This window comes from Pseudomonas sp. NPDC008258 (assembly GCF_042956345.1).
GTDB lineage: Bacteria > Pseudomonadota > Gammaproteobacteria > Pseudomonadales > Pseudomonadaceae > Aquipseudomonas.
Map to the genome: position 1 here is coordinate 70,241 of NZ_JBIBGE010000019.1, position 48,594 is coordinate 118,834.

Here is a 48,594-nt window from a genome sequence, read left to right on the forward strand (position 1 = left end):
ACGGCTTCGACCGCACCAACGCCCACCGCATCAGCTGATCCCTGATACGAGCACCCAGCCCGGCCTTGGCCGGGCTTGATCATTTTCAGGCGGGCACAGGCTTGGCACACTAGGCACCTCGTCACCCAGGAGGTGGGCCTACAAGCCCAGCACAGATGTACTACTACGAACCTGCCAAAGGCCACGGCCTGCCCCACGACCCGTTCAACGCCATCGTCGGCCCCCGCCCTATCGGCTGGATCTCCTCGCAAGACCGCGAAGGCCGCCTTAACCTGGCGCCTTACAGCTTCTTCAACGCCTTCAACTACATCCCGCCGATCATCGGTTTCTGCAGCGTCGGGCGCAAAGATAGCCTGAACAACATCGAGCAGACCGGTGAGTTCGTCTGGAACCTGGCCACCCGCCCACTGGCCGAGCAAATGAACCAGAGTTGCGCGCCCGTTGGCGCCGAGGTGAGCGAGTTTGAGTTGAGCGGCCTCACTGCCACGCCGTCGCGTGTCGTCAGCGTGCCCCGTGTAGGCGAAACCCCGGTGGCCTTCGAATGCAAGGTCAGCCAGATTATCCAGCTCAAACGTGCCGACCAGGAACCGGTGCCGAGCTGGCTGATACTGGGTGAGGTGGTGGCAGTGCACATTGCCGAGCATCTGCTGAAAAACGGCATCTACGACACCGCTGCCGCCGAACCGATCCTGCGTGGTGGTGGCCCGGCGGACTACTTCGAGCTGGGCAACCTGTTCAAGATGGCCCGCCCACCGGCCTGATCACCAGATCAGCTCACCCTCTTCGCTGACGCCCTGCAGGCGCTGCAGCTCGGCCGTGGCCGCTTCATCGGCAGCCACGGCGCCCTTGAACACCTGGCCGTCGAGCACCTTGTGAAAGCGCGGTGCGCCGCCCATGTTCAAGGCCTTGACCGCAATGGCCGCGTTATAGCCGCCACCTTCCACCGGCACCATCGCCGATACCGCTTCGAAATGAGTGAATTCCCTACGTGCCATGTTGCTATCCACCTGGTTGAACAGGGCGTCACTTTACCTCATTTACCCTCAATCGAAGGTATGCAAGTCCAGGCTGCTGACAACCTGCGCCTGCACCAGTTCACCAAACACTTCCAGGGTCGGCGAAGCGAAGTAGCCACTCATCGCCTGCTGATCCTGCCAACTGCCACTGAGCAACCACAGGTCGGCATCAGCCTGGGAGCGCTGCACCGTAAAACTGAGGCAACCCGGTGCGCGCAGCGAGGGCTCGAGCAAGTCACGCAGGCGTGCGCCCAGCTCCGCCGAGCGCCCGCTGCTGGCACGGATGAAAGCAAGGTGGGTGACCGGTTGTTTTAAGGTCATTGCACAATCTCCTTGAAGCAGGCGGACAGAAAAGCCAGGCTGCCAAGGTTAGGGGCTCTCCCGCGCGACGCGTTAGGCCATTACTGCACGCCGATTGCCTGATCCTGCAGAACGGCAGGATCAGGCAATCGGCGTGCAGCTTTCGACTAGCGCCCGCCATTGCCCAAACCTATGCTGCGTCGGTCAGTAGAGGAAAGCCATCATGACCACAGCCACACCCACCGATCCGACCCTGGAAATGCAGCGCCAGGAGCTTGCGGAGCTGATCCGCCGACATGCCGGTGCCCCCCATGGCCCGGCCTCGGCTATTGATGACTTGTACCTGGTGCGCTACACCGAGAACGTGCGCTCGGTACCGACCCTGGCACAACCCGCGCTGTGCATCCTGGCCCAGGGCAGCAAGAGCCTGTTCCTTGGTGACGAACAGTACGCCTACGACCCGTTGCACTACATGGTGGTGTCGGTAACCTTGCCGCTAAGCGGTGTGAAGCTCGACGCCAGCCCCGAGCACCCCAGCCTGGGGTTGCGCATGGACCTGGACCCGGCAGAGATCAGCCAGCTGATTGCCGAAAGCGGGCCGATGCTGGTGCCCAACCGGCCATCCGGTCGCGGCCTGTATGTGGACAAGACCGACGCAGCGCTGCTCGACGCCCTGCTACGGCTGATCCGCCTGCTGGACACCCCGCGCGATATCGCGATGCTGGCGCCGCTGTTCCGCCGAGAGATTCTCTACCGGCTGCTGCGCGGGCCACAGGGTTACCGGTTGTACGAAATCGCCTTGGCCAACAGCCAGACGCACCGGGTTTGCCAGGCCATCGCCTGGCTCAACCAGAATTTCCAGCTGCCCTTGCGTATCGAGGACCTGGCCCGTGAGGTAAACCTGAGCACCTCGACCTTGCACCACCGTTTCAAGGCTGTGACGTCCATGAGCCCGTTGCAGTACCAGAAGCAACTGCGCCTGCAAGAGGCGCGGCGGTTGATGCTCAATGACGGGCTTGAAGCGGCGGTGGCCGCCTACCGGGTAGGGTATGAAAGCCCGTCGCAGTTCAGCCGGGAGTACAGCAGGCTGTATGGAGCGCCGCCGATTCGCGATGTGGCCAGATTGAGAGCCACTGCAGGCTAGGACTTCGTGTTGTCTGTGCCGGCTTCTTCGCGGGCTTGCCCGCTCCCACAGGTGCTGCACATACTCTGAAAGTTGTGCTGTACCTGTGGGAGCGGGCAAGCCCGCGAAGAGGCCGGCACAGGCAACAGCTTCACTTCAACCCGAAACTGTCCCTTGCCACTGATTCTGATCAACCTGAATCAACGTCGGCCCCTTGCGCTCCACCGCCTGCCCCAGTGCCGCCTGCAACTGCGCCACGTCCGCCACCTGCTCCGCCGCTGCGCCCAACGCCCGCGCCACGCCAATGAAATCCGGGGTATGGATATCCACGCCAACCGGCTCGATTGCGCGGTTGACCATGTACTTCTTGATTTCCTCGTACCCCTGGTTGTTCCACAGCAGCACGATCAACGGCACCTGCGCCTCCACCGCACTGGCAAGCTCAGGCAGGGTGAACTGCATACCGCCATCACCAATCAGGCACACCGCAGGCGCACGCTGGCCGATTTGCTCCGCGCTCCCGAGCCAGGCGCCCATGGCCGCTGGCAGCGCGTAACCCAGGGTGCCGTAGCCGGTCGAAGCATTGAACCAGCGACGTGGCTGATCCATGTCCAGGGTCAGGTTGCCGGTGTATACCGGCTGGGTCGAGTCCCCCACCAGAATGGCGTTGGGCAGGCGCTCGAGAATGGCGCTCAGCAAGCGCGTCTGGCTCAATGTTGGCTGGTCCCAGCCTGCCGCCAGAGCCTGGCGCAAGCTGGCCACACGGGCCACGCCCCAGGTGCTTTCGCGTACCGGTTGCGGCTGGGCCTGCAAAGCACCGAGCAAGGCTTCGGCGGCGAGCTTGGCATCAGCCACCAGCGCCAGCTCTGGCAGGTAATTGCGCACAGTCTGGTCCGGGTCGATGTCGATACGCAGCAGGCTGCCCGGGATCTCGAAACCACCCTTGAAAGTCACGTCATAATCGGTTTCGGCAAGTTCGGTACCAATCGCCAGCACCACGTCAGCCTCTGCCACCAGCGCCCGTGTAGCCGGTAGCGACTGGGTAGAGCCAATCTGCAGCGGGTGGCTGGCCGGCAGCAAACCCTTGGCATTGATGGTGAGCGCCACCGGTGCCTGAAGGTGTTCGGCCAGGCGAGCCAAGGCAGCACCGGCTGCCAACGCGCCACCGCCGGCCAGGATCAACGGCCGCTTGGCACCGGCCAGGCGCTCGGCCATTTGTGTTACGGCTTGCGGCGCAGCCCCCGCACGGCTGCCGCGTACGGGCCGGCCCGGCAGCAGGAAGTCGGCAGGCTCCACCAGCACATCAAGCGGTATTTCGAGGTGCACCGGGCGTGGCCGGGCGCTGTCGAACACGGCAAATGCACGGGCCAGTACCTGCGGCAAGTCTGCCGCACTCATCAACGTGTGGGAAAACGCTGCTACCCCCGACACCAGTGCTGCCTGGTTGGGCAGTTCGTGCAGCTTGCCACGGCCACCGCCCAGCTGGTCACGGGACTGCACGCTGGAAATCACCAGCATAGGGATCGAGTCGGCATAGGCCTGGCCCATTGCAGTGGTGATGTTGGTCATGCCCGGGCCGGTGATGATGAAGCACACCCCGGGTTTGCCACGGGTGCGCGCATAGCCGTCAGCCATGAACCCGGCACCCTGCTCGTGGCGCGGGGTGATGTGGCGAATGGACGAACCCGCCAGGCCACGGTAGAGCTCCACGGTATGTACACCGGGAATGCCGAAGACATGGTCCACGCCATAGCCTTCAAGGAGTTTGACCAATACTTCGCCGCAAGTTGCCATCAGGGTTCACCATGAATCTGGTTGGGTTATGCGCTTATTGGACCCAACCCATGACTACCACCACAATGCAAAAAAACACATACTAGCCATGTCCTGTAATCATGGCTTATCGCAATGAAACGCCTACCGCCCCTGCCCGCCCTGCACACCTTTCTGGTGACCGCCCAGCACTGCAACTTCACCCGCGCCGGGCAACAGCTGCACATCACGCAAGGCGCCGTCAGTCGCCAGATCGCGGCCCTGGAGGAGCACCTGGGTTATGCGCTTTTCCAGCGCCAGGCCCGCGGGCTAAGCCTGACCCGTGAAGGCCAGGACTGGCTGCCACGGGTGCAGCAGGTGTTTGCATTGATCGAGCAAGGCGTGCATGAGGTGGGCGGACGCAGCACAACCTTGCAGCTCAAGGCGCCGACCTGCGTGATGCGCTGGCTGCTGCCGCGCCTGATGGAGTGGCAGGCATTGCGCCCGGATGTGCCGGTGGAACTGACCACCACGGTGCAGCACGGGGTGGACTTTCGCCGGGAGGGCTTCGATACGGCGGTGATATATGGCGACGCGCCGAACCATGGGTTACACGTACGCAAACTGTTCGATGAACAGCTGACGCCGGTGTGCGCACCGTCGCTGCGTGAGGGGCCGATACCGTTGCAGCAAGTGGACGACCTGGCGCGGCACATGTTGCTGCACCCCTCGCGGGATGAACATGACTGGCAGTTGTGGTTACAGGCAGCTGGGGTCACGCTGGCCACTCATGGGCCCAAGCAGCATTTCGAGACGCTGGACATGGCAATGGCCATGGCCTCGCAGGGGACGGGCGTGGCCATCGGCGACTGGTCGCTGATTGGCGATGACTTGCGCGGCGGGCGGCTGTGCATGCCGTTCGCGCTCAAGGTGGTGACCGGTAAGGCATATTATTTGGTGAGCCAGGCGAGAAGCTTGCCGCCGGGGTTGCTGGAGTTGCTGGATTGGCTGGAGGACCAGGCCAGCCTATGACGGCCCTTTCGCGGGCGCGCCCGCTCCCACAGGTACAGCACAGGATTTGAAAGCTATGCAGTACCTGTGGGAGCGGGCGTGCCCGCGAAGCAGGCGACTCAGTACCCGACTGTAAACCGCTGCCGCGAATGCGCCGGCTTTTCCAGTTCATCGATCATGGCAATCGCATAATCGGCAAAGGTGATCCAGCTCTTGCCATCCGCGCCAATCAGCAGATGATCCTTGCCCAACGTATACCGCCCGCTGCGCTCACCTTCAACGAACTCCGCCGACGGCGACAGGAAGGTCCAGTCCAGGTTCGGCTCCCGTTGCAGCGCCTCCAGAAAACGCACCCCGGCAGTGGCCTCGGCCTTGTAGGCCTCCGGGAAGTCCGGGCTATCGATCACCCGGTGCCCCGAAGGCAGCAGCAGGCTGCCCGCACCGCCCACCACCAGCAAGCGCTTGACCCCGGCCCGCTTGACCGGTTCGATGATTGCGTGCGGCTCGATGGTCGAGAAATGCGCTGCGCTCAGCACAGCGTCCACACCCGCGACCGCAGCTTGCAGGGCCGCGCTGTCCTTGGCATCCACCGCCTTGACGGTCACCCCGTCCCGGCCCTCCAGTTTCGAAGGGTCACGGGCAATGGCCAGCACACTGTGACCACGGCGCAAGGCTTCTTCCAGCAACTGGCTGCCAGCGCGGCCAGTGGTACCGATGATTGCGATCTTGCTCATGGGAAACTCTCCATCAATTGAACGGAATTACCACTTCATCTCGCCCTTGGCGACCTTGGCCCCCAGCTCCAGGGAGCTTTCATCGGCCAGGCCCGGGTAACGTTGCTTCATGGCCTCGATCAGCGCGCCAGCGTCTTTTGCCTTGGCCGCTTCGGCATCGAAGTCACGTATGTAGTTTGCGGTGAAACGCACAGCCTCCAACGAGCGGCTGCTGCCCCCCAGGTAATGCCCCGGGATCACCGTGCGCGGCGCCAGCGCTTCGATGTGCGCCAAAGTACCGAGCCAGTCGGCATGGGACTTGGCCGTCTGGGTATCGGCCATCCACACGTGAATGTGCTCGGACACCACCACGCCACCGACCACCGCCTTGATCGACGGGACCCACACAAAGCTGCGATCTGGTTGCGGGCCGTCAAGGCCAACCACCTCGAGGGCCTGCCCTTCCAGCGTCAATCGATTGCCTTCCAGTACCTGTGGCAGCACCAGCCGTGCCGGTTTGTCTGCGCCCATCTGCGGGCCCCAGTACGCCAGCTTGGCGTCCATGGTCTGCCGGATATGGGCAACGGTCGCGGCAGAAGCCAGCACCTTGGCATCGGGGAAGGCCTGGGTCAGGGTATCCAGACCGAAGTAGTAATCCGGATCGCCATGGCTGATGTAGATGCTGGTCAGGCGTTTGCCGCCTGCCCGCAGGCGCTGCACCAACTGTTCGGCCTGGGCCTTGCCGAACTGGGCATCGACCAGCACGGCGTCGTGCTCACCACTGACGATCACCGAACTGACCGGGAAAATCGCCTCGTGCCCTGGGTTATAGACGTCCAGTTGCAAAGGTTCGGCAGCCCGCACCGGGCCGGCCAGGGTAATGCAAGCCAGCAACAGGCCACGCAAGGGAGTGAACAATGACATGGGAAAAGCCTTCAGAAGAACAATGCCCAACAGCTTAGTTGCCCGATCCGTCACAAAAAATGCGATGCTCGGACATAGTTTGTTTCTGAAACCGGGCAAATCATGGACCGTCTTAACGCCATGCGCGTTTTCGTCACCGTCGTCGACCTGGGCAGCCAGTCGGCAGCGGCGGATCATTTGCAGCTTTCACGGCCGGTGGTGTCGCGCTACCTGGCAGAGCTGGAGGACTGGGTTGGCGCGCGCCTGATGCAGCGCACCACACGCAAGCTCAGCCTCACCGCCGCTGGCCAGGAAACGTTGCCCCGCTGTCGGCAATTATTGGAGTTGGCCGGCGACCTGCAGGCCGCCGTGCAACAACCGGACGACGCACCCAAGGGTGCATTGCGCATCAGCGTCAGCACCTCTTTCGGCCAGGCGCAACTGGTGGATGCGGTAGCGGCCTATGTGCGACGCTACCCGGGTGTGAAAGTAGAGCTGCAAATGCTCGATCGTACGGTCAACCTCGTGGACGAGCGCATCGACCTGGCCATCCGCACCAGCAATGACCTGGACCCCAACCTGATCGCCCGGCGCCTGAGTGTATGCCGTTCGGTGGTATGCGCAGCACCGGCTTACCTGCACGAGCATGGCACCCCGCAACAGGTAGAAGAGCTGAGCCGGCACAATTGCCTCACCCATGCCTACTTTGGCCACAGCCTGTGGCATTTCGAGGTCACCGGCCATCAGGTCGCCGTCCCCGTGATGGGGAACATCAGCGCCAACGAGGCGATGACACTGCAAAAGGCGGCGCTGGCTGGCGCGGGTATCGCCATGCTGCCGACTTACCAGGCCGCCGAGGCCCTGCGCCGGGGCGACCTCGTACGCCTGTTGCCCGAGGCCAAGCCCCGTGAACTGAACCTGAATGCGGTGTACACGTCGCGCAAGCACATGCCGGCGACCTTGCGCAGCATGCTGGATTTCCTGGTGCAACGGTTCAAGGACGAGCCGGAGTGGGATCGGGACCTGATGTGATGCCAGAAATGGCCTACGATTAAAGGTATCACCTGTCGCTGTAACAGGAGGTGAGTACCATGGGCATCAAATCAAGAAGAGTCGCCCTTGTCATGGCCCTGACTGCTGTCGCAGGGCTGTACGGTTCAGCCTGCTGGCGCGCCGAGCTGCTACGTAGCCAGCCCAGTGCCGCCAACAGCTGCGTGCAGGCACATTGCGTGCCTCACACCGCAACCCTGAGCGCCGTACGTTGAGTCGACGGCGCGCCGCCGGTCACTCTTCGACGCTCATGTATTCCTTGGCCCAGCGGATGTAGTCCTCTGGCTGGGTGTAGGTGTGCGAGAGTTCGGTCGCGCTGAGGTTTTCCGACTTGTTCTGCTGGCCCCGTTGCAGGCGCAGGCAGTCGTAGGTGGCCTTGATCGCAGCAAAGTAGGCCGCGTGGCCATCGACCACGATACGCACGCCCAGGCGCGCCAGGCGCTCGTCATCGCGCAGGTTCGGGTTGCCATAGGTGACCAGCATCAGCGGGACCGTCAGGTGCTCGGCAATTTGCTCAAGCTGCTCGAAATCCTTCACGCCCACCATGCAGATGCCATCGGCACCGGCCTTCTGGTAGCTCTGGGTGCGCACGATGACTTCTTCGGTGGTGAGCACACCTGCGTTGGTACGGGCAATGATGGCCAACGACGAATCGACCCGAGCCTCCAGCGCCGCACGAATCTTGCCAACACCCTCCTCGACCGGTATCAGGTCGGTGGACTTGCGCCCGAACTGGGCCGGCAGCAGGGTGTCTTCGATGGTCAGTGCAGACACGCCGGCGCGTTCCAGTTCGATCACCGTGCGCATCACGTTCAATGCGTTGCCATAACCATGGTCGGCGTCAGCCAGGAACGGCAGTTGCGCTACCCGGCCAATCCGTGTGGCCTGCTCGACGAACTCGCTGAGGGTTATCAGGGCGAAATCCGGCGCGGCCAATACCTGCAACGAAGCAACGGAACCACCGAGGATACCGACCTCGAAGCCGAGGTCTGCGGCAATACGCGCCGACATCGGGTCGAACACCGATGCGGTGTGGTAACAGGAACCTGAAGCGAGCAGCTCGCGGAAGGCAAAACGCAGATCTTGATGGGAAGCCTTGGGCATGATCACTCCGCAAATAAGTAGAAATTTGAACGGTAACTACCGACCCCTGTAATCGGGTCTACCTGACCTGTTCCAACCGTCGCCATCTGGGCGGTCATGCTCGACATGCAGGCAGAGGAATAAAAGGTGTGGGAAACAGCGGCTCGAAAAACCTGCGGCATATTGCTGCACCAAGCTGGTGCAGGCCGCGGGTTTCAGCCCCTGTGGCATACCAACAATATCACGCAGCTATGCAGCACTGGATGAATGCGCCAATGCCGATTCGGCATAGGGGATGCAGATAGTACATAGGAAGCTACCTAACTCAGGTTACAATTCGAGGACCTCTTCGCGGGCACGCCCGCTCCCACAGGTACAGCACGTACCTTGATCCTGAGTGTTATCTGTGGGAGCGGGCATGCCCGCGAAGAAGCCATAACCGATAACCAAGGTATCTCCGTGACTGCCGCCCTGCCCCCCACCACCCTGCGCAACGTGCTAACCGCCTTGATGCTGGCGATCTTCCTCGGCGCACTGGACCAGACCATCGTTGCCGTCTCGCTGCCGGCAATCTCGGCCCGGTTCAACGATGTCGGCCTGCTGGCCTGGGTCATCTCCGGCTACATGGTGGCGATGACCGTGGCCGTGCCGATCTACGGCAAACTGGGCGATCTGTACGGACGGCGCCGGATGATCCTGACCGGTATCAGCCTGTTCACCCTGGCCTCCATCGCGTGCGCCATGGCCCAGGATATGCAGCAGCTGGTGCTGGCCCGTGTACTGCAGGGTATTGGCGCGGGCGGCATGGTCTCGGTCAGCCAGGCGATCATCGGCGATTTCGTGCCACCGCGTGAGCGCGGCCGCTACCAAGGTTATTTCAGCAGCATGTATGCCGTGGCCAGCGTCGCCGGGCCAGTGCTGGGCGGCTGGCTGACCGAGTACTTGTCGTGGCGCTGGGTATTCTGGATCAACCTGCCGCTGGGGCTGGTCGCCTTGTGGGCGATCCGCCGTGCCCTCGGTGGCATGCCGGCGCAGCGACGGGAAGCCCAGGTGGATTACCTCGGCGCCCTGCTGCTGATCCTCGGCCTGGGCAGCTTGTTGCTGGGCATCACCCTTGTCGGTCAGGGGCACGCCTGGATTGATCCCGCCGTACTGGCCCTGTTCGCCTGCGCTGTACTGGGCCTGGCGTTGTTCATCGCACATGAGCGCCGCTGCCCGGAGCCGCTATTGCCCTTGGGCCTGTTCAGCAACCGGGTGGCGGTGCTGTGCTGGGGTGTGATCTTCTTCGCCAGCTTCCAGTCGATTTCCCTGACCATGCTCATGCCGTTGCGCTATCAGGGCATTACCGGTGCAGGTGCAGACAGCGCCGCGCTGCACCTGCTGCCACTGGCCATGGGGCTGCCCTTGGGCGCCTTCACCGGGGGCCGCATGACCAGCCGGACCGGGCGCTACAAGCCGCAGATCCTGGCCGGTGCGTTGTTGATGCCGGTGGCCATTTTCGCCATGGCGCTGACGCCGCCACAATCGGCTTTGCTCAGCGCGCTGTTCATGCTGCTGACCGGCATCGCCTGCGGGCTGCAGTTCCCGACATCGCTGGTGGGCACGCAAAGCGCGGTGGAAAGCAAAGATATTGGGGTAGCCACCAGCACCACCAACCTGTTTCGCTCGCTGGGCGGGGCCATGGGCGTAGCCTGCATGTCCAGCCTGTTGCTGGCGCTGCTGCATCAGGGCGGGTTCGAAATGCTCGGTAATCCGTTGCTGGGAAGCTTGAAAGCGGGTGAGGTAGACCTGGTGACGCAAGGGCGGTTGCTGGAGACGTTCCGGCAGTTGCTGATGGGGAGTGCACTGATTGCGGTGCTCGGGCTGGTTGCCGCAGTGGCATTGCCGGATCGGCAACTACGCGGCCACTGAATGCGAGCACGACTTCTGTGGGAGCGGGCTAGCCCGCGAAGCAGGCGACGCGGTGGATGGCACCGGCTTTGCCGGTGTTCGCGGGCTAGCCCGCTCCCACAGAAAAAGTGCTCAGCCCAGGACCCTGCGCAAGCATTAATCCTCTGTTAATACAAAGAGGAAACACTCCCTCACAATCCTTAACAAAGTGTCATTTGCGCAGCGCCGGGCTCAAGCGCAGCATATCCAACCCGGTGTCGACCCATTTTTCGACATCACCTAGCAGATCGACACTGTCAGGCAACAACAGCCAGCGACCGATCAGGCCATCTACATAGGCAAACATGGCCACCGCGGCGCGCTCGACATCCAGCGCGTCAGGCAACTGGCCCCGGCGAACGGCATTGGCCAACGCCAAGGTAATGCCCTTGTGGCAATCCAGCACCGCGCCCTGTCGCTGCTGGCGAATTTCACACATGTCATCGGTGAACTCACACTTGTGATGCAGTATTTCATTGATACGCCGGGTTCGGGCATCGAGCACCAGCTCGTTGAACACTTGCAACAGCAGCTTGCGCATGCAGCCAAGCGGGTCGAGTTCGTCCTCGCTTTCACTCGCCCGCGCCAGGTGGTCATGGGTTTCGTGAAGGCTGTCGAGCAACGCCTGCACCAGCTCGGCCTTGTTGTTGAAGTGCCAGTAGATCGCCCCGCGCGTCACCCCCGCCAGTTCGGCGATGTCGGCCAGGGTGGTTCGCGCAACCCCGCGCTTGTAGAAGGCCTTTTCCGCCGCCTCTATGATCTGGGCACGGGTTTCCTGGGCTTCTTCTTTGGTTCGACGGACCATGGCAGTACAACCTCATCTGGCCCGAACGCGCAGTGCGTACGGGGAACGCTCCGGGGGCGCCTCTGCAGGGTGCCTCGCGGATGAGCTAATCAAGGGCTGTGGAGTAACCAGGTACAACCCAGCGGTATTTACAAACAACCATGAATGTAAGTATATTCCTTAGCAAGCTATTTATCCACCGGATAGCAATTTTTCCAGATCAAGACTCTTCCACTACTCTTGAGCGTCTCCCTGCTCCAGCGACCCGAGGATCCTCATGCAATTCAAGCCAGCCGTTACCGCTCTGGTTTCCGCCGTCGCCCTGGCAACCCTGCTCAGTGGCTGTAAGAAAGAAGAAGCAGCGCCAGCGGCGCAGGCTCCTCAGGTCGGCGTCGTGACCATTCAGCCCCAAGCCTTCACCCTGACCTCGGAATTGCCGGGGCGTACCAGTGCCTACCGCGTCGCCGAAGTGCGCCCGCAGGTCAACGGCATCATCCTCAAGCGCCTGTTCAAGGAAGGCAGTGAGGTCAAGGAAGGCCAGCAGCTCTACCAGATCGACCCTGCCGTATACGAAGCCACCCTGGCCAATGCCCAGGCCAACCTGCAGGCTACCCGCTCGCTGGCCGAGCGCTACAAGCAGCTGATCGACGAACAGGCGGTGTCCAAGCAGGAATACGACGACGCCAATGCCAAACGATTGCAGGCCGATGCCTCGCTGAAAAGTGCACAGATCGACCTGCGCTACACCAAGGTGCTGGCACCGATCAGTGGCCGCATCGGGCGTTCTTCATTCACCGAAGGTGCACTGGTGAGCAATGGCCAGACCAACGCCATGGCCACTATCCAGCAACTGGACCCGATCTACGTCGACGTCACCCAGTCCACCGCCGAGCTGCTCAAGCTGCGCCGTGACCTGGAAAGCGGCCAACTGCAGAAGGCCGGCGATAACGCCGCCTCGGTGCAGCTGGTACTGGAAGACGGCAGCCTGTTCAAGCAGGAAGGCCGCCTGGAGTTCTCCGAAGTTTCCGTGGACGAAACCACCGGTTCGGTCACCCTGCGCGCCCTGTTCCCCAACCCAGACCACACCCTGCTGCCAGGCATGTTCGTGCATGCGCGGCTGAAGGCCGGGGTCAACGCGAACGCCATTCTGGCCCCGCAACAAGGCGTAACCCGTGACCTCAAAGGGGCACCGACCGCACTGGTGGTCAACCAGGAGAACAAGGTCGAACTGCGCCAGCTCAAGGCCAACCGTACCCTGGGCAGCGACTGGCTGATCGAAGAAGGCCTCAACCCGGGTGACCGCCTGATCACCGAAGGGCTGCAGTACGTGCGCCCAGGTGTCGAGGTCAAGGTCAGCGAAGCCACCAACGTCAAGAAGCCGGGTAGCCCTGATCAGGCCAACGCGACGAAAGCAGACGCCAAAGCGGAGTAAACCATGTCGAAGTTCTTTATCGATCGCCCGATCTTCGCCTGGGTGATCGCCTTGGTGATCATGCTGGTCGGCGCCTTGTCGATCCTGAAGCTGCCGATCAACCAGTACCCCAGCATCGCGCCGCCGGCCATCGCCATCGCCGTGACCTACCCGGGCGCCTCGGCGCAAACCGTGCAGGACACCGTGGTTCAGGTGATCGAGCAGCAGCTCAACGGTATCGACAACCTGCGTTACGTGTCGTCGGAAAGCAACTCCGACGGCAGCATGACCATTACCGCTACCTTCGAGCAAGGCACCAACGCCGACACCGCGCAGGTGCAGGTACAGAACAAGCTGAACCTGGCCACCCCGCTGCTGCCGCAAGAAGTGCAGCAGCAAGGTATCCGTGTAACCAAGGCAGTCAAAAACTTCCTGCTGGTGATCGGCCTGGTGTCCGAAGACGGCAGCATGACCAAGGACGACCTGGCCAACTACATCGTCTCCAACATGCAGGACCCGATCTCGCGCACGGCCGGTGTAGGTGACTTCCAGGTGTTTGGTGCGCAGTACGCCATGCGTATCTGGCTCGATCCGGCCAAGCTGAACAAGTTCCAGCTGACCCCGGTCGACGTCAAGACCGCCGTTGCCGCGCAGAACGTGCAGGTGTCCTCCGGCCAGCTCGGTGGCCTGCCGGCCTTGCCGGGTACCCAGCTGAACGCCACCATTATCGGCAAGACCCGCCTGCAGACTGCCGAGCAGTTCGAAAAGATCCTGCTCAAGGTCAACAATGACGGCTCGCAAGTACGCCTGGGTGACGTAGCCCAGGTCGGCCTGGGCGGTGAAAACTACGCGGTCAGCGCCCAGTTCAACGGCAAGCCGGCTTCCGGCCTTGCGGTAAAACTGGCGACTGGTGCCAACGCCCTGGACACCGCCAAGGCACTGCGCCAGACCATCGCCGACCTGGAGCCGTTCTTCCCGCCTGGCGTGAAGGCTGTGTTCCCATATGACACCACCCCGGTGGTCACCGAGTCGATCAGCGGCGTGATCCACACCCTGATCGAAGCCGTGGTCCTGGTGTTCCTGGTGATGTACCTGTTCCTGCAGAACTTCCGCGCCACCATCATCACCACCATGACCGTACCGGTGGTATTGCTGGGTACGTTCGGCATCCTTGCCGCCGCAGGCTTCAGCATCAACACCCTGACCATGTTCGCCATGGTGCTTGCCATCGGCTTGCTGGTGGACGACGCCATTGTCGTGGTGGAAAACGTCGAACGGGTCATGTCCGAAGAAGGCTTGCCGCCCAAAGAGGCGACCAAGCGCTCGATGGAGCAGATCCAGGGCGCCCTGGTGGGTATCGCCCTGGTGCTGTCGGCGGTACTGCTGCCCATGGCCTTCTTCGGTGGTTCCACAGGTGTGATCTACCGGCAGTTCTCCATCACCATCGTCTCGGCCATGGGCCTGTCGGTGCTGGTGGCGCTTATCTTCACCCCGGCCCTGTGCGCCACCATGCTCAAGCCGCTGAAGAAGGGCGAGCACCATGTGGCCAAGCGTGGCTTCTTCGGCTGGTTCAACCGCAACTTCGACCGCAGCGTAAACGGCTACGAGCGCAGTGTCGGCACCATCCTGCGCAACAAGGTGCCATTCCTGCTGGCCTATGCACTGATCGTGGTCGGCATGATCTGGCTGTTCGCCCGCATCCCCACCGCGTTCCTGCCGGAAGAAGACCAGGGCGTACTGTTCGCCCAGGTGCAGACGCCGGCCGGTTCGAGCGCCGAGCGCACCCAGGTGGTCGTCGACCAGATGCGTGAGTACCTGCTCAAAGAAGAAGCCGACACGGTAGCCTCGGTGTTCACCGTCAACGGTTTCAACTTCGCCGGCCGTGGCCAGAGTTCGGGTATGGCGTTCATCATGCTCAAGCCGTGGGGCGAGCGTTCTGCCGAGAACAGTGTGTTCAACCTGGCCCAACGCGCCCAGCAGCACTTCTTCAGCTTCCGCGATGCGATGGTGTTCGCCTTCGCCCCGCCAGCCGTGCTCGAACTGGGTAACGCCACCGGCTTCGACGTGTTCCTGCAGGACCGCGGCGGTATCGGCCACGCGAAGCTGATGGAAGCGCGCAACCAGTTCCTGGCCAAGGCAGCACAAAGCAAAATCCTGATGGCTGTGCGCCCTAACGGCCTGAACGACGAGCCGCAGTACCAGCTGACCATCGATGACGAACGTGCCAGCGCCCTGGGCGTGACCATCGCCGACATCAACAACACCCTGTCGATTGCCCTGGGTGCCAGCTACGTCAACGACTTCATCGACCGCGGCCGGGTCAAGAAGGTGTACATCCAGGGCGAGCCAAACGCCCGGATGAGCCCGGAAGACCTGCAGAAGTGGTACGTGCGCAATGGCGCTGGCGAGATGGTGCCGTTCTCCTCCTTCGCCAAGGGCGAATGGACCTACGGTTCGCCGAAGCTGTCGCGTTACAACGGTGTAGAGGCGATGGAAATCCTGGGTGCGCCAGCGCCAGGCTACAGTACCGGTGAAGCCATGGCCGAAGTCGAGCGCATTGCTGGCGAACTGCCAAGCGGCGTCGGCTTCTCCTGGACCGGCATGTCCTACGAGGAAAAACTCTCCGGTTCGCAAATGCCGGCGCTGTTCGCCCTCTCGGTCCTGTTCGTGTTCCTGTGCCTGGCAGCCCTGTACGAAAGCTGGTCGATCCCGATCGCCGTCGTCCTGGTAGTACCGCTGGGTATCATCGGTGCACTGATCGCCACCAGCCTGCGCGGCTTGTCCAACGACGTGTACTTCCTGGTCGGCCTGTTGACCACCATCGGCCTGGCGGCGAAGAACGCCATTCTGATCGTCGAGTTCGCCAAGGAGCTGCACGAGCAAGGCCGCAGCCTGTATGACGCGGCGATCGAGGCGTGCCGCATGCGTCTGCGCCCGATCATCATGACCTCGCTGGCGTTCATCCTCGGCGTGGTACCGTTGACCATCGCCAGTGGCGCGGGCGCCGGTAGCCAGCATGCCATCGGTACCGGTGTAATCGGCGGCATGATCAGTGCGACCGTGCTGGCTATCTTCTGGGTACCTCTGTTCTTCGTCGCAGTGTCGTCGCTGTTCGGCAGCAAAGAGCCGGAAAAAGACGCCACCCCTGAAACTCCACGTTATGAGGCTGGGCAATGACCAAGTCTTTGTTGTCCCTGGCGGTAACCGCTTTCATTCTTGGCGGCTGCTCGCTGATCCCTGACTACCAGACCCCGGAATCCCCGGTGGCAGCGCAGTGGCCGCAAGGCCCTGCGTACTCGCCGACCCAGTCGGCAGACGTTGCCGCTGCCGAACAGGGCTGGCGCCAGTTCTTCCACGACCCGGCGCTGCAGCAGCTGATCCAGACGTCGCTGGTCAACAACCGCGACCTGCGCGTTGCGGCGTTGAACATCGACGCCTACCGTGCGCAATACCGCATCCAGCGCGCCGACCTGTTCCCGGCGGTTTCGGCCACCGGCAGCGGCAGCCGCCAACGGGTGCCGGCGAACATGTCGCAAACCGGTGAATCGGGCATCACCAGCCAGTACTCGGCCACCCTGGGCGTCAGTGCCTATGAGCTGGACCTGTTCGGCCGCGTGCGCAGCCTGACCGAGCAGGCGCTGGAAACCTACCTGTCCAGCGAGCAGGCACGTCGTTCCACGCAGATCGCCCTGGTGGCCAGCGTGGCCAACGCTTATTACACCTGGCAGGCCGACCAGGCGCTGTTCAAGCTGACCGAAGAAACGCTGAAGACCTACGAGGAAAGCTACAACCTCACCCGTCGCAGCAATGAAGTCGGCGTGGCTTCGGCACTGGATGTGAGCCAGGCCCGCACCGCCGTGGAAGGCGCACGGGTCAAGTACTCGCAGTACCAGCGCCTGGTCGCCCAGGACGTCAACAGCCTGACTGTGCTGCTGGGCACCGGCATTCCGGCCGACCTGGCCAAGCCGCTGCAGCTGGATGCCGACCAGTTGGCCGAAGTACCCGCCGGCCTGCCGTCGGACATCCTTCAGCGTCGCCCGGACATCCAGGAAGCGGAGCACCTGCTCAAGGCCGCCAACGCCAACATCGGCGCCGCCCGTGCAGCGTTCTTCCCCAGCATCAGCCTCACGGCCAATGCGGGCAGCCTGAGCCCCGACATGGGTCACCTGTTCGCAGGTGGCCAAGGCACCTGGCTGTTCCAGCCGCAGATCAACCTGCCGATCTTCAACGCTGGCAGCCTGAAAGCCAGCCTGGACTACTCGAAGATCCAGAAGGACATCAACGTCGCCAAGTACGAAAAAACCATCCAGACCGCCTTCCAGGAAGTCTCCGATGGCCTGGCGGCGCGCAAGACCTTCGAAGAGCAGCTGCAGGCGCAGCGCGACCTGGTGCAGGCGAACCAGGACTACTACCGCCTGGCCGAACGCCGCTACCGCATCGGTATCGACAGCAACCTGACCTTCCTCGACGCCCAGCGCAACCTGTTCAGCGCGCAGCAGTCGCTGATTACCGACCGCCTGTCGCAGCTGACCAGCGAGGTCAACCTGTACAAGGCGCTTGGCGGTGGCTGGTATGAGCAGACCGGGCAGGCCAACCAGCAGGCATCGGTGCAAGCACCGAAAGGCTGATTGAGCTTGTAGCAGCATCAAGCCCACCCTCGCGGTGGGCTTTTTGTTTTATGTTGCCAGTGCCGGCCTCTTCGCGGGCTTGCCCGCTCCCACAGGGTCCTCACAGTTTCAAAGGCTGTGGTGATCCTGTGGGAGCGGGCAAGCCCGCGAAGAGGCCGGCACTGGCAATCAATTAACCAACTGGAACATTCCGTTCGATTATCGCCCCGTTCCGTTTGCGGCGAATTGCCTCACCCCCGCGCTACCGCGCACCATCCCCCCACGCAACGTTGCCCAAGTTCATCAAAAAAGCCCCGCACCTGCAGGCCGCATCCTGCAGCGCACCGGCTCACCCATAAAAACAAGAGATCCACGACAGATGAGCACTTCGCACACCGCACGCCAGCTGCTGCCCGGCCTGTTGGCCATGTCCTGCGCCTTCCCCCTGTTCGCCGCAGAGGGCGGTTTCATGGAGGACGCCAAGGCCACGCTTAACCTGCGTAACTTCTACATCAACCGCAACTTCGTCGACCCGGCTCACCCACAGGCCAAGGCCGAAGAATGGACGCAAAGTTTCATTCTCGACGCCCGCTCCGGCTTCACCCAAGGCACCGTCGGCTTCGGGGTAGACGTGTTAGGCATGTACTCGGTCAAGCTCGACGGCGGCAAAGGCACCACCAACACACACCTGCTGCCCGTACACGACGACGGCCGCCCGGCTGATGACTTTGGTCGCCTGGGTGTAGCGCTGAAAGCCAAGCTGTCCGAAACCGAGCTGAAAGTCGGTGAATGGATGCCGGTGTTACCCATCCTGCGCTCGGACGATGGCCGCTCGCTGCCGCAGACCTTCCGTGGTGGCCAGCTGACCTCCAAGGAGATTGCCGGCCTGACGCTGTACGCCGGCCAGTTCCGCGGCAACAGCCCGCGCAACGACGCCAGCATGGAAGACATGTCGATGAACGGCAAAGGCGCGTTCACATCCGATCGCTTCAACTTTGGAGGTGGCGAGTACACCTTCAATGACAAGCGCACCATGATCGGCCTGTGGGATGCCCAGCTCAAAGACATCTACCGCCAGCAATACCTCAACCTGACGCACAGCCAGCCGCTGGGCGACTGGACCCTGGGCGCCAACCTGGGCTACTTCATCGGCAAGGAAGACGGCGCAGAGCGCGCCGGCAAGCTGGACAACCGCACCGCCTCCGCCATGCTTTCGGCGCGCTACCAGGGCCACACCTTCTACGTGGGCTTGCAGAAGGTCAGCGGCGACGACGCCTGGATGCGGGTCAACGGCACCAGTGGCGGTACCCTGGCCAACGACAGCTACAACTCCAGCTTCGACAATGCCAAGGAGCGTTCCTGGCAGGTGCGCCATGACTTCAACTTCGCGACCGTTGGCGTGCCTGGGCTGACCCTGATGAACCGCTACATCAAGGGTGACAACGTCACCGTGGGCAGCGTGGACGATGGCAAGGAATGGGCACGGGAGACCGAACTGGCGTACGTGGTGCAGTCGGGCAGCTTCAAGGACCTGTCGGTGAAATGGCGCAACTCCACCATGCGCCGGGACTTCAGCACCAACGCGTTCGATGAGAACCGCCTGATTGTCAGCTACCCGCTGAATCTCCTTTAAATTCTTCGCGGGCAAGCCCGCTCCCACAGGGATTGCACCAGTCTTGAATCGTGCGCCCTACCTGTGGGAGCGGGCTTGCCCGCGAAGAGGCCAGAAGCCCTTCTAAATAACCAGAAGAAATAACTAAATCCATAAACCTTCTTTGACGACATAAGCTGTAACAGCTTGAATAGGCCCCTGCCCCCCGCCCCAGAGCCGTGACATGGACCTCCGCCAGCTGCGCTACTTCATCGCCCTCACCGAATACCGCAGTTTCGTCCGTGCCGCCGAGGCCATGGGCATTACCCAACCCGCCTTCAGCCGCGCCATCCAAGGCCTGGAACACACCTTCGGCTGCCCGCTGGTCGACCGCGCCAGCAAAGCCCTGCCACCCACCCCCGAGGGCCTGGTGGTATTGCAACACGCACGCCGCCTGGTACAGGGTGCCGCGCAACTGAGCAACGAAGTGCTGCAAATGACCAAGCTCGACGCCGGCGAGCTGCATTTCGGCAGCGGCCCGGCGCTTGCCGTGCGCCTGGTCCCCGACGCCTTGCGCCACTTCATCGAGCGCCACCCGGGCATCCGCACCTCGCTGCTGGTGGATAATGCCGAACGCCTGGGCCAGGCCCTGCGCCGTGAGCAGATCGAGTTTTTCGTCGACGATATCCGCCCGTTCGAAGCCGACCCCAACTTCCACACCGAGCCCCTGTCGCCACGCCCCGGCCTGTTTTTCTGCCGCCCGGGCCACCCGTTGCTGGCCAAGGACAGCCTGTCGACCAACGACTTGTTCAGCTACCCGCTTGCCAGTGCCCTGCTAGCCCCCGGTGTGCGCAAACGCCTGGCCAACCTCAGTGGGCGCAGCGACTTCACCCCGCACCTGCAAACCGAACACCTGGCGGTGCTGCGCAGCGTTGTACAGGCCAGCGATGCGGTTGGCACTGCCAGCGAAGAGGCCGTGGCCGAAGACCTGGCTGCCGGCACACTGGTGCGCCTGCACTGGCGCAACCTGCCGCCGGCGCTGGAGGTGCTGAGCGTGCGTTGCGGGGTGGTCAGCCGTAGCGGTTACCGGTTGTCGCCTGCAGCGCGGGCGATGATAGACACGCTGGTGGGGCTGGATACGCCAGTACGGGCTGCCGCCATTCGCTGAGCTGATGATAGTGGTGGCTGCGGGCTATCCTGATCACTATCCAGTCACAGGTTGCCTGTGCTGGCCTCTTCGCGGGCTTGCCCGCTCCCACAGGTAATTCACCCAGCTTGAAAACTGTGGTGATCCTGTGGGAGCGGGCGAGCCCGCGAAGAGGCCAGTACAGGCAAAACAACACTGAACAGGGAGGCACAACAATGAAAAACCTCGTCGACCACCTGAGCCAATACGCCAGCTACCACCGCGACCCACGCAACATCGCCACCCACTTCGTCGGCATCCCCATGATCGTGCTGGCAGTCACCATCCTGCTGTCGCGCCCAGGCTGGGAGATGGCTGGCATGTGGCTATCCCCTGCCCTGCTGGCAGCCGCGGCCTCGGTGTGGTTCTACCTGCGCCTGGACCTGCGTTTCGGGCTGGTGATGGGGCTGTTGCTGGGCCTGTGCCTGTGGGTCGGCCAGGTGCTGGCAGTACAGACAACAACGCTGTGGCTCAGCGCGGGGCTGGGGGCATTCGTGGTGGGCTGGGTGATCCAGTTCGTCGGCCATTACTACGAAGGCCGCAAACCGGCCTTTGTCGACGATGTCAGCGGCCTGATCATCGGGCCGCTGTTCGTAGTGGCTGAAGCGGCGTTCATGCTGGGGCTGTGCCCGGCGCTGAAGCAGGCCGTCGAAGCCAACGCCGGGCCGGTGGCCGTGCGCGCCCTGTAAAAACTTACGCGGTCTCTGTGGGAGCGGGCGTGCCCGCGAACACCGGCAGCGCCGGTGCCATCCACCGCGTCGCCAGTTTCGCGGGCACGCCCGCTCCCACAACAGTCAGCTGCGCGATTCTACGCCCAACTCATCCCACACCGACTCGGCCATGTGGAACGTGGCGTTGGCCGCCGGAATGCCGCAGTAGATCGCGCTCTGCATCAGCACTTCCTTGATCTCGTCACGGGTCACGCCGTTGTTGGCAGCCGCGCGCAGGTGCAGTTTCAGCTCGTCGTTGCGGTTCATGCCGATCAGCATGGCGATGGTGATCAGGCTGCGGGTATGGCGCGGCAGGCCCGGGCGGGTCCAGATATCACCCCAGGCGTGGCGGGTGATCATCTCCTGGAACTCGCCGTTGAAGTCGTTGAGCTTTTCCAGGCTGCGGTCCACGTGGGCATCGCCAAGTACCGCACGGCGTACTTGCATGCCGGCGTCGTAACGTTGTTTCTCGTCCATGGCGTTGTCCTCAGTGAGCCAGCAGGAAGTCGAGCACACGGCGGCTGAAGGCCTCACCGATTTCGACGTTGGACAGGTGCGCCGCCGGGAAGTCGACGTACTCGGCACCGTTGATGCCAGCCTGCATGAAGCGGCCATGCTCGGGGGTAGTCACCACATCTTCGGTACCGGCCACGATCAGCGCCGGCACCTGGATGCGGCCCAGTTGCTCACGGTAATCGGCATCACGCACCGCTGCACAGTTGCCGGCATAGCCCTGCGGGCTGGTTTGCGCCAGCATCTGGCAAATGCGCTGGGCCTGCTCTGGTTGGGCCTGGGCAAAGCCCGGGGTGAACCAGCGGGCGATGGAGGCATCGCGCAGGTCGACCATGGCCTGCTGGCCACCTTTGAGCACGGTGTCGATACGGGTGTTCCACACCTCGTCATTGGCGATCTTGGCGGCGGTGTTGCACAGGGTCAGGCTGTGCAGGCGTTCACCGGCGTTGATGCCCAGCCACTGGCCGATCAGGCCGCCCATCGAAAGGCCGACGAAGTGCGCTTTCTGGATGTCCAGGCCATCGAGCAGGGCCAGCACGTCGCGGCCCAGCTGTTCGATGCTGTAGGGGCCTTCGGTGACCAACGAGGCACCGTGGCCACGGGTGTCGTAGCGCAGCACACGCAAGTGCTGGCTCCACAGCGGAATCTGGGTGTCCCACATGCCCAGGTCGGTGCCCAGCGAGTTGGACAGGACCAACACCGGGGCGTTCTCCGGGCCATCGATCTGGTAGTTCAAAACGCCATCGGCCAGTTGCAAATGCGCCACAGCAGTCTCCTTCAGGCAGTGAAATGTTGATGTTCGGATACGGCACGCGCCACCCACACGCGCGCCTGACCCAGATAATGGGCAGGGTCGAGCAGCCGATCGAGTTCCTCGGCAGACAGCTCGGCGCTGACCTGCGGTTCGTCACCCAGCACGGCACGCAGGTGGCGCTGTTCGGCCACTGCACGCTGGCAGCATTGCTCCAGCAAGTGGTGGGCGCGGTCGCGGCCCAGGCGCTGGGCGAGGACGATGCTCACCGCTTCGGCCAGCACCAACCCTTGGGTCAGGTCGAGGTTACGGCGCATGCGCGCTGCATCCACTTCCATGCCTTCGGCAATCACCTGGGCCTGGCGCAGCGCGCCGGAGACCAGGCAGCAGATATCCGGCAGTGTTTCCCACTCGGCATGCCACAGGCCCAGGCTGCGTTCGTGCTCTTGAGGCATGGCGGCGAACAGGGTCGACACCAGGCCAGGCACGCGGGTGGCAGCACCGATCAGCACCGCCGCGCCCACCGGGTTGCGCTTGTGCGGCATGGTGGAAGACCCCCCCTTGCCTGGCGCGGAAGGCTCGAACACCTCCCCCGCCTCGGTCTGCATCAGCAAGCTGACATCGCGGCCAAACTTGCCCAGGCTACCGGCCACCAGGCCCAGCACCGAGGCAAACTCCACCAGGCGGTCGCGCTGGGTATGCCAGGGTTGCTCAGGCAGGGTCAGCTTCAGTTGCTCGGCCAGGGCCTCGGCCACCGGCATCGCTTTGCTGCCCAGGGCGGCCAGGCTGCCCGAGGCGCCGCCGAACTGCAGTACCAACAGGCGCGGGCGCAGTTCCTGCAGGCGCTGGCGGTGGCGGGTCAATGCCCCCAGCACGCCGGCCAGTTTCATGCCCAGGGTCACCGGGGTAGCATGTTGCAGCCAGGTGCGACCCACCAATGGCGTATCGGCATGCTTCAAGGCCTGCTGCGACAGGGTATTGGCCAGTTTGCCCAGGTCGGCTTCGATCAGGTCGAGGGCATCGCGCAGTTGCAGCACCAGCCCGGTGTCCATCGCGTCCTGGCTGGTGGCACCCAGGTGCACGTAGCGCTCAGCCTCGGGCACGCCACTGGCAATCACCTTGCCCAACGCCTTCACCAACGGGATCGCCGAGTTGCCAGCAGTGGCGATGGCATTGGCCAGCGCGCCAACGTCATAGCGCTCGGCCTGGCACGCCGCCTCGATGGCAGCCACGGCGCTGTGCGGCACCAGCCCGGCAGCGGCTTCGGCACGGGCCAGCGCGGCCTCGAAATCGAGCATGCCCTGCAAGCGGCCACGGTCGGAGAAAATCTCGCGCATGGCCGGCGCGGTGAAGTAGGCGTCGAACAGTTGATTGGTCATGCCACGTCCTTAATCATCGTGGTGCAGGTATGCCGCCTGCTTCGGCAGGCGCAGGCTGAACAGGAAGGCAATCGCCATCATGGCCGTCACGTACCAGTAGAAAGTGTTTTCCATGCCCAGGGTCTTCAGGCCAAGGGCTACGTACTCAGCAGAGCCGCCGAATGCCGCGTTGGCGACTGCATAGGCCAGGCCCACACCCAGCGCACGCACCTGTGGCGGGAACATCTCGGCCTTCACCAGGCCGCTGATCGAGGTGTAGAAACTGACAATACACAACGCCAGGCTGATCAGCACGAAGGCCATGAACGGGCTGGTCACGGTTTTCAGCGCCATCAGCAGCGGCACAGTGCACAGGGTACCCAAGGCGCCGAACAGCAGCATCGAATTGCGCCGGCCAATACGGTCGGACAACATGCCGAAGAACGGCTGCAGCACCATGAACAGGAACAGCGCGCCGGTCATCACATAGCTGGCGTTCTTCGCGGTCATGCCGGCAGTGTTGACCAGGTACTTCTGCATGTAAGTAGTGAAGGTGTAGAAGATCAGCGAGCCGCCGGCGGTGTAGCCGAGCACGGTAACAAAGGCTGCTGCGTGATTGCGGAACAGGCCCTTGATGGTGCCGGCATCCTTGTCCTGGCGTGTTTCGGCGCTGCTGGTCTCGTGCAGCGAGCGGCGCAGCATCAGCGAGATCAGCGCGGCGATGGCGCCCACCACGAAGGGAATACGCCAGCCCCAGGCACGCAGTTCATCTTCAGTGAGCAACTGTTGCAGGATCACCACCACCAGCACCGCCAGCAACTGGCCGCCGATCAAGGTGACGTACTGGAACGAAGCAAAGAAGCCGCGCTGACCGCGCAGGGCCACTTCACTCATGTAGGTGGCTGTGGTGCCGTACTCACCGCCCACCGACAGGCCCTGGATCAGGCGGGCCAGCAACAGCAGTGCCGGTGCCCAGGTGCCAATGCTGGCGTAGGTAGGCAGGCAGGCGATCATCAGGGAGCCGAAGCACATCATCAGCACCGAGATCATCAGGGAATTCTTGCGACCATGGCGGTCAGCGAGGCGGCCGAAAATCCAGCCACCAATGGGGCGCATCAGGAAGCCAGCGGCGAATACCCCCGCCGTGTTCAACAGCTGTACGGTCGGGTCGTCGGAGGGGAAGAAGGCCGGGGCAAAGTAGATGGCGCAGAAGGCGTAGACGTAGAAGTCGAACCATTCCACCAGGTTGCCTGATGAGGCACCAACGATAGCGAAGATACGCTTGCTGCGTTCTTCGCCGGTGTAATAGGTTGAGGTCATGACGGGTTTACTCCTGGAGGGTCCTAGGTAAGTCTAGACATACCTGGTAACACACTCGTTCCGCTTTGAAGCTGGCAATTGGCCTTGAGTCGAACATACCGGCCTCTTCGCGGGCACGCCCGCTCCCACAGGTTCCCGTTGTGCAGTGGGCAACGATCATCCTGTGGGAGCGGTTTACCCGCGAAGAGGCCAGTACAGGTCAAACCCGTTCGATGGCCAACGCCAGACCCTGACCAACCCCAACACACATGGTCGCCAGGCCCTTGCGCCCACCACTCTTCTCCAACTGATGCAGCGCAGTCAGCACCAGGCGCGCCCCGCTCATGCCCAGCGGATGGCCCAAGGCGATTGCACCACCATTCGGGTTCACCTGCGGCGCATCATCGGCCACACCCAGCTCACGCAGCACTGCCAAACCTTGGCTGGCAAACGCTTCGTTAAGCTCGATCACATCAAAATCGTTTACCGCCACACCCAGGCGCTCGGTCAGCTTGCGCACCGCCGGCACCGGGCCAATGCCCATCACCCGTGGTGCAACACCGCCGCTGGCCATACCCAGTACCCGGGCACGCGGGGTCAGGCCGTGCTTCTTGACTGCTTCCGCCGACGCCAGGATCAGCGCCGCAGCACCGTCGTTCACGCCCGAGGCGTTGCCAGCAGTGACGGTCTTGTCCGGGCCGTTGACCGGTTTGAGCTTGGTCAATGCCTCAAGCGTGGTTTCCGGGCGCAGGTGCTCGTCACGCTCGACGATGATTTCGCCCTTCTTGTGCGCAATGCGCACCGGCACGATCTCTTCGGCAAAAAAGCCGGCAGCCTGTGCGGCTGCAGCTTTCTGCTGGCTGCGCAGGGCAAAAGCGTCCTGGTCAGCGCGCGAAACCTGGTAATCATCGGCCACGTTGTCGGCGGTTTCCGGCATGGAGTCCACGCCGTACTGGCTCTTCATCAGCGGGTTGATGAAGCGCCAGCCGATGGTGGTGTCTTCCAGCTTCATGTTGCGCGAATAGCCGCTTTCGGCCTTGCCCATGACGAACGGCGCACGCGACATCGACTCGACGCCGCCAGCAATCGCCAGCTCCATTTCACCACTGGCAATGGCGCGGAAAGCGGTGCCGATGGCATCCATGCCCGACGCGCACAGGCGGTTCAGGGTGACGCCCGGGATGCTGTCGGGCAGACCGGCCAGCAGCAGCGCCATGCGCGCCACGTTGCGGTTGTCTTCACCGGCCTGGTTGGCACAGCCGAAGAACACTTCGTCAACCTGGTCCCACTGCACAGTCGGGTTGCGCTCAATCAGCGCTTTCAACGGCACGGCAGCCAGGTCGTCGGCACGCACACCCGCCAACGCGCCGCCGAAGCGGCCGATCGGGGTGCGGATGGCGTCACAGATAAATACGTCGCGCATTAGGCTTCTCCTGCCACTGGCCATGGGCCGCGGCGGTACGTTTGGAGGCTACTGGTCAGGGTGCTTCGGTGAGCTCAGATTAAGGAGACAGGCGGGTGGCTTACAATCCGATAATCGACTATTTGTGCGATCAGCGAACAATTTGTTGCCTTGCTAACCTTAGGTCGCCGCGCTGCGAAGGGGCCGCAATGCGGCCCCGAGTACTGTTCAGGTCGCGTCCGCGTGGCTCACCAGCCCTTTCACGATCACACCCACGGTGGCCAGTGCGGCAGGCACCAGCAGCGCCGTCAGCACCTGCTCGAAATTCCAGCCCAGCCCCAGCAAGGTCGCACCACTCCAGGCGCCGAGGATCGCGCCAAAGCGGCCAATACCCAGCATCCACGATACACCGGTGGCCCGGCCTTGGGTCGGGTAGAAGCGTGCCGCCAGTGACGGCATCGCCGACTGCGCGCCGTTCACGCACATGCCGGCAATCAGCACCAGCGTGGCCAGCACGGTGATGTTGCCCAGGCTCTGCCCCACTGCGTAGGCAAACACCCCGGCCAGCAGATAGAAGATGCCGATCACCTTGTGCGGGTTGAAGCGGTCCATGGCCCAGCCCACACCCACAGCACTCAGCACACCGCCAAACTGGAACAGCGCACCGATGAACGCGGCCTGCTCCATGCTCGCGCCACTGTCACGCATCAGGGTTGGCAGCCAGCTGGTCAGCAGGTACACGATCACCAGGCCCATGAAATAGGTCAGCCACAGCAGCACGGTGCCCAGGCCATAAGTGCCGGAGAAAATGACGGCAAACACGTTGCGTGCTGCAACGGCCTTCTGCTCTGGCACGCTGAAGCTGCCCGCTTCGGCCACCACGTGCGGCGCGATGGGTGACAGGGTTTTGCGCACCTTGTCGGTACCGCGGTTGCGCACCACCAGGAACCGTGCCGACTCCGGCAGCCATACCATCAATACCAACGCCAGCAGCAATGGCAGCACGCCGCCGATCACAAGCAGGCTGTGCCAGCCATAGGCCGGGATCATCTTGGCGGAAATGAAACCACCACCGGCCATGCCCAGGTTGAAGCCGCAGAACATGCTGGTCACCAGCAGCGACTTCAGGCGCTCGGGGGTGTACTCGGACAGCAGCGTGGTAGCGTTGGGCATGCCCGCACCCAGGCCCAGGCCGGTCAGGAAGCGCAGCACCAGCAGCTGGTCAACGTTGGTGGCGTAGGCCGAGGCCAGGCTGAAGCCGCCAAACACCAGCACTGCACCTACCAGCACGCCCTTGCGGCCGAAGCGGTCAGCCAGCGGCCCGGAGCCCAGGGCGCCGAACACCATGCCGATCAACGCGGCACTCATTACCGGGCCGAGGCTGGCGCGGTCTATCCCCCACTCCTGCGACAGCGCCGGGGCGATAAAGCCCATGGCGGCGGTGTCCAGGCCATCGAGGAAGACAATCAGGAAGCACAACAGCACAACCCGCCATTGATAGCGGGACAAAGGCTGCTGATTGATGAACGACTGAACGTCGAGGCTTTTGCCGACGCTGTTTTGCGCTTGGTTCATTGTTGTTATCCAGAATGTAGGGCACAGCCAGACCACTGCACACGGGCAACCGGCACAGAGGGCGATGATTGGGGAATATGGCCTGCGTCAGCCTGGATACAACGGAACTGCGCGCGGATGCGGCCGCGGCAGCGAGGGGACAGTATTCATGATAAGTGCCTCTTATGTTTTTCTTGTTCGGTCGGCAGGGCCGACCGTTGCGAGAAACATTAATCAGCGGGCGCAGGTGAAGCAATTCACCCGGAACGACACTGTGCGTTTATCGCACAAGAAACGGTTTTGCCTGTTCTATTTTGGGGCCATCTTGCGGCCCCAGAACATCTCAACCAAACAACTGATGGCAAAGGTCGCGGCTGGCGGCCAGCAAAATCGGCAAGAACCTTTGCTCCAGCTCGCTACGCGTCACTCGCCCGACGTGGGTGCTCACGTTCAACGCCGCCAACACTTGCCCCGATGCGTCATAGATCGGCACCGCAATCGAACGCAGCCCCTGCTCCAGCTCCTGGTCCACCACGCACCAGCCTTGGGCCCGCACCTGCTGGATACAGGCGAACAGTGACTCAGGGTCATTCAGGGTGCGGCTGGTGCGCGCCTTCAGGTCTGCGCGCTCCAGGTACTCACGCAGGCTGGTGTCGTCCATCGCGGCCAGCAGAATGCGCCCCATCGATGTGCAATAGGCCGGCAGGCGCCCGCCCACCGACAGGTCGACCGATATCAGCCGCTCGACCGTGGCCGAACGGGCTATATAAAGAATGTCGTCACCTTCGAGGGTGGCCATGTTGGCGGCCTCGTGCAGTTGATCACTGATACGGTCCAGATAAGGCTGCGCAGAAATCGCCAACGGCGTCGACGACAGGTAGGCATGCCCCAGCGTCAGCACTTTGGGCAACAACGAATAGGTACGCCCGTCGGTGGTGGCGTAACCCAGCTTGATCAACGTGTGCAGGCAACGGCGCACCGCTGCGCGCGGGATTTCGGTGCGGTGGCTGATCTGGGCGATGGTCAGGTGGCGCTTGCGCTCCTGGAAAGCCTGGATCACGGCCAGGCCACGTGCCAGGGAGGTCATGAAATCCGGGTCGCCGGTAAACGCCTGAATGCGCTTGGCGGGGGAGGCCACGATCGGTGGTGCCATGGCCGAAGCGGGCCGCGCAGGCTCCGGATTGACCGAATCTTTGGCCAGGGTTTCGTCACTCATCGCACACCTCAAAAAAAACGCCCATTCGTGCGATTATCGAACAAGCGGCCGATAATCGCAATTGACCGCCGACACTTTTGCTTATACCTTTCTCTGGCCACTTGTGGCTTCTTTGGAGAGACTGGTCAGGTACCCACCGTAGAAGCCCCCAGGCAACGGCCTCGCCTTTTGGCGAGGCCGTTTTTCATTCGGGCCTTGCCCGGCATTGCAGCGAACTTTTATCCGCCATGCCTTTCAAACATGTACGAAAGGTGCAAACAGTTTCCCGGCACCGCCCATTACTTATGTCAGATGATGTCAGTGTTGGGTAAATAACGATGTTCGGTAAATTATCGGTTGCTATAATCGATGGTGCAGGCCCGACGCTTCCGTGGCAGTACAACCTTCCGCGGTATCAGGCCAATGCGGCCAACAAGGCATGTGCACGCTGCACAACGCATAACAACAGTCATCACACTTTTTCAGGTACTGCATGTGACAAAAGACGAACTGCGCGCAGAACTCGAGCGCCAGGCTGAACGCTTCAAAGATGTCTACGGTGGCGAAGTTACCACTTACGCCGCACAACCGGACCCGGAACGCAAACCTTGGCGCAAACGTGCCAGCATCCGTGACCAGTCCTTCAGCCAGGAACTGGAACGTATGGAGAAGGAACTGCGCGGCGACAATCCCTGACCTCGGGCCACGCCAGCGCGTCGCCGCCCGGCCCTGGGCGCGGTCTATCTTTACCGTCAGGCCGAAGGTGAAATGGAATTACACAAATTTCATACATCCGTTTGAATATCGGAAGAACGGGTATTTGTTGAGCTTTTTGCAGGATTTCGCCAGATTTAGGGCCATTTAACGGACATTTCTCTGCCTCGAAGCCCTGATGCGCACAGCGCGTGCTCACCCGGAAGATTGCCATCGGTCTGTAGCAGGTGCATCGATTGCCAAGGTTTTCTGGCATAATCCCGCCCCCCTATGACCGCCAGACAACCTTCATGATCGATTTATTCAGCGGACTGGATGCCTGGGTGTTGGTGAGCCTGCTGCTCGCCTTGACCTTCGTACTCGCCTTCGAGTTCATCAATGGCTTTCATGACACCGCCAACGCGGTAGCTACCGTCATCTATACCAAAGCCATGCCGCCGCACCTCGCCGTGTTCTTCTCCGGCGTGTTCAACTTCCTTGGCGTTCTGCTGGGCGGTGTCGGGGTGGCCTATGCCATCGTGCACCTGCTGCCGGTAGAGCTGCTGATCAATGTGAACACCGGACACGGCCTGGCCATGGTCTTCTCGCTGCTGGCCGCGGCCATCACCTGGAACCTGGGCACCTGGTACTTTGGCATCCCCGCTTCCAGCTCGCACACGCTGATCGGCTCCATTCTCGGTGTTGGCCTGGCCAACGCCCTGATCAACGACATCCCGCTGGGCGACGGCGTGAACTGGCAGAAGGCGATCGACATCGCCATGTCGCTGGTGGTCTCGCCAATGGCCGGCTTCGCCGTTGCAGCCCTGGTGCTGATTGGCCTGAAGTGGTGGCGCCCGCTGTCGAAGATGCACAAAACCCCCGACCAGCGCCGCAAGCTCGACGACAAGAAGCACCCGCCATTCTGGAACCGCATGGTACTGGTGGTTTCGGCCATGGGCGTGAGCTTCGTACACGGCTCCAACGATGGCCAGAAGGGCATCGGCCTGATCATGCTGGTACTGATCGGCATCGTCCCGGCCAAGTTCGTCCTCGACCTGAACAGCACCACCTACCAGATCGAGCGTACCCGCGACGCCACCTTGCACATGAGCCAGTTCTACCAGCGTAACGCCGCCACCCTGGGCGAGTTCCTGGCACTGGGCAAAGCCAAGGCCAGCGACCTGCCGGAGCAGTTCAGCTGCAACCCGCAACAGACCGAGCCGACCATTGCCGCGCTGCAGTCCTCGCTTCAGGGCGTGACCGACTACCACAGCCTGAGTGCAGACAAGCGCGTTGAAGTGCGCCGCTACCTGCTGTGCCTGGATGACACGGCGAAAAAGGTTGGCAAGCTGCCTGGCCTGGAAGCCCGTGAAAAGGCCGACCTGGAAAAACTGCGTAAAGACCTGACCGCCACTACCGAGTACGCGCCGTTCTGGGTCATCGTGGCCGTTGCCCTGGCCTTGGGCCTGGGCACCATGGTTGGCTGGAAGCGCGTGGTCCTGACCGTTGGCGAGAAGATCGGCAAGCAGGGCATGACCTATGCCCAGGGCATGTCGGCACAGATCACCGCAGCCTGTGCCATCGGCATGGCCAACGTGTTCGCCCTGCCGGTATCCACCACCCACGTGCTGTCGTCCGGCGTGGCCGGCACCATGGTCGCCAACAAGAGCGGCCTGCAAGGCGGGACCGTGAAGACCATCCTGCTGGCCTGGGTACTCACCCTGCCGGCCTCGATGGGCCTGGCAGCCGGCCTGTTCTGGCTGGCGTCCAAAGCCATTGGCTGAGTGATACCCACATAGAGAAAGGCGCCTTCGCAGGCGCTTTTTTTTACTATTGGAAATAGACCGCTTTTTTGTGGGAGCGGCCTTGTGTCGCGATTGGGCTGCAACGCAGCCCCAGCAATGTATGAATGTGCGCAGAAATTCTGGGGATGCTTCGCATCCCTTTCGCGACACAAGGCCGCTCCCACAGGTATGGTGCAGGTTTCTACTATTTTTTCTTGCCCCCCAGCAGCGACCCCATCAACCCACGCACCAGCTGCCGCCCCAACTGGTTGGCCGCCTGGCGCACCGCCGACTTGATCGCCTGCCCCGCTGCACTCTGCAAGAATTCGCCCGCCTTGTCGGCCAGGCTTTCCTCATCTGCCTTGGGTTGCGGCGCAGGCTCCACCGCCTCGCCCTTGCGCTGGGTCAGCATTTCATAGGCCGATTCACGGTCCACCGGCTTGTCATAACGCCCCGCCAGTGGCGAAGCGGCAATCAGTGCAGTGCGTTCGGTTGCAGACAACGGCCCGATCCGCGATTGCGGCGGCGCAACCAACACCCGCTGCACCATGGCCGGCGTGCCCTTCTCCTCCAGCGTGCCCACCAGCGCCTCGCCAATCCCCAACTCGGTCAGCACCGCCAGGGTGTCAAACGCCGGGTTGGGGCGAAAACCATCGGCTACCGCGCGCAACGATTTCTGCTCCTTGGCAGTAAACGCCCGCAAGCCATGCTGAATGCGCAAGCCCAACTGGGCCAGCACCGCATCCGGCAAGTCACCCGGTGACTGGGTGACAAAATACACCCCGACGCCCTTGGAACGAATCAGCCGCACCACCTGCTCCAGGCGGTCCTGCAGCGCCTTGGGCGTACCATTGAACAGCAAATGCGCTTCATCGAAGAACAGGGCCAATACCGGCTTGTCGGCATCGCCACGTTCGGGCAACTGCTCGAACAACTCAGCCAGCAGCCACAGCAGGAAAGTCGCATAAACCTTGGGCGCCTCATGCACCAGCCTGCTGGCATCGAGCAGGTGAATGCGCCCACGGCCGTCCGTGTCCGGCCGCAGCAAGTCTTCCAGCTGCAAAGCCGGCTCACCAAACAAGGCTTCAGCGCCCTGCTGTTCCAAGGTGGCGAGCCGACGCAACAATGCCTGGGCAGATGCAGTGGTCATCAGCGCACTGTCTTCACCCAGCAGCTGCGGGTTGTCCTTCAGATGTGCAAGCAGCGCCTTGAGGTCTTTCAGGTCCAGCAGCAACAGGCCTTCACGGTCGGCCACCTTGAACGCCGCGTATAGCGCAGCCTGCTGGCTGTCGGTCAGCTCCAGCAAGTTGCCCAGCAGCAGCGGCCCCATTTCACTGAGCGTGGTGCGCAGCGGGTGGCCGGACTGCCCGGCAATATCCCACAAACTCACCGGGTAGGCCCGAGGCGTGTGCCCCAGCCAGGGCATGCCCGCGATGCGCTCAGCCACCTTGCCCTGCGGCGTGCCGGCAGCCCCCAGCCCACACAGGTCGCCTTTGACGTCGGCCGCGAACACCGCCACCCCCGCATCGCTGAACACCTCCGCCAGGTGCTGCAAAGTCACGGTCTTGCCTGTACCCGTCGCGCCCGCCACCAGTCCGTGACGGTTGGCCAACCGCATTGCTTGCCCTACTGGCTGGCCATCCGGGCCTGCGCCTACAACGATGGTCGAAGATTCCGACATCTCATTAATCCTCTGCTCAAGCTTTACCTTAATTCGGCCGATACCTTTGGGTGATATTTGCCTTAATCAGAGAGGAACAACCGAAAAGGGACTTTTCGGGATATTGCACATCCTTACCGCTTCACCCGTGCGAACGCCTGATATAAAACCTTAGCGGAACCGATTACGCCATGAACAAAAGCCTTCGTTTCAGCCACAAGATTCTTTTGGCGGCATCATTGATCGTGATGCTCGCCTTCAGCCTTTTCACCCTCTACAACGATTACCTCCAGCGTAATGCGATCCGCGAGGACCTGGAAAATTATCTGGCTGAAATGGGCGCCTCCACTTCGACCAACATCCGCAACCTGTTCGAAGGCCGTATCAAACTGGTAGAAAACCTGGCACAGAACATAGCCCAGGACCCGGCCAACGCTGAAACCCTGATGGGCCAGAATGCGCTGGTTTCCAGCTTCCTCACCGTGTACCTGGGCAAGGTCGACGGCGGCTTCAGCGTGCGCCCCGACGCAAAAATGCCCGACGGCTACGACCCTCGTACCCGCCCCTGGTACAAGGACGGCATGAGCGCCGCCGGCGCAACGCTGACCGAACCCTACATCGACATGACCACCAACAAGATGGTCATCGGCATCCTCAACAAGGTTTCCAGCAGTGTCGGTGTGGTCGGTGGCGACCTTGCCCTGGACGGCCTGGTGCAGATCATCAACTCGTTGAACTTTGGCGGCATGGGCTACGCCTTCCTGGTCAACGACCAAGGCAAGATCCTGGTGCACCCCGACAAGGACCTGGTGATGAAATCGCTGTCGGACCTGTTCCCGCAGCACACCCCGAAACTGACCGGTGAACTGACCGAAGTACAGAGTGAAGGCCAAACCCGCCTGCTTACCTTCACCCCGATCACCGGCCTGCCTTCGGCCAACTGGTACATCGGCCTGTCGGTAGACAAGGACAAGGCCTTCTCGATGCTCAGCACCTTCCGCACCTCGGCGGTAATCGCCACGGTGGTGGCGGTGGTGATCATCATCGGCCTGCTTGGCCTGCTGATCCGTGTGCTGATGCAGCCCCTGCACACCATGACCCGCGCCATGGAGGACATCGCCCAGGGTGAAGGCGACCTGACCAAACGCCTGCGCATTCACAACCACGATGAGTTCGGCATTCTGGGCAGCGCCTTCAACCGTTTTGTCGAGCGTATCCACAGTTCGATCCGCGAAGTGTCCTCGGCCACCGAACAGGTCAACGAAGTGGCCCTGCGTGTCATCAGCGCCTCTAACTCGTCGATGACCAACTCCGACGAACAGAGCAACCGCACCAACAGCGTGGCCGCCGCCATCAACGAACTGGGCGCAGCCGCTCAGGAAATCGCCGGGAACGCCGCCCAGGCATCGCAGCACGCCAGTTCGGCGCGCCTGCTGGCCGAAGAGGGCCAGCAAGTGGTCGAGCGCAACATTGCCGCGATGAACCGCCTGTCCGACCTGATCGTCAGTTCCAGCGCGCACATCGAGACCCTGAACAACAAAACCGTCAACATTGGCCAGATCCTTGAAGTGATCACCAGCATTTCCCAGCAGACCAACCTGCTGGCGCTGAACGCTGCTATCGAAGCGGCCCGTGCGGGTGAAGCCGGGCGTGGTTTTGCCGTGGTGGCCGATGAAGTGCGCAACCTGGCGCACCGCACCCAGGAATCTGCGCAGCAGGTACAGACCATGATCGAAGAGCTGCAGGTAGGCGCCCGCGAGTCGGTCGAGACCATGGACCAGAGCCAGCGCCACAGCCAGGAAAGCATGCAGATCGCCAACCAGGCCGGTGAGCGGCTGGACAGCGTTACCGTGCGCATCGGCGAGATCGACGGCATGAACCAGTCGGTAGCCACCGCCACTGAAGAACAGACCGCCGTGGTCGAGGCGATCAACATGGACATCAACGAGATCAACATGCTCAACCAGGAAGGCGTGGAGAACCTGCAGGCCACCTTGCGCGCCTGCTCGGACCTGGAGCAGCAGGCCGGCCGCCTGAAGCACCTGGTGGGCAGCTTCCGCATTTAAGCCCATACCGCGTCGCCTGCTTCGCGGGCTTGCCCGCTCCCACAGGGCCTGCACAAACCTGGGGGTTTGTGTTTTACCTGTGGGAGCGGATTCACCGGCGAAGAAGCCGGTGCAGTTCCCCAGCCCTACACCGCCCAAGCCCGATCGAACAAACTATCCTTCTGAAAGGTCAACCTTTAGGCGCGTCATCGCCGGCCCGTTACCGCCGCATGACAGACCCGAAGACGATCCCGGAGGGATGCTGATCGTGCACATTGCCGACATCACCATGTTCTACGCCCCGGCCAGCGGCGGCGTACGAACCTATCTTGATGCCAAACACCGCCGCCTCGACGCCATTGATGGTGTACGCCACAGCCTGCTGATACCCGGCGCGAGCGCCCAGCATGCCGACGGTATATTTCAAGTTCCCGCCCCACCCCTGCCGTTCGGCAAGGGCTACCGCTTTCCGGTACGCCTGGCCCCCTGGTGCAAAACGCTACGCTCGCTCAAGCCCGACCTGATCGAAGTTGGCGACCCCTATCTGACTGCCTGGGCAGCGCTGGAGGCGCGGCGTCAGCTCGATGTGCCGGTAATCGGCTTCTACCACTCCGACCTGCCCTTGCTGGTCAGCAACCGCATGGGTAACTGGTTCACGCCCAATGTCGAAGCATATGTCAGCAAGCTGTACGGCAATTTCGACCGGGTACTGGCACCCAGTCAGGTCATGGCCGACAAACTGCGTCGCCTGGGCGTACATGATGTGCATGTACAGCGCCTGGGTGTGGACCTGGCCACCTTCAACCCCGAAAAGCGCGACCCGCAGCTACGTGCGCAACTGGGTATTGCCGACACCAGCCGCCTGCTGATCTATGCCGGCCGTGGCTCGCGGGAAAAGAACCTGCCCGTGCTGCTCGACTGCATGCAGCAGCTGGGTAGCCCGTACCACCTGCTGCTGGTGGGCTCCAACATGCCGGCCAATGTGCCGCAGAATGTCAGCGTGATCGACCACTTCCACCCCGCGCCGGAGGTCGCACGGCTGATGGCCAGTGCCGACCTGCTCGTGCACGCTGGGGACCAGGAAACCTTCGGCCTGGTCATACTTGAAGCGATGGCCAGTGCCACCCCCGTGGTAGCCGTGCGCGCTGGCGCCTTTGGCGAAATCGTGAATGAGCATTGCGGGCGCTTGTGCCGCCCCAACGATGGCCAGGCCATGGCGGCGGCCGTGCGTGAGGCATTCGAGGCCGGTGTCCGCAAACTCGGGGCACAGGCCCGACATCACGTGGAGCAGCATTACTCATGGGACAACGTGGTGTGCGGCCTTCTGCAGCACTACCAGGCCGTACTCGGCCACCCGTCGCAGGTACGCGCCCATGGCTGAGGCACAGCCAGCATCGCGCAGCCTGATGCTGGTGCTGCACGATGTGGCGCCCGAGACCTGGCCCGACTATCAACCCTTCGTCGAGGCCATCGACACACTCGGCGGCATCCCCATGACATGGCTGGTGGTGCCGGACTTTCACCAGCGCAACCTGCTGCTGCGCTCACCCACCTTCTGCCGCCTGCTTGAGCGGCGCCTGGCCAAGGGCGACGAACTGGCCCTGCACGGCTATTACCACGCAGACAACGGCCCGCCGCCACGTACGCCCGGCGAATACTTCATGCGCCGTATCTACACCCACGAAGGCGAGTTCCATGGCCTTGACCAGCAGCAGGCGTTGCAACGGCTGGAGCAGGGCCTGGGCCTGTTTCACCAGCAGGGCTGGCCTGTAGCCGGCTTCGTCGCCCCGGCCTGGTTGATGAGCGAAGGCACCCGCCAGGCCCTGCGCCGCCTGCCACTGCGTTACACCAGCACCCCGCAGCACCTGTACCGCTTGCCGGACTTCACCGCGATCGAAGCCCCAGGGCTGGTATGGAGTGCCCGCAGCGCCTGGCGCCGAGGGCTTTCCAGGGTGCTGTGCGACTGGCAATGCCGGCGTTGGCGCGACGCCGACACCCTGCGCCTGGGCCTGCACCCGGTAGACATGCGTCACCGCACCTCTCGCGACTACTGGCTGAATACCTTGCGCGGTTTGCTGGCTCAAGGCCGCGAACCACTGACCAAGTCGGCCTGGCTGGACCGCCAGGCCAACACATGAACCGCTTGACCTGGCTGGGCCTGGCACTGCTCGGCGCTGTGCTGGTGCCAACCCTGCTCGGTGGCAGTGAGTTGCTGCCAAGGTTGCAGCGCTTCGACCCCGCGCTGATGCTGATGCTGCTGGGCATGATCCTGCTGTGCTGGGTCATCAACGCCATCCGCCTGCGCCTGCTTCTGGGCCAGCAAGGCACAAGGCTTGGGCACCTGCGCAGCCTCGGCGTGGTGATGGCCACCGAATTCGCCATCTGCACCACCCCTGGCGGCAGCGGCGGGCCTTTGACCCTGATGGCGTTGCTCGCGCGCCACCGCATCGGCCCGGCACGCAGCGGCGCCGTTTTCGCCATGGACCAACTGAACGACCTGGTGTTCTTCTTCTGCGCCATGCTGGCCATAGCCGGCTATGCGCTGTTCCACAGCCTGGGCCGCAGCCAGGAAAGCATGCTGATGGGCAGCGCGCTGCTGCTCTGCATTGCACTGGGCGGGGTGGTCGGGCTGCTGCGCTACCGGCGCACGGTGATGCGCGTTAATGGCAAGTTGCTTCAGCGCCTGGGCATGAGCCAGCAGCGCAAACGCCGCTGGGCACGCAAAGTACTGCACTTCATCGACGCACTGGCGCAAACCTGGCGCCTGCCCAAGCGAACGCTCAGCCTGGTGTTTACCCTGACCTGCGCACACTGGTGCTTGCGCTATAGCGTGTTGTACCTGGTATTGAGGGGGTTGGGGGTGGACTTGGCGTGGATCCCCAGCTTCCTTGTGCAGATGCTGTCGCTCAGCGCCGGGCAGTTCAGCCTGTTGCCCGGAGGGGCCGGAGCTGCCGAGCTGACCTCGGCCAGCCTGTTGACGCCCTTGGTGGGCAGTTCCACCGCAGCGGCGGCCATCCTGATCTGGCGGGCGGTTACTTACTACTTTTATCTGCTGGCGGGTGGGCCGGTGTTTGTGTGCCTGTTGGCCCGTCCGTTGCTGGAGCGTTGGCGGGGTCAGGCAGGTTGAGCTGTTGCCAGAGTTCGGCAGCGCCGGGGAAGTCGGTGCCGTCGCCGTCATCCAGGGCGTCAGGGTCGTAGCGGGCCAGGCAGCCTTCGCCGAGGGTGGGCGGGGGTGAAGCAGTGGGGTTGTTGCGTTGCCTGGCCATCAGGGTTCCTTTCGAGATTGTCGGGGGCGCTTTGCGCCCCTTTCGCCGGCAAGCCAGCTCCCACACCGACCGCATCGAGTCCAGGCCATGTGCAATCCCTGTGGGAGCTGGCTTGCCGGCGATGGGCTGCAAAGCAGCCCTAAGGCCTCACAGGCAATCCGACCCTGTCAGTCGAACACCACAGTCTTGTTGCCATGCACCAGCACGCGGTCTTCCAGGTGATAACGCAGGCCACGGGCCAGCACCATCTTCTCCACATCACGGCCAAAGCGGACCATGTCTTCGATGCTGTCGGCATGGCTGACACGCACCACGTCCTGCTCGATGATCGGGCCAGCGTCCAGCTCTTCGGTGACGTAGTGGCAGGTCGCGCCGATCAGCTTCACGCCACGCAGGGAGGCCTGGTGATACGGTTTGGCGCCAACAAACGACGGCAGGAAGCTGTGGTGGATGTTGATCACCTTCTCGGCATAGTCCTGGCACAGCTGCGGCGGCAGGATCTGCATGTAGCGCGCCAGCACCACCACATCGGCGGCATGCTCATTGACCAGGCGCGACACTTCGGCAAAGGCCGGGGCCTTGTCCTTGGGGTCAACCGGCACATGGAAGAACGGAATACCGTGCCACTCGACCATGCTGCGCAGGTCGTTGTGGTTGGAAATAACGCAAGGGATCTCGCAGTCCAGTTCGTCGGTGTGCCAGCGGTGCAGCAGGTCGGCCAGGCAATGCGACTCGCGGCTGGCCATCAGCACCACGCGTTTCTTCTGCGCCGAGTCGGTAACGCGCCAGGTCATGGAGAACTCTTCGGCGATGGGCGCAAACGCCTCGCGGAAGGCTTCAATACCGAATGGCAGCGATTCGGCACGGATTTCATGGCGCATGAAGAACCACCCGCTCTGCTCATCAGAGTGGTGGCTGGCTTCGTTGATCCAGCCATTGTACAAGGCCAGGAAATTACTGACTTTCGCCACGATACCTACACGGTCGGGGCAGGCGATCACCAGACGATAGGTGCGCATGAATGAGACTCCAGAACTTCGCAAAGGCGCCTATTCTAGCGGCCCGCCAGAAAAAACGCAGTATTGATTGCAGCTGCGATGGCCTGTGTGGATCAGCGATCGCTGCGCGAGTAGTGTCTGACCGTCATGACGAAACGCAGGGTCTTTATGTAAATTTTTGTTCACGTAGAGAAATATTGTCACAGCTTAATTAACAGTTAATTGCCCAGTACCATGTTTACTTGTGAGTATCGCCTGTCTATTATTGGCCCACACATTTCTGAACACGCATTAAGGAACACTCCATGTCCCTGATCAACGAGTACCGCGCCACCGAAGAAGCCATCAAGGAACTTCAGGCCCGCCTGGCCAACCTGTCGCAGGATGACAAGCTGAAGAAAGAACTGGAGTTCGAAGGCAAACTGCGCACGCTGATGGGTGAATACTCCAAGTCGCTGCGCGACGTGATTGCCCTGCTCGACCCAGAGTCGAAACTGAGCAAGGCACCTCGCGGCGCGGTCAAGGCCACTGCCACCAAGCGTGCCCGCAAGGTCAAGCAATACAAGAACCCGCACAACGGTGAAGTCATCGAAACCAAAGGCGGCAACCACAAAACCCTGAAAGAGTGGAAAGCCACTTGGGGCGGCGACGTGGTTGAAAGCTGGGCGACCCTGCTGGACTGATTGTCCGCGTAATCGCGCTTTGCTTATCGCAAACAAAAACGCCGGCACATTGCCGGCGTTTTTGTTTGTCTGTTGATCAGCCAACTGCAAATTGTGCCTGCAATTGCCGGGCATGCATTTGCCAGGCCTCCAGCACGCGCCGGCCGGCTTCGTCAGCGCGCTCCCAGGCTTGCTGGCGCGCTTGCTCGAAATCGCCCAGCGTATTCGGTGCGCCCCGCTGCGGGTCGCTCAGGCGCTGCTGGCAGAAGCCATGCCAGCGCTGGCGCTCTTCGCTGTTCAAGGTCTCAGGGAAGTTGCGCGCCCGGTAGCGGAACAGCAGTTCGGGCAAACGCGGGTCATCGAACATCCAGTGCCCACGGCCCAACTGCGCGGGTTCCAGGGCACGCACTTGCTCACATAAGCGGCGGTCCCGGTCCCCTATAAAACCGTCATACAACTGTTGCTCCGGATCTTCACTCGGGGTGAAGTCTTCCTTGCCGTAGATGTGCTCCAGCTTGTCTTGCCACTGCGCCTGTTGGCTGGCCAACTGTTCGCCACGCAATTGTAACAACGTCAAGTCCAGGCCTAACCGTTGTTGATCGACAGGGCGCAATACCGACAAAGGTGCCAGCACCGGACAACGATTGATTTGTACCAGTTTGAGCGGCACCGGTAATTCACCCTCGGCCAACTCTTCGTGGCGGGTGTACAAACGCTGGCGCAAAACTTCAGCACTTTCCCTCAGTAACGGTAGGGTTTCCTGATGCAGGTCGCACACAATCAGTGCATTGCGATTACGTGGGTGCCATGCCAGTGGCAATACCACACCCAGGTAATTACGCGCTGCCGAAAAGCGCCCGGATATATGCACCAGTGGCTGCAACAAGCGGACCTGCTCCAGCACTTTATGTTTGCTGCGTAACTGGAACAGCCAGTCATACAGTTTGGGCTGTTTCTGCCGTATCAGGCGGGCCAGGGCAATGGTTGCCCGCACGTCGGAAAGCGCTTCATGGGCGTGCCCGTGGTCAATGCCATTGGCCTTGCTCAGCAACTCCAGGCGCAAGCTGGTGCGCCCATCTTGTTGCGGCCATTGAATACCGTCCGGGCGCAAGGCGTAGGCAGTGCGCACGATGTCGATCAGGTCCCAGCGGCTGTTGCCGCCCTGCCACTCACGGGCATAGGGGTCGAAAAAGTTGCGGTACAAACTGTAGCGGGTCACTTCATCGTCGAAACGCAGGGTGTTGTAGCCAGCGCCACAGGTGCCCGGTTGCGCCAGCTGCGCATGAACCCTGGTCATGAACTCGGCTTCGCACAGCCCCTGCTCAGCCAGCAACTGCGGCGTGATGCCGGTCACCAGGCAGGCGGCCGGGTGCGGCAAAATATCGTCGGAGGGCCGGCAATAAAGGCTGATCGGTTCGTCGATCTCGTTGAGGTCGAAGTCGGTGCGCACACCGGCCACCTGCAATGGCCGGTCGCAACGCGGGTTGATGCCGGTGGTTTCGTAGTCGTGCCAGAAAATGCTGGAGGTCACGGGATCGTCCTGTATCAAGGTCGACCCGATTCTAACGCAGCCTCAGACAGAAGCGTTGGCGGGGTGGAAGCTGAAATAGTCGCGCAATGAGCGCACGAACTCGTCGTACTCGCGAGGCGCCTGCAGCAACATGAAACCCGAATCGTAGTGCCCTGGTGTCTGGTCTTCGCGGCACCACAGGCAACTGGCAGTCAGGTTGACGAACTGATGCCCCCCGCCGACCAACGGCATGCGCAGTTGCAGTTCGTAATCAGGCCCGACCATGACGGGCAGCTGGCTGATGACCATCAAGCCATCTTCGGAGGCATTGCCTAGCTGGCCGATTTCCTGGTTGGTAAACCGGTTGAACACCTTGAGGACGCAAGGCAGCTGATGACGTTCGATGTGGCGCTTGTTGAACATGATCGCGAGTGTATTCCGTACCTGATGCCAGGAATACAAGGTACTGGCGGTTGTTGTAACAGCTGAGTTACAGATTAGCGCAGCGTGCGCAGCAAATCTCGTGAAATAAACCACACCTTGGTGTTAGCGCCAAGGTGCAGTCGTCACCGGGTTGGCCACAGCCGTTTCGCCGCCGCGGTAATGGCCGAGTTTTTCCAGGGTTTGCAGGCGCGCCCGCGCCCGGTAGGCGTATTCGTTGCCCGGGTACTTCTGGATCAGGTACTGATAGGTCTGCGCGGCATCCACGTACAGCGCCTGGCGCTCCAGGCACTGGCCACGCAGCAGCGACACCTCGGGGTGGATGAACGGCCGCGAGCGGCTGGTACGGTCGACCTGCGACAGCTCCAGCATCACCCGGGCGCAATCGCCACGGTCATAGGCGCGGTAGGCATTGTTCAGGTGGTGGTCCATGGACCAGCGGGTGCAGCCGACGGCGCTGGCCGCCAGGGCGAAAACGATCAGGGCTCGCATGGGGATCTCCTTTGATGCCTGTGTATCGGCCAACGCCAACAAATCTTCACAGGGTTTTGCAAGGATACCCTGCCCGTTCAAATGCCACCCTGCCTTGGTCGCAGGTAGTGCAACGGAACAATGACTACAGCGAGATTCAGGAGTAGCCTTTCGCTGCGCTTCACTATAGGAGTCTGTGCATGAGCATCCGCCGTACCAAAATCGTCGCCACCCTTGGCCCCGCCAGCAACTCGCCGGAAGTGATCGAACAGCTGATCCTCGCGGGCCTGGACGTGGCACGCCTGAACTTCTCCCACGGCACGCCGGACGAACACAAGGCCCGCGCGCGCCTGATCCGCGACATCGCCGCCAAGAATGGCCGCCATGTTGCACTGCTGGGCGACCTGCAGGGTCCGAAGATCCGCATCGCCAAGTTCGCCAACAAGCGCATCGAATTGAAGATTGGTGACAAGTTCACCTTCTCCACCGCCCACCCGCTGACCGAAGGCAACCAGGACATCGTCGGTATCGACTACCCGGACCTGGTCAAGGACTGCGGCGTCGGTGACGAACTGCTGCTCGATGATGGCCGTGTGGTCATGCGCGTCGAAACCGCCACCGCAGATGCCCTGCACTGCGTGGTGATCATCGGCGGCCCGCTGTCCGACCATAAAGGCATCAACCGTAAAGGTGGCGGCCTGACCGCACCGGCCCTGACCGAGAAAGACAAGGCCGACATCAAGCTGGCAGCGGAAATGGACCTGGACTACCTGGCCGTTTCGTTCCCGCGTGACGCCAGCGACATGGAATACGCACGCAAGCTGCGTGACGAGTCCGGCGGCAGCGCCTGGCTGGTGGCCAAGATCGAACGCGCCGAAGCGGTTGCCGACGACGAGACCCTCGACAAGCTGATCCTCGCCTCTGACGCCGTCATGGTTGCCCGTGGCGACCTGGGTGTGGAAATCGGCGACGCCGAGCTGATCGCCATCCAGAAGAAGATCATCCAGCACGCCCGCCGCAATAACAAGGCGGTGATCGTGGCGACCCAGATGATGGAGTCGATGATCCAGAACCCGATGCCGACCCGTGCCGAAGTGTCCGATGTGGCCAACGCCGTGCTGGACAACACCGACGCGGTGATGCTGTCGGCTGAAAGTGCTGCTGGCTCGTACCCGATCGAAGCCGTACAGGCCATGGCGCGTATCTGCTCGGGCGCCGAAAAGCACCCGACCAGCCAGAAGTCCAGCCACCGCCTGCACACCACCTTCGAGCGCTGCGACGAAAGCATCGCCCTGGCAGCCATGTACACCGCCAACCACTTCCCGGGCGTGAAGGCGATCATCGCCCTGACCGAAAGCGGCTACACCCCGCTGATCATGTCGCGCCTGCGCTCGCACGTGCCGATTTTCGCCCTGTCGCCACACCGCGCAACCCAGGCTCGCGCAAACATGTTCCGCGGCGTGTACCCGATCGCCTTCGACCCGGCCTCGCTGCCGGCCGACAAGGTGAGCCAGGCAGCGGTCGACGAACTGCTCAAGCGTGGCCTGGTGGAGCAAGGTGACTGGGTGATCCTGACCAAGGGTGACAGCTACCACACCATCGGTGGCACCAACGGGATGAAGATCCTGCACGTTGGTGATCCGCTGGTCGGCTGACCTACCCCGGGGGCCGCTTTGCGGCCCAATCGCCGGCAAGCCAGCTCCCACAGGGACCACGCAGGCTCAGGTCTGATGCAATCCTGTGGGAGCTGGCTTGCCGGCGATGAGGCCAGCCCAGGCAACCCAAATGCCTCAGGCATGTTCAGCGAACACATCAGCAAACACCTGCCCCCGCGGCACCCCGGCAATGAACAGCCGCCGGGCAAACCGCTCCACACTCCCAGGCGCCCCGCATACCAGCGCCACCGTCTGCCGCGAAGACGGCCGCAACCCCGCCAGCGCTTCATCCATCTGCTCTGCCAGCACCAGCTCGACCTGCACGCCCTGCAGTTGCATCAGTGGTTCAGCCAGATAGTGCCCGGCGCTGTCCCGCGCTACATGCAGCACCCGAATCTCGCCGCGATGCCCCTGTCGCACAGCCTCACGCAAGATGCCCCACAACGGCGCAAGCCCGGTTCCGGCCGCCAGCAGCCAGAGCGGCCGGTCCTGCCAGTCCAGGTCGTAATGCAAGGCACCACCCCTGAATTCACCCAGGCGCAGCACATCTGCTACCTGTAAACCCCGAACCTTGTCGCAAAAGGCGCCAGGGCGCCGGCAATCGATGTGAAACTCCAGGAAGTCATCTTCCCCCGGCAGGCTGGCCAGGGAATAAGGCCGCGCTACCGAACCATGCCACACCACCACATGCTGCCCCGCCTGGTAACGCACCGGCCGCTCGGGCCGTAGCCGTACACGCAACACGTCACCGAACCAGTCCAGCGCGCAGACATGCGCCGGCATACCATCGCGCTGCGGGTCGAACAGCGCCACATTCAAGTCCTCGACCACCCGGCACTGGCAGGCCAGGCGCCAGCCCAGGGCATGCTTGTCCAGTGCCAAGGCCTCGGGCAAGGCATCCAGCGGTTGCCCGGCCAGGCAATGCACCAGGCAGGCATGGCAACTGCCGGCACGGCAGCTGTAGGGCACATTGAGCCCGGCATCATTCAAGGCGTCGAGCAGGTTGCTGCCGGTCGGCACCGCCCAGCGGCGCTCGCCCACGCAAAGTTCGGGCATGGTCGGTCTTTCTCCACAAATCACAGTCCACTTTAAGCCAAGCGCGCTACGGCAGCAAAAAGGATGCCCAACCACTGCCGACCATGGTCCAGACCGGCCGCAGGTGTGCCCGGCACGGATGCGCGCTATACTGCCGCGCCTTTTTCCGTCGGCCTGACCTGCCGGCGCCTTGCAAGGCGCTTCGACATGCTGGTCGGCACCGTCGATGCGTCTTTTTGAATGTTCCCGTCTTTAAGAGGAGCGCGCTGCATGACCGTGATCAAGCAAGACGACCTGATTCAGAGCGTCGCCGACGCCCTGCAATTCATTTCGTACTACCACCCCGTCGATTTCATCCAGGCCATGCACGAGGCCTATCTGCGTGAAGAGTCGCCCGCTGCACGCGATTCCATCGCCCAGATCCTGATCAACTCGCGCATGTGCGCCACCGGCCACCGCCCGATCTGCCAGGACACCGGTATCGTTACCGTGTTCGTGCGCGTGGGCATGGACGTGCGCTGGGACGGCGCCACCCTGAGCGTCGACGACATGATCAACGAAGGTGTGCGTCGCGCCTACAACCTGCCGGAAAACGTCCTGCGCGCTTCGATCCTGGCCGACCCGGCCGGTGCCCGCAAAAACACCAAGGACAACACCCCGGCGGTCATCCACTACTCCATCGTCCCAGGTGACAAGGTTGAAGTGGACGTGGCTGCCAAAGGTGGCGGTTCCGAGAACAAGTCGAAGATGGCCATGCTCAACCCGTCCGACTCGATCGTCGACTGGGTGCTGAAGACCGTTCCGACCATGGGCGCTGGCTGGTGCCCGCCTGGCATGCTCGGCATCGGCATCGGCGGTACCGCCGAGAAAGCCGCCGTCATGGCCAAGGAAGTGTTGATGGAATCCATCGACATCCATGAACTGAAAGCCCGTGGCCCGCAGAACCGCCTGGAAGAAATCCGCCTGGAGCTGTTCGAGAAGGTCAACCAGCTCGGCATCGGCGCCCAGGGCCTGGGTGGCCTGACCACCGTGCTCGACGTCAAGATCATGGACTACCCGACCCACGCCGCGTCGCTGCCGGTGTGCATGATCCCTAACTGCGCAGCCACCCGTCACGCCCACTTCGTGCTCGATGGTTCGGGCCCGGCCGAGCTGGAAGCGCCGTCGCTGGACGCCTACCCGGAAATCGTCTGGGAAGCCGGCCCAAGCGCCCGTCGCGTCAACCTCGACGACATCACCCCGGAAGAAGTCGCCAGCTGGAAGCCGGGCGAAACCATCCTGCTCAACGGCAAGATGCTGACCGGCCGCGATGCCGCGCACAAGCGTATGGTCGAAATGCTCAACCGCGGCGAATCGCTGCCGGTGGACCTGAAAGGCCGCTTCATCTACTACGTTGGCCCGGTCGACCCGGTCGGTGACGAAGTGGTAGGCCCGGCTGGCCCGACCACCGCTACCCGCATGGACAAGTTCACCCGCCAGATCCTCGAACAAACCGGCCTGCTGGGCATGATCGGCAAGTCCGAGCGTGGCCCGACTGCCATCGAAGCGATCAAGGACAACAAAGCCGTGTACCTGATGGCCGTGGGTGGCGCTGCCTACCTGGTAGCCCAGGCCATCCGCAAGTCGAAGGTTCTGGCCTTCGCCGAGCTGGGCATGGAAGCGATCTACGAGTTCGAGGTCAAGGACATGCCGGTGACCGTTGCCGTGGACAGCAACGGTGAGTCGGTACACATCACTGGCCCTGCCCTGTGGCAGAGCAAGATTGCCGAAAGCCTGGCAGTCGAAGTGAAGTAAACCTGATGTAACAACAGCGGCCCCAACAGGGGCCGTTTTTGTTTTCACAGGATCAAGCTGGCAGTTCCTTGGTCCAGAACGACATGATCTTTTCCGAGCTTTCCTGCGCGTCCAGGTCACGCCAGGCGTAACGGGTGCGCAGGGATGGGTCATGCAGGAAGCCGCGGTTGCGCCAGAAGCCCTGCAGCGGTTTGTAGTCCGCAGGCCGCAGCGGATGCACGCCGGGGCGCTCCACGGCGCAGAACGCGCAGTAATCGAACTCGGCCAGTTTGTGCGCGTAGGACTCGCGCTCGATGAAGAAGCGAACCCCCAGGCCCTGACCGCGATATTCCGGCAGCACCAGCGACTCACCGAAGTAATAAACAGCGGCCGGGTCGCGCCCATGGGCCAGAAACGGCTGCTGGAATTCGGGTGCAACATCCACCAGCGGCAGGCCCGTGGAGGCCCCCACCAGCTTGCCATCGTCCAGTGCCAGCACTACCAGGCTGCGCCCGGAGCGGGCATAGGTGGCAAGGTAACTGGCCTCGTACTCAGGGGTGCCATCGTAAAGGAAGGGAAACTCGCGGAACACTGTCAGGCGCAGGCGAACGAGGTCATCGATGTAGGGCGCGATAGCGGCGCCGTGCAACAGGCGTATTTCCATGCTTGGCGGTCGTTTTGTCGATGTGGATGACGCGCTCGGCTAAGCCGGGCTTGAGGGGAAACCCTATCATCCGGCGCAACGACCCGCCTTTTCCCTACACGACAGGTATTGTTCCATGACCGCTACCGAACTGGTAAATGCTTACTACGCCGCGCTCAACGCCGGCGACATGCCGGGCTTTCTCGCCCTGCTCAGCGAGGATGTGATCCACGACATCAACCAGGGCGAGCGGCAGATGGGCAAGGCCCGGTTTGCGGCGTTCATGGACAAGATGAACCGCTGCTACCGCGAACGCCTGGCCGACATCGTGGTGATGCAAAACGCCGATGGCAGCCGTGCGGCGGCGGAGTTCACGGTGCAGGGTGAATACCTGGCGGATGACGAAGGGTTGCCGGCGGCCAAGGGGCAAACCTACGTGCTGCCGGCGGGGGCTTTCTTTTACATCCACTGCGGCAAGATTGCCCGGGTGACCAACTACTACAACCTCAATGACTGGGTTGAGCAGGTAAGTTAAGCCTGTACCGGCCTCTTCGCGGGCACGCCCGCTCCCACAGGTTCAGCACACATTTCAAAACCTGCGCAATCCCCGTGGGAGCGGGCGTGCCCGCGGTACAAACCGGAGACATCGTTTACATTCCAAACCGGGGACATGGTTTACAGGCTAATACGCATGATCAGGAGGTATCTGATCATGCC

At 62.4% G+C, this 48,594-nt stretch carries 42 protein-coding genes and 2 pseudogenes; 23 read left to right on the top strand and 21 right to left on the bottom strand.

The annotated features are described in order from the left end of the window. The first annotated feature begins 155 nt into the window (after nucleotides 1-155). Nucleotides 156-761 (top strand): flavin reductase, encoded by a 606-nt coding sequence (locus ACFY9W_RS16750; protein WP_391132149.1) that lies wholly within the window; start codon nucleotides 156-158, stop codon nucleotides 759-761. Here the strand turns inward: ACFY9W_RS16750 and ACFY9W_RS16755 are convergent, their stop codons facing one another. Next, nucleotides 762-995, bottom strand: coding sequence for a hypothetical protein (locus ACFY9W_RS16755; protein ID WP_391132151.1), 234 nt, complete (start codon nucleotides 993-995; stop codon nucleotides 762-764). Nucleotides 996-1,043: 48 nt separating this feature from the next. Beyond that, on the bottom strand, nucleotides 1,044-1,337 hold the full coding sequence (locus tag ACFY9W_RS16760; RefSeq protein WP_003251976.1) for a putative quinol monooxygenase: 294 nt from the start codon (nucleotides 1,335-1,337) through the stop codon (nucleotides 1,044-1,046). Nucleotides 1,338-1,539: 202 nt separating this feature from the next. Between ACFY9W_RS16760 and ACFY9W_RS16765 the strand changes: the two genes are divergently transcribed. Next, nucleotides 1,540-2,460 (top strand): AraC family transcriptional regulator N-terminal domain-containing protein, encoded by a 921-nt coding sequence (locus tag ACFY9W_RS16765; RefSeq protein WP_391132153.1) that lies wholly within the window; start codon nucleotides 1,540-1,542, stop codon nucleotides 2,458-2,460. A 135-nt stretch (nucleotides 2,461-2,595) separates the two neighbouring features. Here the strand turns inward: ACFY9W_RS16765 and ACFY9W_RS16770 are convergent, their stop codons facing one another. Continuing rightward, nucleotides 2,596-4,233: a 5-guanidino-2-oxopentanoate decarboxylase gene (locus tag ACFY9W_RS16770; RefSeq protein ID WP_391132155.1), complete on the bottom strand. Its 1,638-nt coding sequence runs from the start codon at nucleotides 4,231-4,233 to the stop codon at nucleotides 2,596-2,598. Between the two features lie 114 nt (nucleotides 4,234-4,347). Here ACFY9W_RS16770 and ACFY9W_RS16775 point away from each other — a divergent pair, with 114 nt between their 5' ends. Then, complete coding sequence (locus ACFY9W_RS16775; RefSeq protein ID WP_391132157.1) at nucleotides 4,348-5,223, top strand: LysR substrate-binding domain-containing protein; 876 nt, start codon at nucleotides 4,348-4,350, stop codon at nucleotides 5,221-5,223. Nucleotides 5,224-5,321: 98 nt separating this feature from the next. Here ACFY9W_RS16775 and ACFY9W_RS16780 read toward each other — a convergent pair whose 3' ends face one another. Further along, nucleotides 5,322-5,936 carry an NAD(P)H-binding protein gene (locus ACFY9W_RS16780; protein WP_391132159.1) on the bottom strand — a complete coding sequence of 205 codons (615 nt, stop codon included), beginning with the start codon at nucleotides 5,934-5,936 and terminating at the stop codon, nucleotides 5,322-5,324. A 27-nt stretch (nucleotides 5,937-5,963) separates the two neighbouring features. After that, complete coding sequence (locus tag ACFY9W_RS16785) at nucleotides 5,964-6,839, bottom strand: MBL fold metallo-hydrolase (RefSeq protein ID WP_391132161.1); 876 nt, start codon at nucleotides 6,837-6,839, stop codon at nucleotides 5,964-5,966. Nucleotides 6,840-6,941: 102 nt separating this feature from the next. Between ACFY9W_RS16785 and ACFY9W_RS16790 the strand changes: the two genes are divergently transcribed. Further along, the gene (locus ACFY9W_RS16790) at nucleotides 6,942-7,850 is read left to right on the top strand and encodes a LysR substrate-binding domain-containing protein (protein WP_391132163.1); all 909 of its coding nucleotides are present in this window, start codon (nucleotides 6,942-6,944) and stop codon (nucleotides 7,848-7,850) included. 92 nt (nucleotides 7,851-7,942) lie between these two features. Further along, nucleotides 7,943-8,083 carry a hypothetical protein gene (locus tag ACFY9W_RS16795; protein ID WP_391132165.1) on the top strand — a complete coding sequence of 47 codons (141 nt, stop codon included), beginning with the start codon at nucleotides 7,943-7,945 and terminating at the stop codon, nucleotides 8,081-8,083. A gap of 19 nt (nucleotides 8,084-8,102) precedes the next feature. Here ACFY9W_RS16795 and ACFY9W_RS16800 read toward each other — a convergent pair whose 3' ends face one another. Then, nucleotides 8,103-8,972, bottom strand: coding sequence for an isocitrate lyase/phosphoenolpyruvate mutase family protein (locus ACFY9W_RS16800; protein ID WP_391132167.1), 870 nt, complete (start codon nucleotides 8,970-8,972; stop codon nucleotides 8,103-8,105). Between the two features lie 438 nt (nucleotides 8,973-9,410). Here ACFY9W_RS16800 and ACFY9W_RS16805 point away from each other — a divergent pair, with 438 nt between their 5' ends. After that, a complete protein-coding gene (locus ACFY9W_RS16805) occupies nucleotides 9,411-10,862 on the top strand; it encodes a DHA2 family efflux MFS transporter permease subunit (protein ID WP_391132169.1) in 1,452 nt (483 codons plus the stop codon). A gap of 190 nt (nucleotides 10,863-11,052) precedes the next feature. Here the strand turns inward: ACFY9W_RS16805 and ttgR are convergent, their stop codons facing one another. Continuing rightward, a complete protein-coding gene (gene ttgR / locus ACFY9W_RS16810; protein ID WP_391132171.1) occupies nucleotides 11,053-11,685 on the bottom strand; it encodes an efflux transport transcriptional regulator TtgR in 633 nt (210 codons plus the stop codon). A 256-nt stretch (nucleotides 11,686-11,941) separates the two neighbouring features. On the opposite strand from ttgR, the gene ttgA reads away from it, so the two are divergent. From ttgA to ACFY9W_RS16840, 6 genes are all read left to right on the top strand, one after another. Further along, nucleotides 11,942-13,096, top strand: a complete 1,155-nt coding sequence (ttgA, locus tag ACFY9W_RS16815) for a toluene efflux RND transporter periplasmic adaptor subunit TtgA (protein ID WP_391132173.1) — start codon at nucleotides 11,942-11,944, stop codon at nucleotides 13,094-13,096. Between the two features lie 3 nt (nucleotides 13,097-13,099). Further along, complete coding sequence (ttgB, locus tag ACFY9W_RS16820) at nucleotides 13,100-16,252, top strand: multidrug efflux RND transporter permease subunit TtgB (protein ID WP_391132175.1); 3,153 nt, start codon at nucleotides 13,100-13,102, stop codon at nucleotides 16,250-16,252. Then, nucleotides 16,249-17,703, top strand: coding sequence for an AdeC/AdeK/OprM family multidrug efflux complex outer membrane factor (locus tag ACFY9W_RS16825; protein ID WP_391132177.1), 1,455 nt, complete (start codon nucleotides 16,249-16,251; stop codon nucleotides 17,701-17,703). The genes ttgB and ACFY9W_RS16825 overlap by 4 nt, the downstream gene beginning before the upstream one ends. A gap of 358 nt (nucleotides 17,704-18,061) precedes the next feature. After that, complete coding sequence (locus ACFY9W_RS16830) at nucleotides 18,062-19,315, top strand: OprD family outer membrane porin (RefSeq protein WP_391132179.1); 1,254 nt, start codon at nucleotides 18,062-18,064, stop codon at nucleotides 19,313-19,315. Between the two features lie 202 nt (nucleotides 19,316-19,517). Then, entirely contained in the window at nucleotides 19,518-20,441 is a 924-nt protein-coding gene (locus tag ACFY9W_RS16835) for a LysR substrate-binding domain-containing protein (RefSeq protein WP_391132182.1), read from the top strand. 194 nt (nucleotides 20,442-20,635) lie between these two features. Next, complete coding sequence (locus tag ACFY9W_RS16840) at nucleotides 20,636-21,148, top strand: Mpo1-like protein (RefSeq protein WP_391132183.1); 513 nt, start codon at nucleotides 20,636-20,638, stop codon at nucleotides 21,146-21,148. 105 nt (nucleotides 21,149-21,253) lie between these two features. On the opposite strand, the gene pcaC is transcribed toward ACFY9W_RS16840, so the two are convergent. From pcaC to pcaR, 7 genes are all read right to left on the bottom strand, one after another. Further along, on the bottom strand, nucleotides 21,254-21,646 hold the full coding sequence (pcaC, locus tag ACFY9W_RS16845; protein WP_012273983.1) for a 4-carboxymuconolactone decarboxylase: 393 nt from the start codon (nucleotides 21,644-21,646) through the stop codon (nucleotides 21,254-21,256). 10 nt (nucleotides 21,647-21,656) lie between these two features. Next, nucleotides 21,657-22,448 (bottom strand): 3-oxoadipate enol-lactonase, encoded by a 792-nt coding sequence (gene pcaD / locus ACFY9W_RS16850; protein ID WP_391132186.1) that lies wholly within the window; start codon nucleotides 22,446-22,448, stop codon nucleotides 21,657-21,659. A gap of 11 nt (nucleotides 22,449-22,459) precedes the next feature. Continuing rightward, the gene (locus tag ACFY9W_RS16855) at nucleotides 22,460-23,812 is read right to left on the bottom strand and encodes a 3-carboxy-cis,cis-muconate cycloisomerase (RefSeq protein ID WP_391132188.1); all 1,353 of its coding nucleotides are present in this window, start codon (nucleotides 23,810-23,812) and stop codon (nucleotides 22,460-22,462) included. 9 nt (nucleotides 23,813-23,821) lie between these two features. Beyond that, nucleotides 23,822-25,111, bottom strand: a complete 1,290-nt coding sequence (locus ACFY9W_RS16860; protein WP_025753926.1) for an MFS family transporter — start codon at nucleotides 25,109-25,111, stop codon at nucleotides 23,822-23,824. A gap of 199 nt (nucleotides 25,112-25,310) precedes the next feature. Continuing rightward, nucleotides 25,311-26,513: a 3-oxoadipyl-CoA thiolase gene (pcaF, locus tag ACFY9W_RS16865; RefSeq protein WP_391132190.1), complete on the bottom strand. Its 1,203-nt coding sequence runs from the start codon at nucleotides 26,511-26,513 to the stop codon at nucleotides 25,311-25,313. A 207-nt stretch (nucleotides 26,514-26,720) separates the two neighbouring features. Continuing rightward, nucleotides 26,721-28,067 (bottom strand): aromatic acid/H+ symport family MFS transporter, encoded by a 1,347-nt coding sequence (locus ACFY9W_RS16870; RefSeq protein WP_391132192.1) that lies wholly within the window; start codon nucleotides 28,065-28,067, stop codon nucleotides 26,721-26,723. A 322-nt stretch (nucleotides 28,068-28,389) separates the two neighbouring features. Further along, entirely contained in the window at nucleotides 28,390-29,262 is an 873-nt protein-coding gene (gene pcaR / locus ACFY9W_RS16875) for a pca regulon transcriptional regulator PcaR (protein ID WP_391132194.1), read from the bottom strand. Between the two features lie 474 nt (nucleotides 29,263-29,736). Between pcaR and ACFY9W_RS16880 the strand changes: the two genes are divergently transcribed. After that, nucleotides 29,737-29,937, top strand: a complete 201-nt coding sequence (locus ACFY9W_RS16880) for a hypothetical protein (protein WP_391132196.1) — start codon at nucleotides 29,737-29,739, stop codon at nucleotides 29,935-29,937. Between the two features lie 308 nt (nucleotides 29,938-30,245). After that, nucleotides 30,246-31,718, top strand: a complete 1,473-nt coding sequence (locus tag ACFY9W_RS16885) for an inorganic phosphate transporter (protein ID WP_391132198.1) — start codon at nucleotides 30,246-30,248, stop codon at nucleotides 31,716-31,718. Nucleotides 31,719-31,923: 205 nt separating this feature from the next. Here the strand turns inward: ACFY9W_RS16885 and ACFY9W_RS16890 are convergent, their stop codons facing one another. Continuing rightward, complete coding sequence (locus tag ACFY9W_RS16890; protein ID WP_391132200.1) at nucleotides 31,924-33,399, bottom strand: helicase HerA-like domain-containing protein; 1,476 nt, start codon at nucleotides 33,397-33,399, stop codon at nucleotides 31,924-31,926. 227 nt (nucleotides 33,400-33,626) lie between these two features. Between ACFY9W_RS16890 and ACFY9W_RS16895 the strand changes: the two are divergent. The 5 genes and pseudogenes from ACFY9W_RS16895 to ACFY9W_RS16915 form a co-directional block, all read left to right on the top strand. Continuing rightward, a pseudogene (locus tag ACFY9W_RS16895) lies at nucleotides 33,627-34,586 on the top strand (cache domain-containing protein); the annotation flags it as partial. Between the two features lie 261 nt (nucleotides 34,587-34,847). Then, a pseudogene (locus tag ACFY9W_RS16900) lies at nucleotides 34,848-35,444 on the top strand (methyl-accepting chemotaxis protein); the annotation flags it as partial. A gap of 238 nt (nucleotides 35,445-35,682) precedes the next feature. After that, complete coding sequence (locus ACFY9W_RS16905; protein WP_391132202.1) at nucleotides 35,683-36,804, top strand: glycosyltransferase; 1,122 nt, start codon at nucleotides 35,683-35,685, stop codon at nucleotides 36,802-36,804. Further along, nucleotides 36,797-37,561 (top strand): DUF2334 domain-containing protein, encoded by a 765-nt coding sequence (locus tag ACFY9W_RS16910; RefSeq protein ID WP_391132204.1) that lies wholly within the window; start codon nucleotides 36,797-36,799, stop codon nucleotides 37,559-37,561. Before ACFY9W_RS16905 ends, ACFY9W_RS16910 begins: the two co-directional genes overlap by 8 nt. Then, a complete protein-coding gene (locus ACFY9W_RS16915; protein WP_391132206.1) occupies nucleotides 37,558-38,550 on the top strand; it encodes a flippase-like domain-containing protein in 993 nt (330 codons plus the stop codon). Before ACFY9W_RS16910 ends, ACFY9W_RS16915 begins: the two co-directional genes overlap by 4 nt. Nucleotides 38,551-38,856: 306 nt before the next feature. Here the strand turns inward: ACFY9W_RS16915 and purU are convergent, their stop codons facing one another. Beyond that, nucleotides 38,857-39,708 carry a formyltetrahydrofolate deformylase gene (gene purU, locus ACFY9W_RS16920; RefSeq protein WP_391132208.1) on the bottom strand — a complete coding sequence of 284 codons (852 nt, stop codon included), beginning with the start codon at nucleotides 39,706-39,708 and terminating at the stop codon, nucleotides 38,857-38,859. Between the two features lie 284 nt (nucleotides 39,709-39,992). Here purU and mvaT point away from each other — a divergent pair, with 284 nt between their 5' ends. Beyond that, complete coding sequence (gene mvaT / locus ACFY9W_RS16925; protein ID WP_391132210.1) at nucleotides 39,993-40,370, top strand: histone-like nucleoid-structuring protein MvaT; 378 nt, start codon at nucleotides 39,993-39,995, stop codon at nucleotides 40,368-40,370. A gap of 76 nt (nucleotides 40,371-40,446) precedes the next feature. Here the strand turns inward: mvaT and sbcB are convergent, their stop codons facing one another. The 3 genes from sbcB to ACFY9W_RS16940 all read right to left on the bottom strand — a co-directional run bounded on the left by sbcB (nucleotide 40,447) and on the right by ACFY9W_RS16940 (nucleotide 42,792). Next, nucleotides 40,447-41,880, bottom strand: a complete 1,434-nt coding sequence (gene sbcB / locus ACFY9W_RS16930) for an exodeoxyribonuclease I (RefSeq protein WP_391132212.1) — start codon at nucleotides 41,878-41,880, stop codon at nucleotides 40,447-40,449. A gap of 42 nt (nucleotides 41,881-41,922) precedes the next feature. Beyond that, nucleotides 41,923-42,282, bottom strand: a complete 360-nt coding sequence (locus ACFY9W_RS16935) for a PilZ domain-containing protein (RefSeq protein WP_391132214.1) — start codon at nucleotides 42,280-42,282, stop codon at nucleotides 41,923-41,925. A 123-nt stretch (nucleotides 42,283-42,405) separates the two neighbouring features. Next, nucleotides 42,406-42,792 (bottom strand): tol-pal system YbgF family protein, encoded by a 387-nt coding sequence (locus tag ACFY9W_RS16940; RefSeq protein ID WP_391132216.1) that lies wholly within the window; start codon nucleotides 42,790-42,792, stop codon nucleotides 42,406-42,408. Nucleotides 42,793-42,971: 179 nt separating this feature from the next. Between ACFY9W_RS16940 and pyk the strand changes: the two genes are divergently transcribed. Then, nucleotides 42,972-44,426 carry a pyruvate kinase gene (gene pyk, locus ACFY9W_RS16945; RefSeq protein WP_110742660.1) on the top strand — a complete coding sequence of 485 codons (1,455 nt, stop codon included), beginning with the start codon at nucleotides 42,972-42,974 and terminating at the stop codon, nucleotides 44,424-44,426. A 135-nt stretch (nucleotides 44,427-44,561) separates the two neighbouring features. Here pyk and ACFY9W_RS16950 read toward each other — a convergent pair whose 3' ends face one another. Further along, the gene (locus tag ACFY9W_RS16950; RefSeq protein WP_391132219.1) at nucleotides 44,562-45,482 is read right to left on the bottom strand and encodes an iron-sulfur-binding ferredoxin reductase; all 921 of its coding nucleotides are present in this window, start codon (nucleotides 45,480-45,482) and stop codon (nucleotides 44,562-44,564) included. A gap of 249 nt (nucleotides 45,483-45,731) precedes the next feature. Here ACFY9W_RS16950 and ACFY9W_RS16955 point away from each other — a divergent pair, with 249 nt between their 5' ends. Next, complete coding sequence (locus ACFY9W_RS16955) at nucleotides 45,732-47,255, top strand: FumA C-terminus/TtdB family hydratase beta subunit (protein ID WP_391132221.1); 1,524 nt, start codon at nucleotides 45,732-45,734, stop codon at nucleotides 47,253-47,255. A 52-nt stretch (nucleotides 47,256-47,307) separates the two neighbouring features. Here ACFY9W_RS16955 and ACFY9W_RS16960 read toward each other — a convergent pair whose 3' ends face one another. Then, nucleotides 47,308-47,898: a GNAT family N-acetyltransferase gene (locus tag ACFY9W_RS16960; protein ID WP_391132223.1), complete on the bottom strand. Its 591-nt coding sequence runs from the start codon at nucleotides 47,896-47,898 to the stop codon at nucleotides 47,308-47,310. Nucleotides 47,899-48,013: 115 nt separating this feature from the next. On the opposite strand from ACFY9W_RS16960, the gene ACFY9W_RS16965 reads away from it, so the two are divergent. Then, a complete protein-coding gene (locus tag ACFY9W_RS16965; RefSeq protein WP_391132225.1) occupies nucleotides 48,014-48,412 on the top strand; it encodes a ketosteroid isomerase-related protein in 399 nt (132 codons plus the stop codon). Nucleotides 48,413-48,594 lie beyond the last annotated feature (182 nt).

Excerpts from the sequence above, each read along its gene's own strand:
- pcaR (WP_391132194.1), bottom strand. The coding sequence starts at position 29,262 with ATGAGTGACGAAACCCTGGCCAAAGATTCGGTCAATCCGGAGCCTGCG.
- ACFY9W_RS16790 (WP_391132163.1), top strand. The coding sequence starts at position 6,942 with ATGGACCGTCTTAACGCCATGCGCGTTTTCGTCACCGTCGTCGACCTG.
- ACFY9W_RS16905 (WP_391132202.1), top strand. The coding sequence starts at position 35,683 with ATGCTGATCGTGCACATTGCCGACATCACCATGTTCTACGCCCCGGCC.
- ACFY9W_RS16955 (WP_391132221.1), top strand. The coding sequence starts at position 45,732 with ATGACCGTGATCAAGCAAGACGACCTGATTCAGAGCGTCGCCGACGCC.
- ACFY9W_RS16940 (WP_391132216.1), bottom strand. The coding sequence starts at position 42,792 with ATGCGAGCCCTGATCGTTTTCGCCCTGGCGGCCAGCGCCGTCGGCTGC.
- mvaT (WP_391132210.1), top strand. The coding sequence starts at position 39,993 with ATGTCCCTGATCAACGAGTACCGCGCCACCGAAGAAGCCATCAAGGAA.
- purU (WP_391132208.1), bottom strand. The coding sequence starts at position 39,708 with ATGCGCACCTATCGTCTGGTGATCGCCTGCCCCGACCGTGTAGGTATC.
- ACFY9W_RS16825 (WP_391132177.1), top strand. The coding sequence starts at position 16,249 with ATGACCAAGTCTTTGTTGTCCCTGGCGGTAACCGCTTTCATTCTTGGC.
- ACFY9W_RS16840 (WP_391132183.1), top strand. The coding sequence starts at position 20,636 with ATGAAAAACCTCGTCGACCACCTGAGCCAATACGCCAGCTACCACCGC.
- ACFY9W_RS16910 (WP_391132204.1), top strand. The coding sequence starts at position 36,797 with ATGGCTGAGGCACAGCCAGCATCGCGCAGCCTGATGCTGGTGCTGCAC.
- ACFY9W_RS16765 (WP_391132153.1), top strand. The coding sequence starts at position 1,540 with ATGACCACAGCCACACCCACCGATCCGACCCTGGAAATGCAGCGCCAG.
- ACFY9W_RS16785 (WP_391132161.1), bottom strand. The coding sequence starts at position 6,839 with ATGTCATTGTTCACTCCCTTGCGTGGCCTGTTGCTGGCTTGCATTACC.
- ACFY9W_RS16935 (WP_391132214.1), bottom strand. The coding sequence starts at position 42,282 with ATGTTCAACAAGCGCCACATCGAACGTCATCAGCTGCCTTGCGTCCTC.
- pcaF (WP_391132190.1), bottom strand. The coding sequence starts at position 26,513 with ATGCGCGACGTATTTATCTGTGACGCCATCCGCACCCCGATCGGCCGC.
- ACFY9W_RS16760 (WP_003251976.1), bottom strand. The coding sequence starts at position 1,337 with ATGACCTTAAAACAACCGGTCACCCACCTTGCTTTCATCCGTGCCAGC.
- ACFY9W_RS16960 (WP_391132223.1), bottom strand. The coding sequence starts at position 47,898 with ATGGAAATACGCCTGTTGCACGGCGCCGCTATCGCGCCCTACATCGAT.
- ttgB (WP_391132175.1), top strand. The coding sequence starts at position 13,100 with ATGTCGAAGTTCTTTATCGATCGCCCGATCTTCGCCTGGGTGATCGCC.
- pcaC (WP_012273983.1), bottom strand. The coding sequence starts at position 21,646 with ATGGACGAGAAACAACGTTACGACGCCGGCATGCAAGTACGCCGTGCG.
- ACFY9W_RS16855 (WP_391132188.1), bottom strand. The coding sequence starts at position 23,812 with ATGACCAATCAACTGTTCGACGCCTACTTCACCGCGCCGGCCATGCGC.
- ACFY9W_RS16800 (WP_391132167.1), bottom strand. The coding sequence starts at position 8,972 with ATGCCCAAGGCTTCCCATCAAGATCTGCGTTTTGCCTTCCGCGAGCTG.
- ACFY9W_RS16950 (WP_391132219.1), bottom strand. The coding sequence starts at position 45,482 with ATGCCCGAACTTTGCGTGGGCGAGCGCCGCTGGGCGGTGCCGACCGGC.
- ACFY9W_RS16795 (WP_391132165.1), top strand. The coding sequence starts at position 7,943 with ATGGCCCTGACTGCTGTCGCAGGGCTGTACGGTTCAGCCTGCTGGCGC.
- ACFY9W_RS16830 (WP_391132179.1), top strand. The coding sequence starts at position 18,062 with ATGAGCACTTCGCACACCGCACGCCAGCTGCTGCCCGGCCTGTTGGCC.
- ttgA (WP_391132173.1), top strand. The coding sequence starts at position 11,942 with ATGCAATTCAAGCCAGCCGTTACCGCTCTGGTTTCCGCCGTCGCCCTG.
- ACFY9W_RS16770 (WP_391132155.1), bottom strand. The coding sequence starts at position 4,233 with ATGGCAACTTGCGGCGAAGTATTGGTCAAACTCCTTGAAGGCTATGGC.
- ACFY9W_RS16915 (WP_391132206.1), top strand. The coding sequence starts at position 37,558 with ATGAACCGCTTGACCTGGCTGGGCCTGGCACTGCTCGGCGCTGTGCTG.
- ACFY9W_RS16890 (WP_391132200.1), bottom strand. The coding sequence starts at position 33,399 with ATGTCGGAATCTTCGACCATCGTTGTAGGCGCAGGCCCGGATGGCCAG.
- pyk (WP_110742660.1), top strand. The coding sequence starts at position 42,972 with ATGAGCATCCGCCGTACCAAAATCGTCGCCACCCTTGGCCCCGCCAGC.
- ACFY9W_RS16750 (WP_391132149.1), top strand. The coding sequence starts at position 156 with ATGTACTACTACGAACCTGCCAAAGGCCACGGCCTGCCCCACGACCCG.
- ACFY9W_RS16775 (WP_391132157.1), top strand. The coding sequence starts at position 4,348 with ATGAAACGCCTACCGCCCCTGCCCGCCCTGCACACCTTTCTGGTGACC.
- ACFY9W_RS16870 (WP_391132192.1), bottom strand. The coding sequence starts at position 28,067 with ATGAACCAAGCGCAAAACAGCGTCGGCAAAAGCCTCGACGTTCAGTCG.
- ACFY9W_RS16860 (WP_025753926.1), bottom strand. The coding sequence starts at position 25,111 with ATGACCTCAACCTATTACACCGGCGAAGAACGCAGCAAGCGTATCTTC.
- ttgR (WP_391132171.1), bottom strand. The coding sequence starts at position 11,685 with ATGGTCCGTCGAACCAAAGAAGAAGCCCAGGAAACCCGTGCCCAGATC.
- ACFY9W_RS16835 (WP_391132182.1), top strand. The coding sequence starts at position 19,518 with ATGGACCTCCGCCAGCTGCGCTACTTCATCGCCCTCACCGAATACCGC.
- ACFY9W_RS16885 (WP_391132198.1), top strand. The coding sequence starts at position 30,246 with ATGATCGATTTATTCAGCGGACTGGATGCCTGGGTGTTGGTGAGCCTG.
- ACFY9W_RS16780 (WP_391132159.1), bottom strand. The coding sequence starts at position 5,936 with ATGAGCAAGATCGCAATCATCGGTACCACTGGCCGCGCTGGCAGCCAG.
- ACFY9W_RS16755 (WP_391132151.1), bottom strand. The coding sequence starts at position 995 with ATGGCACGTAGGGAATTCACTCATTTCGAAGCGGTATCGGCGATGGTG.
- ACFY9W_RS16965 (WP_391132225.1), top strand. The coding sequence starts at position 48,014 with ATGACCGCTACCGAACTGGTAAATGCTTACTACGCCGCGCTCAACGCC.